A 56,651-nucleotide genomic window follows, 5' to 3' on the forward strand; every position below is an offset into this window, starting at 1 on the left:
GCCCGCACCCGCCGCTCGCGCGGCAGTGGACGCGGCGTCCGGCGCGCTTGCCGCGGCGCCGTCGGCGGCATTGCACACCCACGCGCACAACCCGACCGCCACGCGCGCGAGCGCTATCGATATCGGCCGCAAGGTGATCGAAGCGGAAGCGCAGGCCACGCGGATGGCGGCCGCCGCGCTCGTCGAAGCGCGCCGCAAAGCCGTGGCCGCCGACGGCTACGTGCGGCGCAACCCCTGGACCTCGGTGCTGCTCGCCGCGGCGGCGGGACTGACCGCCGCCGCGATGGCGCGCCGCGGCACGGCGAAACGCTGACGAAACCCAACGGTTGCACCTCCCGACGCTGCCCAGGTTGCGCCTGCGCACAAACACCCTCGTTCTGTCCAGTCCGGCGAGCCGCGCCGCCGCTTGCGCTTTTTATGCGTTCTATACAAAACCAGTCGAACAATTAGACGAGTAGATTACGTCGCCCATTCAAAATCAATGCCAAAAGTGCACTTATTCATTCAGTCACTATCGACAAAACAACAATAATGCTTATGGCACCAATAAATATTGCACAAACAGAAACAATCCTTGGCGGGCTTTAAATACAAGGCTTTGGGCGATTTGTCAGTTTTTGGCGACACTCTTTTTTTTCCTGTTCTTACCAATTGAAACAGTGAGCTATTCTGCTTTCCGCAACAACGAACAATCATCTGCGTGGAGAAATAGATGAAACGAATCGCACTGTCTACCCTCTCGCTGGCGCTGCTCGGCGTCACCGGCATGGCTCACGCGCAAAGCAGCGTGACCCTCTATGGCTTGATCGATGAATCGGTCCAATACGTGAACAACGCTACCCCCCATGGCGGTAGCCTCGTGCAAATGTTCGGCGGCAACATCCAGGGCAACCGTTTCGGCCTGAAGGGCACGGAAGACCTGGGCGGCGGCCTGAAGGCGATTTTCCAGTTGGAAAACGGCTTTGACATCAACACCGGCAAGCTCGGTCAAGGCGGCCTGATGTTCGGCCGTCAGGCTTTCGTCGGTTTGAGCGGCGACTCATGGGGCACGCTGACGGCAGGCCGTCAGTATGACCCGCTGGTCGACATGGTCCAGCCGCTCACGGGCGACAACTACTTCGGCAGCACGTTCGCGACGCCGGGTGACGTCGACAACAACGACAACAGCTTCCGCGTGAACAACGCGATCAAGTACGTGTCGCCGGTGTGGAGCGGCTTCCAGATCGAAGGCATGTACGCACTGGGCGGCGTCGCGGGCTCGACGGGTTCGGGTCAGACGTGGTCGGGCGCGGCAACGTATGCAACGGGTCCGTTCAGCATCGCCGCCGGCTACCTGCGTGCCGACAATGCAAGCTCGCTGGCTACGCGCACCGCGGCAGGCGGCTGGGCCGGCACGGCAGGCGGCACGTTCGACTCCGCATTCCCGGCCGACGCCGGCATCAATGCCGCGTACGCGTTCTCGAAGTCGATCGGCATCGCTTCGGCAGCCGTTCAGTACGTGACGGGTCCGTTCACGGCCAACCTGAGCTATAGCAACGCGCAATACAAGCCGGACGCGAACTCGGGCTTCGGGTCGACGCAGAAGTTCAACGTCGGCCGCGCTTACGTCGGTTACCAGATCACGCCGGCAACGCTGCTGGGCCTCGGCTACGCTTACACGCGCGGCTCGGGCGACGCAACGGCAACGTACAACCAGGTTTCGCTGGGCGCGAGCTACGCGCTGTCGAAGCGCACCGACCTGTACGCAGTCGGCGCATGGCAACATGCGAGCGGCGACCAGCGCGATCCGACCACCGGCGGCCTCGTGCCGGCAACGGCTTCGATCGGTTCGTACGGCAACCAGTCGAGCACCGACAACCAGGTCATGGTCAGCCTCGGTATCCGTCACAAGTTCTAATCGGACTTCGAATCGGACTCCCTACGCGGCTGACGGGCCGCGTAATCGAAAACCAGCCAGAGGCGATGCCGATGGCTGGTTTTTTTTGTCCTGTGATGAGACGCCCCGAGCGGGGCGCCGCGCGCTTCTAGCGCCGCTGCGCCTTGCCCTTGTCGGCCTGCGCGAGCGTCTGCGCGGGCTTCACGTCGCTTTCATGCTCGAGGCCGTCGGCGCCGACCGGCGCGCGATACAGCACGAGTGCCTGCTCGGGCAGCAACGGCTGCATGCCGAGCGAGTCCTGCCAGTCCGGATCCGGAATCTCGGCGAACACCTGGCGCAAACGCTCGCCCCACGTGCGGTGAATCATGTCGAAATACGCGTTGTCGCGATCGATCGACACGAAGCGCGTGACGCGCAGCGCATCCTTCTCGTACACGAGCAGATCGAGCGGCAGCCCCACGGAGAGATTCGAGCGCAGCGTCGAATCCATCGAGATCAGCGCGGACTTCGCGGCTTCGTCGAGCGGCGTGGACGGCGTCAGCACGCGGTCGATGATCGGCTTGCCGTACTTCGCCTCGCCGATCTGGAAATACGGATTAACCGCCGACGCCTCGATGAAATTGCCGGCCGCATAAATCATGAACAGGCGCATCCGGTTGCCCGCGATCTGCCCGCCGAGAATGAAGCTGCAATTGAAATCGACGCCGAACTGCTGCAGCGCCTCCGCGTCGCGCTGATGCACGCGACGCACCGCGTTGCCGACCACGCGGGCGGCGTCCGCCACCGTCGGCACGTTCCAGAGCGTCGGCTGCGTGGCATCGGCGGGCTCGGACAGCTCGTGCAGCACCGCCTGCGTAAGCGACAGATTGCCGGCGCCCAGCAGCACGAGCAGACGTTCACCGGGTTGCTCGAACACCGACATCTTGCGCGCGGTGCTGACGTGATCGACGCCGGCATTGGTACGCGTGTCGGACAGGAACACGAGGCCGTCGTTGACGGCCATCGCTACGCAGTAAGTCATAGGGAATCCGCGAAAGGCAAATGAACGGCGCTATTGTAATGCGGCGCAGATGCGCCTTTTATCCGTGTTTACGGCCTTCTGCGGCCCGATCTTCAACAATTGTCAGGAATGGCGAGGCCCCGGCGGGCACGATCATCGCGGCTCCGGCGCGAAACACGCCGGGCCGTCAGCCGGCCCGGTGCCGGGTGAGCGAGGCGCCGGTTACTGCGGCATCTCCGCGCTGACGATCACCGCGACGTCGAGCTCTTCCGCGAGCCCGCCGATACGCCGACCACGCACCGGCGCCGCCGCTTCATAGTCACGCGCCACCGCGAGCCGGCAGTAGTTCTCGCTCGCAAACGCGGCATGCGTCACGTCGACGGAAATCCAGCCGGTGCCCTCGAGCCACACGTCGACCCATGCATGGCTCGCGCCGTGAGGCACGTCGCCCGGCTCGATATAGCCGCTCACGTAACGCGCGGGCACGCCGCGCGCGCGGCAGCACGCGAGCATCAGATGCGCATGGTCCTGGCACACGCCGTTGCCGAGCGCGAGCGCCTCGGCGGCCGTGCTCGTGACCGCCGTGACGCCGGGCCGGTACTGCACGCGCTGCACGATCTGCTCCGATAGCGCGATCAGGCTCGCCGGGCTCGCGAGGCTCGACACCGTCGCGGCCAGCTCGCGGATCTCCGCATCGGCGTCGGTCAGGCGCGTCGCGCAGGTGAAATGCTCGAGCGGAATCGGGCCGGGCGGATCGCGCAGCGCGCCGTCGACGAGCGGCACCGTGCTCACCTCGCCCGTCACGATCAGATGAATCTCGTTATGCGGCTTGTTGATGACGAGCGTATGCAGCACGTTGCCGTACGCGTCGAGGGTCGCGTCGAGCTTGCCCGGCGCGTCGATGTGCCAGCGCCGCACGGTCTGCGCGGCGCCGCTCGCCGGCGTCAGGCGCAACTGCTGGATCGAATAATGAACCGTCGCTTCGTAGCGATAGGAAGTGTCGTGGCGGATCGTCAGGTACATGAGAAAGCTCCGTCAGGCCACTGGCAGCATCAGATAGGTCTGCGCAACCAGATTGCCCAGATCGAACACGCGGGCGAGGAATTGCGTCAGATACGCATGCAGGCCGATTTCGAAAATCTGCCGGATGTCGGCATACAGCAGCTCGGCGCGCAGCTTGCCGGCGAAGCGCTCGCACTGGTTCGAGCCCGACGTGCGCAGCATCGCCAGATTCGTGCAGACGCCGTCGAGCGACGCGAGCAGCGAGCGCGGCATCTGCTGGTTCAGGATCATCAGCTCGACCACGCGCGCGGGCGTCACGACGTCGCGATACACCTTGCGGTAGATTTCCAGCGCCGACACCGAGCTCAGAATCGACGTCCAGTAATAGAAGTCCTCGAGCTGGCGCGCGGCGTCGCGCGAATTCGGCTCGATGTTCGCGAAACGCACGTCGAGAATCCGCGCGGTGTTGTCGGCGCGCTCCAGATAGGTGCCGAGCTGCGTGAAGAAGAACGCGTCGTCCTGCAGCGCGGTGCCGATCGTCACGCCGCGCGACAGATGCGAGCGGAACTTGACCCATTCGAACAGCGCGCCGGGATTGCCGACGGCCTGCCCGCTCGACAGCCGCTCGTTGAACTGGAGCCATGTGTCGTTGATGGTTTCCCACCACTCGGTCGTCAGCGTGCCGCGCACCGCGCGGGCGTTTTCGCGCGCGGCCTGCAGACACGAATGAATGCTCGACGGATTGCTCGCGTCCGCGACCATGAAATCGAGCACGTGGTCGCGCGTCGGCTCGGCGTAGCGCTGCTCGAACGCGCCTTCGAGCTCGGAGATGCGCAGCACCGAGCGCTGCGCGCGTGCCTCCTGTTCAGGCGTCTGCGGCAGCAGTTGCGCCTTCAGATTGATGTCGAGCATGCGGGCGGTGTTCTCCGCGCGCTCCATATAGCGGGCCATCCAGAAAAGGTGATCGGCGGTTCGGCTAAGCATGACGGCGTTCCATATCTGAGAGCTGATGACGCAAGGCCTTCGTCAGTATCGAAGACCCGCGCTGGTTGTCCGTAAGCGCCGGCGGCACACCCTGTGCCCCTCGAGGCGCGTCGGGTTGCGAGCAGCGCGCGTTGCGGCAGCCCATCGGCGGCTGCGGCGCGGCGCGGCGGCAACCGCGTCAGTCGACCATCCACGTATCCTTGGTCCCGCCTCCCTGCGAAGAATTGACGACGAGCGAGCCTTCCTGCAACGCGACGCGCGTGAGACCGCCCGCCACCATCGTGGTGGTCTTGCCGGACAGCACGAATGGTCGCAGGTCGATATGGCGCGGCGCGATACCGGCTTCGACGAAGGTCGGACACGCGGACAGCGCGAGCGTGGGCTGCGCGATATAGCCAGCCGGGCGCGCGATCAGACGCTCGCGGAACGCCTCGATTTCGGCCTGCGTCGACGCGGGCCCGACGAGCATTCCGTAGCCGCCCGCGCCGTGCACTTCCTTGACGACCAGTTCCGGCAGATGCGCGAGCGTGTACGCGAGATCGTCCGGCTTGCGGCACTGGTAAGTGGGCACGTTGTTCAGAATCGGCTTTTCGCCGAGGTAGAACTCGATCATGTCCGGCACGTACGGGTAGATCGATTTGTCGTCGGCGATGCCGGTGCCCATCGCGTTCGCGAGCGCGACGCGGCCGGCGCGATAGGCGGTCAGCAGACCCGGCACGCCGAGCGCCGAATCCGGGCGAAACGCGAGCGGATCGAGAAAGTCGTCGTCGACGCGCCGGTAGATCACGTCGATGCGCTTCGGCCCCTGCGTCGTGCGCATGAACACGTAGTTGTCGTCGACGAACAGATCCTTGCCTTCGACGAGCTCGACGCCCATCTGCTGCGCGAGAAACGTGTGCTCGAAATAGGCGGAGTTGTACATGCCGGGCGTGAGCACGACGACGACCGGATCGTCGACGCCTTCGGGCGCGACCGAGCGCAGCGTATCGAGCAGCAGATCGGGGTAATGCGCGACCGGCGCGATACGGTTCTGCACGAACAGCTCGGGGAACAGCCGCATCATCATCTTGCGGTTTTCGAGCATGTACGACACGCCCGACGGCACGCGCAGGTTGTCTTCGAGTACGTAGAACTCGCCGGCGTCGCCCGCGCGCACCACGTCGACGCCGGCAATATGCGCGTAAACACCGAGCGGCACGTCGACGCCCTGCATCTCCGGACGATACTGCGCATTGGTGTAGACCTGCTCGGCCGGCACGATGCCCGCGCGCACGATGTTGCGATCGTGATAGACGTCGTGGATGAACTGGTTGAGCGCCTGCACGCGCTGCCGCAGACCCGCTTCGAGTGTTTGCCATTCGCCGCGCGGAATGATGCGCGGAATCAGGTCGAAAGGAATCAGCCGTTCGGTGCCGGACAGGTCTCCGTTCACCGCGAAGGTGATGCCGACTCGCCGGAACAGCAGATCGGCTTCCGCGCGCTTGCGTGCGATCGCCTCCTCGCCCTGCTTGGTCAGCCATCGCTCGAAGCGCGCGTAATGCGGCCGTACGCCATCGTCGTGATGGCGCATCTCGTCATAGCATCGCATGTCAGCCCCACTCTTGTTGTCAATAGAAGGCGAATGCGCTGCGCATTCGGTACTCGGCAATCGATCAAGCAAGCGTTATGCCATTGAGTTTTGCATGCCGGACGGCGTTGGCGTGCACGCTAACGGCGCATCCGGATCGCATCGCGCCGTGTCGATCGTACTGCCGTGGATCAATGATGCGTCAGTCCGGTGCGGGCGCGCCATCAGGGCGCACACTATGAGAAACGCGGTGCTGTTTCACCGGCGGATTTGACCTTTCACTAACGAAGCGAAACGAAGCGCGCGCATAAAAAAAGTCCCCGTGGATTTTCATCCACGGGGACTCGGACTACCTGTATGCAAGCGCTGATACAAGCACTCGAACGTCAGGCATGGTTAAACCATGAAGGCCGATACCACGCTCCCACGCCCGCGCCCAGGCGGCTTGCCGGCGCGCCTGGCTCAAGCCGCCGCTGCGTCCTTCAGCTTCTTCAGCGCGCGCGCCTTGATACGCACGCTTGCCGGCTTGGCCGGGAACCAGCGCTCTTCGCCCGTGAACGGGTCTTTGCCGAAGCGCCTCTTCTTCGCCGGCACAGCCTGCACGACGATCTTCAACAGACCCGACAGCGTGAATTCGCCAGCGCCCTTCTTGTGCACCGAGCCGAGGATCGTGTCTTCGAGCGCGGCCAGCACGGCCTTGGCGGCCTTCGGTTCCACTGCGGCACGTTCAGCGATGTGAGCTGCCAACGAGGCCTTCGTGAAGGTGTCCTTGATCGGCGACGGTGCGCCAGACGCCTTCACGGCGACCTTCTTGGCTGCGACGGCTTTCTTCGCAGGAACTTTCTTTGCAGCAACCTTCTTGGTCGGTACCGGGGCAGCAGCCTTCTTGGCCACCTTTTTTGCGGAAGTCGGCATGTTTCTCCTACCTGTTGTGGTCAGTGAATTGCTGAAGCGCACACCGTATGCGCACGCTTCAACGCCGGATTCTACAAGCGCTCGTGCGATTTGCGCGACTCTTTTATGTATTGCGATGAAGTTTTTTGCGCGGTAACCACAGCGCGACACGTTTTAGTACCTGTTTTAGCGGGTAAAACGCTCATGGCGAGGTCTTCGACGTGCAGACGTAACGCACGTTACAGTTCGTTTCGGGCGTCGCTTTCCGGCACCCGATGCGGGCTGCCCAACGCTTTTCGCCCCTTGATTCAAGGCACTTTCGTCATTTTCGCGGGTAGCCGGGCCTGCGCCGCGAAGCTTCTGACGATGTTTCAGCGAGCCGGAAATCAGCGATCTGACGCTGCTGATCGTCGCGATCAACGGCTGGAACCGGATTGCGGTGTCGTTCAGGAAGATGCCGGAGTAAGGCTATTGCAACGCGGGCGCGCGGCGCTCCGCAAGCTCTAGAAGATCACGGAGACCGCCACCGCGAGCCAGATCGAAGCCACGCCCGCGAGAAACAGATGCCGCGCGATGCGCACGCGGGCATCGCTGGTCTCCGGCTCGACGGGACTGGTCGCCATCCACGGCACGAGGCCGAGGCACGCGAAGCCGGCCAGCGCGAGCACGACCACCACGACGTCGGCCGCGCGCCAGGCGGTCGGCTCATACATGCCCCAGTAGCCGAGAAACACGATACCGATCGAGAACACCGTTGCAGAAGCGGCGCTGAGCGCGGGCACCGATCCGGTTGGAGCCGGCATGCTTCACCTCCGATCGTGGGACTGCGACGGGCGTCCCCCCCCATCCGTTCCGGTGCCGGCTGCGCGGCGAGCCGTCAGGAGGTACGGGCCTGGCGCGCTTCGTACGTCTTCAGATGACTATAGGCGACGCGCAACAGCGACAGGCCGTGCTCGCCCTTTTGCGCGTCGCCGCCGCGCGAAATCAGATCGCCGAGAATGTGATCCGCCTCGGTATGCGAATGGTTTTCCACGTCGCGCAGCATCGACGCGGTCAGCGGCGACGGTGTCAGCAGCATTTGCGTGGCGCGCGCGTCGAAGTCGGCGGCCATCGTAAAGCCGTTGTTCTCCGCCACCGCGCGGCATTCGCCGAGCACGTTCTCGATCACGCGCTTGCCGTCGGGCGCAGCCAGAATATCGCCGACCGAACCGCGCATCAAGCACGTACTGCCTGCCAGCGTGGCCAGGAACACCCACTTCTCCCACATGCGCAGCAGGATGTTGTCGCTGACCGACACGTCGAAGCTCGCGCCGGACATCGCGTCGGCAATCTCCTGGGTGCGCGCGGAGGTGCCGCCCGCGAGTTCGCCGAACGTGATCGCCTGCGTGTCGTTCAGATGCACGATGTGCTGCTCGGCGTTCAGCGTCGCGGCGATCACGCACTGGCCGCCAAGCACGCGCTCCTTGCCGAATCGCGCGGTGAGCACGTCGATATGGCGCATGCCGTTGAGCATCGGCAGGATTACCGTCGATTCGCCGACCAGCGGCGCGAACGAATCGATCGCGTCGTCGAGGCTATAGGCCTTGCAGCTCAGCAGCACGAGATCGAACGGCTCGGTGCTCACGCCGGCGAGAATCGTCTTCACGTCGCGCAGCACGAGGTCGCCGCGCGAACTGTCGATCACGAGGCCGTCGCGCCGCAGCTTGTCCGCGCGACCCGCGCGCACGAGGAAGGTCACGTCCTGACCTGCCGCCGCCAGACGTCCACCGAAATATCCGCCTACCGCGCCCGCCCCTACAACCAGAATTCGCATCTTGAGCCTCTTGAAAGATTTCGATCGCACCGCTCGCGTCAGGCATGTTGCCCATGTCGCTCCCGCACCGCGACTTTCGACGCATTCTCGTAATGCCATGGATGCGGTGCGTGTGCAGGAATGTAGCAAAGATTGCGCATCGTCAGCCACGCTCCCCGCCAACCGCCCTTGGGGAAAACCCACCTCGGACGGCCCCGGCAAAGTTCGCCCAGTGCGACGATTCAACGCTGCCGCAGGGACGCCAAACATCAAATCATTAGATCTGGATCAAACTATTGCCCAATTCATGCATCAACTCTACTTCTTTATATCCGCATCCTTTAATGTCTGGGAACGTTCACCAACCGGCACAGGATAGCCATGAGCCATTTTCTGGACAGGTTGCGTTACTTCACGACGGCCCGCGCGCCATTCTCGGACGGCCACGGCGCCGTTACCGATGAAGACAGAAAATGGGAAGACGCATATCGACAGCGCTGGCAACACGACAAGATCGTACGCTCCACGCATGGCGTGAATTGCACGGGCTCGTGCTCGTGGAAAATCTATGTGAAAGGCGGCATCGTCACGTGGGAAACCCAGCAGACCGACTATCCGCGCACGCGCCCCGACATGCCCAATCACGAGCCCCGCGGATGTTCGCGCGGCGCGTCGTACTCCTGGTATCTCTATAGCGCGAACCGCCTCAAATATCCGCTGGTGCGCAGCGCGCTCGTCAAGCTATGGCGCGAGCGGCGCCGGACCCTGGAGCCGGTCGACGCGTGGCAATCGATCGTCGAGGACGAGACGGCGCGCCGTGGCTATCAGATGCGGCGCGGACTCGGCGGCTTCATCCGTTCGAGCTGGGACGAGGTCAACGAGATCGTCGCCGCCGCCAATGTCTACACGGTCAAGCACCACGGGCCGGATCGCGTGGTGGGCTTTTCGCCGATTCCCGCGATGTCGATGGTGTCGTACGCGGCCGGTTCGCGCTATCTGTCGCTGATCGGCGGCGTGTGCCTGAGCTTCTACGACTGGTACTGCGATCTGCCGCCGGCTTCGCCGCAAACATGGGGCGAGCAGACCGACGTGCCGGAATCGGCCGACTGGTACAACTCCACGTTCATCATGATGTGGGGGTCCAACGTGCCGCAAACACGCACGCCCGACGCGCATTTCATGACCGAGGTCCGCTACAAGGGCACGAAGATCGTGTCGATCTTTCCCGATTACGCGGAAGGCGCGAAGTTCGGCGATATCTGGCTGCATCCGAAGCAAGGCACCGACGCGGCGCTTGCCCTCGCGATGGGTCACGTGATCCTCAAGGAGTTTCACCTCGCCGGCAAAAGCGACTACTTCGCCGACTACTGCCGCCGCTTCACCGATATGCCCTGTCTCGTGCGTCTCGTCGAACGCGCTGGCCGCTATGTGCCGGAACGGCTCGTGCGCGCATCGGATTTCGACGACGCGCTCGGTCAGGCGAACAATCCCGACTGGAAAACCGTGGTCATCGACGCGCCGACCAACACTATCGTCGTGCCGGTCGGTTCCGCGGGGTTTCGCTGGGGGCAGAAAGAAGGCGAAGACAAGGGCAAATGGAATCTGAAACAGCAGTCGGCGGCGGGCGCCGCGATCGAGCCGCGCCTGACGCTCGTCGACGCACACGACGAAGTCGTCGACGTGCTGTTCCCCTACTTCGGCAACATCCGGCATCCGCACTTCAATCACACGTCGCATACCTCGGAACTGTCGCGCAGGATCGGCGCGCGCAGAATCGCGACCCGCAACGGCGACATGCTGGTCGCCACCGTCTATGACCTGTTCGTCGCGAACTACGGCTTGGACCAGGGGCTCGGCGGCGAACACATCGCCGCGAGCTACGACGACGATCTGCCGTACACGCCCGCCTGGCAGGAAGCGATCACCGGCGTCAGGCGCGCGGACGTGATCAATGTCGCCCGCCAGTTCGCGGAGAACGCGCACAAGACGCAGGGCAAGTCGATGGTCATCATCGGCGCGGGGATCAATCACTGGTTCCATATGGACATGTCGTACCGCGCGATCATCAACATGCTGGTCATGTGCGGCTGCATCGGCAAATCGGGCGGCGGCTGGTCGCATTACGTCGGCCAGGAAAAGCTGCGCCCGCAGACCGGCTGGACGGCGCTCGCGTTCGCGCTCGACTGGAACCGCCCGCCGCGCCAGATGAACGCGACGTCGTTCTTCTACGCGCATACGGACCAGTGGCGCTACGACCCGATGGACCCGAGCGCGCTGCTCTCCCCGCTCGAGGACAGGACGCGCTTTCACGGCGCGCCGATCGACTACAACGTGCGCGCCGAACGCATGGGGTGGCTGCCGTCCGCGCCGCAACTGTCCGTCAATCCGCTCGACGTCGGCCGCGCGCTGAACGAACCGGCGCAGGCCGGCGCGAAGATCGCCGGCGAGCTGAAATCGGGCAGCTTGCAGATGGCCTGCGAAGACCCCGACAGTCCCGCGAACTTTCCGCGCAATCTGTTCGTGTGGCGTTCGAACCTGCTCGGCTCGTCGGGCAAAGGTCACGAGTATTTCCTGCGGCATCTGCTCGGCACGACGAATGGCGTGCAGGGCGACGAGGTGTTCAAGTCCGGCCACAAGCATCCCGAGGAAATCGCATGGCATGACGACGCGCCACGCGGCAAGCTCGATCTGCTCGTCACGCTCGACTTCCGCATGTCGACCACCTGCATGTATTCCGACGTCGTGCTGCCCACGGCAACGTGGTACGAGAAGGACGACATGAACACGTCCGACATGCATCCGTTCATTCACCCGCTGTCGGCCGCGGTCGATCCCGCATGGCAATCGAAGAGCGACTGGGAAATCTTCAAGGGCATCGCCAAACGTTTCTCGGAGTTGAGCGCCGGCCATCTCGGCGTCGAACGCGATGTCGTGCTCGCGCCGATTGCTCACGACAGCCCCGGCGAACTCGCGCAGCCGTTCGAGGTGCGCGACTGGAAACACGGCGAATGCGAACCGGTGCCGGGCAAGACGATGCCGGCCGTGATCGTCGTCGAGCGCGATTACCCGGCCACGTATGACCGCTTCACGTCGCTCGGTCCGTTGATGGACAAGCTCGGCAACGGCGGCAAAGGCATCTCGTGGGATACGAAGGACGAAGTCGCGCTGCTCGGCGAACTCAACTATCGCGTCGCGGATGGGGGAAGCAACGGCAACGGCGGCGGCGCGAATGGCACGAGCGGCACGGCCGGTCGCCCCCGCATCGATACCGCGCTCGACGCCGCCGAGGTCATCCTGTCGCTGGCGCCGGAAACCAACGGCGCGGTCGCGGTGAAAGCGTGGGAGGCCATCTCGGCGATGACCGGCATCGAGCACGCGCACCTGGCCGACGCGCGCGCGGATGAAAAAATCCGCTTTCGCGACATCCAGGCGCAGCCGCGCAAGATCATCTCGTCGCCGACATGGAGCGGCATCGAATCGGAGCACGTGTCGTACAACGCGGGCTACACCAATGTTCACGAGCTGATTCCGTGGCGCACGATCAGCGGCCGCCAGCAGCTCTACCAGGACCACACGTGGATGCGCGCGTTCGGCGAATCGCTGTGCGTGTACAAGCCGCCGATCGAAACCGGCAACTACCAGAACATGCTCGGCGCGCGCTCGAACGGCAACCCCGAAATCGCGCTGAACTTCATCACGCCGCACCAGAAATGGGGTATCCACAGCACGTACACCGACAACCTGCTGATGCTCACGCTGTCGCGCGGCGGCCCGATCGTCTGGCTGTCGGAAATCGACGCGCGGCAGATCGGCGTCGTCGATAACGACTGGATCGAGTGCTACAACGCGAACGGCGCGTTGTGCGCGCGTGCCGTCGTGAGCCAGCGCGTCCCGCACGGGATGGTGATGATGTATCACGCGCAGGAAAAGATCGTGAATACGCCGGGCTCGGAAATCACCGGCACGCGCGGCGGCATCCACAACTCCGTCACGCGCGTGGCGCTGAAGCCGACGCATATGATCGGCGGCTATGCGCAGCTGGCGTACGGCTTCAATTACTACGGCACGGTCGGCTCGAACCGCGACGAATTCCTGATCGTGCGCAAGATGAAAAACGTCGACTGGCTCGACGATGCGCCGCCTGATCCCGTCAATCCCGCTATCGGGCATCAACACCGTCAGGGAGAAACCTCATGAAGGTGCGCGCGCAGATCGCCATGGTGCTCAATCTCGACAAATGCATCGGCTGCCACACGTGTTCCGTCACCTGCAAGAACGTGTGGACGAGCCGTGAAGGCATGGAGTACGCGTGGTTCAACAACGTCGAGACGAAGCCCGGCATCGGTTATCCGAAAGACTGGGAAAACCAGGACCGCTGGCGCGGCGGGTGGAAGCGCAAGGCGGACGGCAAGATCGAACCGCGTCTGGGCAGCAAGTGGCGCCTGCTCGCGCAGATTTTCGCGAACCCGCATCTGCCCGAAATCGACGACTACTACGAGCCCTTCACATTCGATTACGCGCATCTGCAGGATTCCGGCGACACGAAGGCGATGCCCGTCGCGCGTCCGCGCTCGCTGATCAGCGGTCAACGGCTCGAAAAGATCGAGTGGGGGCCGAACTGGGAAGAGATTCTCGGTGGCGAGTTCGAGAAACGCTCGAAGGATTACAACTTCGAGAACGTGCAGAAGGATATTTACGGGCAGTTCGAGAATACCTTCATGATGTATCTGCCGCGGCTGTGCGAGCACTGCCTGAACCCGGCGTGCGTCGCATCGTGTCCGTCCGGCTCGATCTACAAGCGCGAGGAAGACGGCATCGTGCTGATCGATCAGGACAAGTGCCGCGGCTGGCGCATGTGCGTGTCCGGCTGCCCGTACAAGAAGATCTATTTCAACTGGCACAGCGGCAAGGCGGAGAAATGCATCTTCTGCTATCCGCGCATCGAAGCGGGACAGCCGACCGTCTGTTCGGAAACGTGCGTGGGCCGCATTCGCTATCTCGGCGTGATGCTGTACGACGCGGATCGCATCAGCGAGGCAGCGAGCGTCGAGAACGAAGCCGATCTGTATGAAGCGCAGTTATCGGTGTTTCTCGACCCGAACGATCCCGAGGTGATCGCGCAGGCCGAACGCGACGGCGTGCCCGCTGCCTGGCTGGAAGGCGCGCGGCGTTCGCCGGTCTACAAGATGGCGATCGACTGGAAGATCGCTTTTCCGCTGCACCCGGAATACCGGACGCTGCCGATGGTCTGGTACGTCCCGCCGCTTTCGCCGATCAACGCGGCCGCCAACAGCGGCGAGCTCGGCATGAACGGCTATCTGCCGGACATCGAATCGCTGCGCATTCCGCTTCGCTATCTGGCGAACCTGCTGACGGCCGGCAACGAAGAACCCGTCAAGCTGGCGCTCGAACGGCTGCTCGCGATGCGCGCGTTCATGCGCGCGCGCCACGTCGATCAGGTCGAAGCGCCCGGCGTGCTCAAGCAGGCAGGACTGACGGTCGCCCAGGTCGAGGACATGTACCGCTATCTGGCGATTGCGAACTTCGAGGATCGCTTCGTGATTCCCACGTCGCACCGCGAGTATGCGGAAGACGCATTCGATCTGCGTTCGTCGTGCGGGTTCTCGTTCGGCAACGGCTGCTCGGATGGCCGCTCCGAAGCGAGTCTCTTCACGACGAAGAAGAGCAACCGCAAGATTCCGATTCGCCAGGAGTTCTGACATGGCCTCTCGTGACACCACTCCACCCGGCGCGACCTATGCGGTACTGGGCGCGCTGCTCGGCTATCCGGACCAGCCGCTGCTCGACGCATTGCCGGAAGCACGGGAATTGCTGCGCGGCGAGCGCGGCCTGACCCGCGACGCGCGCGCGGGCGTCGAACAGTTCATCGACTATTGCGCGCAGCGCGATCTGTTCACGCTGCAGGAAAACTACGTCGCGCTGTTCGATCGCGGACGCGGCACATCGCTGTACCTGTTCGAGCATGTGCACGGCGAATCGCGCGATCGCGGCCAGGCGATGGTCGATCTGAAGCGGATGTACGAGGAACATGGCCTGTATCTGGACGCGGGCGAATTGCCCGACTACCTGCCCGTGTTCCTCGAATACCTGTCGCGCCTGCCCGCCGCGGAAGCCCGCGGGCTGCTCGCGGAGACGGGCGAGATTCTGCAATCGGTCACCACGCACCTCGCGAAACGCGGCAGCCCGTACAGCTTCGTGGTCGGCGCGCTGTTGCCGCTCGCGGGGTTCGGCCGCGGCGAGAAGCCCGACACGCTCAACGAGGACGACGCGCAATCGCCGCCGTCCGCCGCCGACTATCGCGCGCTCGATGCCGCGTGGGCCGACGAGCCGGTTCGCTTCGTCGGCGCGGCGACGCCCACGAACGGCAACGGCGCGCCCATCCACTTCTACGACAGCCGTCCTGGCGCCGCATCGCCGGCGGGACGCGGCACTAACCGGGAGAACAGGTCATGAGCGACTACTTCCATCAGTTCGTGTTCGGCATCTACCCGTATATCTGTCTTGCGGTGCTGCTGCTCGGCAGTCTCGTGCGTTTCGACCGCGAGCAATACACGTGGAAAAGCGATTCGTCGCAGATGCTGCGGCACGGCACGCTGCGCCTCGGCAGCAACCTGTTTCACTGGGGCATCCTGATCGTGGTGGGCGGCCATTTCGTCGGCTTCCTCGCGCCGCACTGGCTCGTGTCGCCGTTCATGTCGGCGTCGATGCACCAGCTCGTTGCGATGGTGGCGGGCGGCACGGCGGGCGTCGTCGCGATCATCGGCCTGACGATCCTGATTCACCGGCGTCTCGGCGACGTGCGCATCCGCCGCAACAGCCGCGTGTCCGACATCGTCATCGTGCTGATGCTGTGGGTGCAGCTCGCGCTCGGACTCGGCACGGTCGTGCTGTCGATGCGTCATATGGACGGCGTGATGTTCGAGCAACTGACCGACTACGTGAAAGGCGTGGTCACGTTCCGGCCGAATATCGCGGGGCTGCTCGTGGGCGTGCCGCTGACCTATCAGATACATATTGCGCTCGGCTTCACGATTTTCCTCGTTTCGCCGTTCACGCGGATGGTGCATATCTGGAGCGGATTCGCGTCGGTCGCCTATCTGATCCGCCCGTATCAGCTCGTGCGCAAGCGCTAAGGGGTTGACGATGAGCACGATCGACCCACCCGCGCCGGCGGACACTGAGCACGCGTTGAGCGTGAACGGCGTCGCGATCGAAGCGGCGGCCATCGACGACGAAATCGCGCATCACCCGGACGCGCCCGATCCGCGCGCCGCCGCGCGTGTCGCGCTCGTGATCCGCGAACTGCTGCGGCAACGCGCGATCGGGTTGAAGCTGATCGCCGACGGCGCCGCGCTCGACGACGCGTCGCTCGATCGCCTGCTCGAACTCGAACTGAATGTGCCGAGCGCGACCCGCGCGGACTGCGAGCGCTATTACACAAGCCATCCCGCGAGCTTCAGACAGAACGACATCGTGTTCGCGAGCCACATCCTTTTCGCGGTCACGGACCGTGCGCCGCTCGCGCTGGTCCGCCACAAGGCGGAGTCCACATTGCAGCAGGTGCTGCGCGCGCCGGGCACGTTCGAAGACGCCGCGCGCGAGTTCTCGAACTGTCCATCGGCGAAGCTCGGCGGCAGCCTCGGGCAGTTGCTGCGCGGCGACAGCGTGCCCGAATTCGAGCGCGCCCTGTTCGACACGCAGGACATCGGCGTGTTGCCGCGACTCGTCAACACGCGTTTCGGTTTTCATCTCGTGCGTATCGATCGCCGTATCGAAGGCGAGCGGCTTCCGTTCGAATCGGTCGAAGCCGATATCGCCCGCTTTCTCGGCGAGCGGGTCCGTCACAAGGCAATCCAGCAGTACGTGAGCGTGCTGGCTTCGCGCGCGCGCATCGAAGGCGCGGTTCTGGGCGAAGTCAACGGCCCGCTGGTTCAATAGAAGAGGGAACAGCATGAGCGTACACAGCGGCATCAACAATTCCGGCGCGGCGCCGGGCATCACCGCGCAGGCTTGGTCGGTATTGCTGGCGAGCACGCTTGCGTTTCTCGTCTGCTTCGTCGTATGGATGATGTTCGGCGTGCTGGGCGTCCAGTTGCGCGAGGACCTGCGACTGAACAGCACCGAGTTCGGCCTGCTGACCTCGACGCCCGTTCTGACGGGCGCGTTGATGCGTCTGCCGCTCGGCGCATGGACCGACCGCTTCGGCGGACGCATCGTGATGACGGTGCTGCTGGTGGTGTGCGCGGTGCCGGTTTATATCGTCAGTTATGCGACCGCGTTGTGGCAGTTTCTGTTGATCGGGCTTTTTCTCGGCTGCGTCGGCGCATCGTTCGCGGTCGGCACGCCGTATGTCGCGCGGTTCTTTCCGCCGGAGCGGCGCGGCTTCGCAATGGGCTTCTTCGGCGCGGGCACCGCCGGCGCGGCGGTAAATCTGTTCGTCACGCCGTCGTTGCAGGCCGCTTATGGCTGGCGCTTCGTGCCGCGCGTGTACGCGATCGCGCTGCTGGTGACGGCCGTGATCTTCTGGTTCGCCTCGGCGCGCGACCCCGGCGCCGGCAAAAGCCAGGGCTCGTGGCTCGACTCGTTCAAGGTGCTGCGCAATCCGCACGTATGGCGTCTATGCCAGTACTACTCGATTACCTTCGGCGGCTTCACCGCGCTGTCGCTGTGGATCCCGCAGTACCTGAAGGCCGAATACGGGATGTCGCTCGTGATGGCGTCGGCATTCGCCGCCGGGTTCTCGCTGCCCGGCTCGATACTGCGCGCGGTGGGCGGCGGACTGGCCGACCGCTTCGGCGCGCACAACGTGACGTGGTGGGGACTGTGGGTCGCGTGGATATGCCTGTTTCTGCTGTCGTATCCGCCGACCGATTTCGTCATTCACACGATAGACGGCACGCTCAGCCTGCGCCTCCACGTCTCGCTGATCGTATTCGTGCTGCTGACGTTCGTGCTGGGCGGCGTGTTTGCGTTCGGGATGGCGTCGACGTTCAAATACGTCGCCGACGACTTCGCCGGCAACATGGGCGTGGTGACCGGCATTGTCGGCCTGGCAGGCGGGCTGGGCGGCTTTCTGCTGCCGATCCTGTTCGGCATGCTGCTCGACTTCTTCAGGATCCGCTCGACGTGTTTCATGTTTCTTTACGGCATCGTCTGGGTATCGCTGATCCTGATCTATCTGTCGGAAGTCAAGCGCACGCCGGTTATCGGAGAAGCTGCCGGTTAGCGACGCGGATCAAAGCTCCAGCACCGTCACCCCCACCTCCATCCGATGCGCGCCGCCGCCGAGAATCGTGCCGCGCAATAGCGACACGTCGCTGTAGTCGCGCCCGATCGCCAGCGTCACGTGATCGAGATCGGCGAGCACGTCATTGGTCGGATCGAGATCGATCCAGCCGCTGCCGGGACAATGCACCGACACCCACGCATGCGACGCATCCGCGCCGATCAGGCGCGGATGCCCCGGCGGCGGATCGTTGCGCAGATAGCCGCTCACATAGCGCGCGGGCAAGCCGAGCGAACGCAAACAGCCGATCATCACCTGCGCGAAATCCTGGCACACGCCGCTCTTCAGTTCGAACGCGCGCTCGGCCGGCGTATCGAACAGTGTCGCCGACGGCTTGTACGCGAAGTCTTCGTGAATCCGGTGCATCAGATCGATCGCGCCCGCCACGAGCGGCCGGTCCGGCGTAAAGCTCGGCAACGCGTAGTCGCGCAGCGCCGGCCTCAAGGCGATGTTCGGCGACGCAAAGCAGAACTCCGCCGCGGGCCGGAAGCGGCCGCCCGCGCGAAACCGCAGCGCCTCGGCGACCGCTTCCCACGCGGGCGTGGCGTCGGCGTCGAGCGCATTCCAGCGCGGCGTCAGCGCCACCGTGGTTTCGCTGACGAGTTGCAGGCGTTCGTGCGGCGTGTCGAGCGCGAAATACAGCACGTCGTTGCCGAACGCATCGATGCGGCTATGCAGGTACGACGGCGTCGGCTCGATCTGTTCGCTGCGCGAGATCACGCGCTGCCACGGACACGCGAGCGGCCGGATCGTCGCCAGATGCTGCGCGGTCTCCACATAGGTCGAGTAGTGATACGTGGTGCGATGCGCAACGCAGAGCACGGTCGGTGCATTCTTCATGCCCACACCTGCGACGCGACCGTGGTCGCGTGACTGAAATAGCGCGCGCTGACTTCATGCGCGGCGGCATTCGCGAAGCCGCCGATCTGATCGCACAGCGCAATCAGCTTCGTGTACGCGCCGGCTTCATCGACCTCGCACAACGATTCGAGCGTCGGCAGCAACGACACCGCCGGCAACCGCTCCGCGAACGGCGGATGGCGCACGCCGCCCGCCGCGACGCCGATTTCGTCGAGCTTTTTGCGTAGCCGCTCGTACACGCCATAAATGCCGCGCGGATTGTGCGGCTCGATCACCAGCAGATCGAGCAGCGCCGGCACTTCGAAGCGCCCCGGATACAGCGAGCGATACGTCAGCGTACTGTCGAACAGTTGCAGCAGCAGATCGAAACCGGCGGGCGTCGCAAGCTGGCCGTTCGCGGCGACGCCGCGCACGAACGCGGCCATCGTCGCGACGCGTTCGATATGACGCCCGGCGAACAGCAGGCGCCACGCTTCGTCGCGCGTCATCCGGTCGCCTTGCGCGCCGCTGATCGCCGACAACTGCACCGACAGATGTTCGAGCGCATTCGCGAGCGTCACGCGATCGTAGCGTTCGGCGCCGCCGTTCAACCCGCCGGTCATGCCGCCGCCCGCGCCACCGTTGCCCTGCGACGCCGGGCCGTTCCCCGCCCCCACCGCCGGCAGCAATGTCTGCAACGCATCCTGGAAGTCGTTGCGCGCCGCGAGAATCACGCGCCAGTGATCGTTCGACAGCCGTCCGCGGATTTCGCCGTTCGCGCGCGTCTGGCAACTCAGGTTCTGGCTGATGCTCACGCTGTCCGCGTTCTCGCCGAGGTTCGCGACCAGCGCGCGCTCGAACGTCTGCGGCGAAGGCGGCGCCTGCGGCGACGACATGTCGCCCGGCTGCACGAGGCCGCAATACGTGGCCAGCTCGACGAGCGTCGGAAACATCGCGTCGGCGTCGTTGCCTTCGAGCGAGCCGAGGATCAGCCGCAGCAGCCGCACGTTGTTCTCGGCGCGCTCACCATAGCGCCCCGCCCAGAACAGGTTCTCCGCGGCACGGCTCGAGACGGTGCGATGCTTGCGCGCGAGATCGGCGGGCCGCAGCGGCGAAGGCAGCAGCGTGAAGGTCGAGGTCGGCTGGCTCGACAGCACCCATGTGTCGACGCTGCTGCCGCCGTGCTGCATCGACACGGTCGTCTGGCGCCCGGCGGCCATGCGCGTGAAGCCGCCCGGCATCACGTGCCAGCCGCCGTTGACGTCGGCAATCGCATAGACGCGCAGCACCGACGGACGGCCGCCGATCGTGCCCGCCTCATAGCGCGGTGTGCAGGAAAAGCGCTGCTCCTGCTGGATCGTGAACGCGTCGGGCATCGCTTCGATGCGCTCGCGCCACGCCGCGAGCGGCTCGCTGCCCGGCTCGATGCCGGGCGGCGCATCGCGCCCGGCGAGCGGCCACGTCGGCACGATGAACGCTTCGTCGAGATGCGCGAACGCATGCTCGCGCGCCGCCTGTTCGCCGCACCACCAGGTCGGCACGCCCCGCAGCACGAGTTCCTCGCCGAGCAGCGCTTCGGCGATGCCCGGCATGAAGCCGTGCAAGGCCGGCGATTCGGCAAAGCCCGCGCCCGGCACGTTCGAGACGATCACATTGCCCGCGCGCATCACCTGCAACAGGCCCGGCACGCCGATCGTCGAATCGGCGCGCAGCTCGACCGGATCGCAGAAGGCGTCGTCGAGACGCCGCAGCACGACGTGCACGCGTTCGAGTCCGGCCAGTGTCTTCAGATAAAGCCGGTCGCCGCGCACGGTCAGGTCCTTGCCCTCGACCAGCGTGACGCCGAGATAGCGCGCGAGAAACACGTGCTCGAAATAGGTTTCGTTGTAGGGCCCCGGCGTCAACAGCGCGATATGTGGCGAGACATCGGGCGACGCCGCATCGCCGCTGTCCCCCTGCCGCATCGTCGCTTGCGCGGACTGCACGAGCGTCGCGATCAGTTGCGAATAGATCGGCGCGAGGCGGCTCACGCGCAGCGAGCGGAACGGCTCGGCGAACAGCGTCGAGACGATCAGGCGGTTTTCGAGCGCGTAGCCGAGACCGGACGGCGCCTCGGTGCGATGCGCGATCACGCTCCACTCGCCGCCCGGCGTGCGCGCGAGATCGAGCGCGACGACCTGCAGATACTGGCCGCCCGGCGGCGTGAAGCCCTTCACCGAACGCAGATAGCCCGGATGCCCGAACACCAGCGCGGGCGGCAGTTGCCCATGTTCGAGCAGCGTCTGCGGCCCGTAGATATCGGCGACGATCGCGTTGAGCAGATGCGCGCGCTGCGTGACGCCGCGCTCGATATGCGCCCACTCGGTCTCGCTGATCAGAAACGGCAGCAGGTCGAGCGCCCACGGCCGCGACTTGCCGTTGTCCGCGTAGACGTTGTAGCTGATGTCGTTGTCGCGGATCTGCTGCGCGATCGACTCGCGATGATCGGCGAGCCGCGCGATGCCGTCTTCGCCGAGCAGCGCGAAGAACTGCCGCCACGGTTCGCGCAGCGCGCCCGACGCGTCGCGCAGTTCGTCCCAATGTCCGTCATGACCCGGCAACAACCGCAACAGGGACGAAGCGTCCGCCTGCGGCGCGGACGCTTCGAAGGGCAAAGTCGATTGAAAGGCCAAGGTCGTGTGGTGTCAGGAGTGCGTGGTTTTCAACTGCGGCGCAGATCGAGCGTGAACGGAAACTCGAGACTGCGCCGCGGCGTACCCGCCACGAGCGGCCCCGGCGTATGACCCGACGCGAAGAAGCGCGCGCGCCGCCGGCTTTCCGCCTCGTAGGCGTTGACCGGGAAGGTCTGATAGTTGCGCCCGCCCGGATGAGCGACATGATACTGGCATCCGCCCAGCGAGCGGCCGGTCCAGGTGTCGACGAGATCGAACGTGAGCGGCGCGTGCACGCCGATCGTCGGATGCAGCGCCGATGCCTGCGACCACGCGCGAAAGCGCACGCCGGCCACGTATTCGCTGACGCGGCCGGTCGGCTGCAATGGCACCGGCGCGCCGTTGACGGTCAGCACGTGACGATTGCCGTTGAGTCCGAGCGCGCGCACCTCGAGCCGCTCGACCGACGAATCGACATAGCGCACCGTGCCGCCGACGGCGCCCTCTTCGCCCATCACGTGCCACGGTTCGAGCGCGTTGCGGATCGTCAGATCGACGCCGCTCACCATCAGTTCGCCGACCAGCGGGAAGCGGAATTCGAAGTGCGGCGCGAACCAGGCGGCGTCGAACACGAAGCCGGCTTCGTCGAGCTCGGCGAGCACGTCGTCGAAATCCATCTTCACGAAGGTGCCGAGCAGGAAGCGGTCATGCAGTTCGGTGCCCCAGCGCGTCAGGCGCCGCGTGTACGGCGTGCGCCAGAAACGCGCGACCAGCGCGCGCAGCAGCAGTTGCTGCACGAGGCTCATGCGCGCGTGCGGCGGCATTTCGAAGCCGCGCAGCTCGAGCAGGCCGAGGCGGCCCGCCGGTCCGTCCGGTGAATAGAGCTTGTCGATGCAGAACTCGGCGCGGTGCGTGTTGCCGGTCACGTCGATCAGGATGTTGCGCAGCGCACGGTCGATCAGCCACGGCGGCAGCTTCGCGCTGTCGCGGCCGCCGAGCAGATCGATCTGCCGCTGCAATTCGTCGAACGCGATTTCGAGTTCGTAGAGCTGGTCGTTGCGTGCTTCGTCGACGCGCGGCGCCTGGCTGGTCGGTCCGATGAACAGGCCCGAGAACAGATACGACAGCGACGGATGGTTGTGCCAGTACGCGACCAGGCTCGCGAGCAGATCGGGGCGGCGCAGGAACGGACTGTCGGCCGGCGTCGCGCCGCCGAGCACGAAGTGATTGCCGCCGCCGGTGCCGGTATGGCGGCCGTCGAGCATGAACTTCTCGCTGCTCAGATAGCTGTTCGCGGCCGACTGATACAGGTACTCGGTGTGATCGACCAGTTCGTCCCAGTTCGCGGCCGGATGGATGTTGACCTCGATCACGCCGGGGTCCGGCGTCACCTGAAGCACCTTCAGGCGCGCGTCGCGCGGCGGCTGATAGCCTTCGAGCACGACCTGCATCTTCAGCTCGTCGGCGGTTGCCTCGATGGCGGCGAGCAGATCGAGATAGTCGTCGAGATCGGTGAGCGGCGGCATGAACACGTGCAGCAGCGTGTGGCCGCTGCCGAACGAAGCGGTTTCGGCCTTCGGACCGGCCGCGCGTTTCGGGTCGCGCGCCTCGACGCATAGCGCGGTGCGCAACGTGCCCGTCGACGATTGCCCGCGCGCCGGCGGCTGCTCGTCGCCGGGCTGATGCGCATACGCGAGCACGCCGCCGTGCGGCATGCCGCTCAGCAGATCCGCGGCGGACAGCGACAGCGCGGCCGCGTGACGCGGATCGGTCCTTGCATCGGCCGCCGACGCCGCGCGCTCACGCCCCGCTTCGTATTGCACGCGCAACTGCGCGGCGGTGCGCAACGGCTCCGCGGGCGCGAACGGATCGTGCGCATGCTGGTACGGGTAGTCGGTCTTCGACACCCACGGCAGCGAATCGAGCGGCAGCCGGTAGCCCATCGACGAATCGCCGGGGATCAGATACATGCGTTCGTCGCGGAAGAACCAGCGGCCGCTGGTCCATTTCGGCGCCACGCCCGGCTCGCCGCGTTCGCGGCCGATCGGCAGCACGTAGCCGGTCGGTTTGGCAAGCCCCGCATCGAACACCCGGCGCAGACGCACGCGTTCGAGCTCGTCGTCCAGACGCGCGTCGAACGGATCGACGTTGACCGGCAGGCGGCGCTCGCGCCACAGGTAGTACCAGGTGTCCTCGTAGCCGGGCTGAATGCAATCCGGGTCGACCGACAGCTTCGCCGCCAGATGCGTGATGAAGCGCTGCGCGTCGCCGGCCGTGTAGCGGCCCGGTTCGCGTTCGTCGGCGAACAGCGCCGGGTTGTGCCAGCACGGCTCGCCGTCGGCGCGCCAGTACAGCGACATCGCCCAGCGCGGCAACTGCTCGCCCGGATACCACTTGCCCTGGCCGATATGCAGAAAACCATTCGCGCCGTAGCGCGCGCGCAGCTTGTCCATCAGCGCGACCGCGTAGCCGCGCTTGGTCGGGCCCAGCGCGTCGGTGTTCCATTCGGCGGCGTCGCGGTCGCGCACCGACACGAAGGTCGGCTCGCCGCCCATCGTGAGCCGCACGTCCATGCCGGCGAGTTCGCGGTCGACCTGCGCGCCCATTTTCAGCACGTCGTCCCAGGCCGCCTCGCTGTACGGCTTCGTCACGCGCGGCGTCTCTAGCACGCGTTCGATCGACATCGTGTGCTCGAATTCGACCTCGCATTCGTCGACCGCGCCCGCGATCGGCGCCGCGCTGCCCGGCTCCGGCGTGCAGGCGACCGGGATATGCCCTTCGCCGGCGAGCAGCCCCGAGGTCGGGTCGAGCCCGATCCAGCCCGCGCCGGGCAGATAGACTTCGCACCACGCGTGCAGATCGGTGAAGTCGACTTCGGTGCCGCTCGGGCCGTCGATCGATTTGACGTCGGGCGCGAGTTGCAGCAGATAGCCGGACACGAAGCGCGCCGCAAAACCGAGCTGCCGCAACGTCTCGACGAGCAGCCAGCCCGAATCGCGGCACGAACCCGAGGCGTTCGTCAGCGTTTCCTCGGGCGTCTGCACGCCCGGCTCCATCCGGATCAGATAGCGGATCTCGTGTTGCAGCCGCTGGTTCAGCGCGACCAGAAAATTCGCGGTGCCGGCCGGCGTGCGGTCGATGCTCGCGACGAATTCGGCGAAGCGCGGCGTCATCGGCCGCTTGATGAGGTATGGCGCGAGTTCGACCGCGAGGCCCGGCTCGTAGTCGAACGGGAACTGCTCGGCCGACGGTTCGAGAAAGAAGTCGAACGGGTTGTAGACGGCCATTTCGGCGACCAGGTCGACGGTCACCCTGAATTCGCGCGTCTGCTCGGGAAACACCAGGCGCGCCTGATAGTTCGCGAACGCGTCCTGCTGCCAGTTGATGAAGTGCGTGGCCGGCTCGACCCGCATCGAATACGACAGGATCGGCGTACGGCAATGCGGCGCGGGCCTGAGCCGCACGACCTGGGGCGACAGCGAGACGAGCCTGTCGTAGCGGTAATGAGTGACGTGATGCAACGCGACGCGAATGGACACTCCGGACTCCTGGACGAAGATGGGGCAAGCCGCCAAAAAGCAAGCTTTATGCCGTTGACCGACAACCGTACGTGAACTGCGTTGTACTTCATGGACTGCGTTGCCTTGGCGCCTGCCGCGAAGTGCATCGCGACCTGCCAGGCCGGGTCCGAATCACAATCCGGTCAAACCCCGATCGCCCGCCGGGCGCTGCCGGGGCAGACCGAACCTCGTTGCGCGGCCTGTATCGGAACGTGCACCAAAGCAGCGCAGCGCCGATGCACAATCATGTACGTACTGTGCGTTAAAGCAGTGAGGTCTGGCAATCGCGGCATGAAGATTGCGACCACTTTTCCTCACGATCACGTTGGCGGCTACGCTCGGCGCCGCCCTCACCCAAGGCCCGCTCGATGAAAACCTTCCACTGCAACCACTGTTCGCAACTCGTGTTCTTCGAGAACGTCCGTTGCGAGCGCTGCGAATCGTTGCTCGGCTACGTGCCCGAACTGCATGAGATCAGCGCATTCGAAGACGCCGGCGACGGCCGCTGGCGCAGCCTGCACCCGCGCGCGGACGGCGCGCTGTTCCGCCAGTGCCACAACTATGCGGTCGAGAACGTCTGCAACTGGATGATTCCCGCCGATTCGCCCGACACGCTGTGCCGCGCGTGCCAGTTGACCCGCACGATCCCGAACCTGAGCACGCCGGAAAACCGGCTCTACTGGTATCGGCTCGAAGTCGCGAAGCGGCGTCTGCTGTACACGCTGAGCGAGCTCGGCCTCGACGTTCCATCGCGCGACGCGAATCCCGAGCAGGGCCTCGCATTCGAATTCCTCGCCGACGACGGCAACGGCGAGCCCGTGATGACCGGCCACGACAACGGGCTGATCACGCTGAACATCGCCGAGGCCGACGACGCCCACCGCGAGAAAGTACGCACCGCGATGGGCGAGCCGTACCGCACGCTGCTCGGCCATTTTCGCCACGAGACGGGCCATTACTACTTCAGTCGATTGGTCGAAAACAACACGCGCTGGCTCGAGCCTTTCCGCGAGCTGTTCGGCGACGAGCGCGCCGACTATGGCGACGCGCTGAACGCCTACTACCGCGACGGCGCGCCGGCCGACTGGCAGGCCTCGTACATCAGCGCATACGCAACGATGCATCCGTGGGAAGACTGGGCCGAGACATGGGCGCACTATCTGCTGATCGTCGACGTGCTCGATACCGCGAACTCGTATGGTCTCGCGCTGCTGCCCGACGATCCGAGCGAGCCGACGCTGACCGATCGCACGCCGGTCGAAGAAGCGAGCTTCGGCAATCTGATGAAGCGCTGGCTTCCGCTGACATACGCGCTGAATAGCCTGAACCGCAGTCTCGGGATGCCCGACGGCTATCCCTTCACCCTCGCCGCGCCGGTGATCGACAAGCTGCGCTTCGTGCATCGCGTGATCGCGTCGGCGGCCGACAGCGGCGCCGGGACGCAGGCGGGCGAAGCGGCGGCGCCGATGCCGATACCCGCGGGCGAATCCGGCGCCGCGCCGAACCAGGACCCCATGTGACGCAGCGCCAATTCAACGACGACGGACCCAGCTTCTCAAGCCACGCTCAATACGCGACATACGGCCCCGTGCCGCCGGGCGTCGACTGCTGCTCGATCGCCGCGTACACGTTGCGGCCATAGAAGAACGGCAGCCCCCAGTCGAACACCGCCGACGTTACGAACGCCGGCCCCGCGAGCAGCGGCAGCGCCGCATCGCCGCCATACGTCTGCGCAATCGAGGCCGCATTGCCGACGTCGAACGTCACCGCGCTCGTCGCGCCGTTCACACCTTCGATCAGCGCGCTCAACTGCTGCGTCGACAGCGGGCAATAGTACGCGCCGTTCGGGTTTGCACAGGCCGGCATCAGCGCGGTCTGGAAGAAGAGCCCGGTCGAGCCGCTGTCGAAAATACTGCGCGTGTACGTCGTGCCGTTCTGCACCGTCGTGAACGTACCGTCCGACGGATTCACGCCGATCACCTGCGCATTGCCGAGCGCATTGTTGCTCTGCGTGCCGATGCCGAACACCAGTTGCCCCGACACCGAAGCCGCGCCGCCGGAGACAGCCGGCAGGCTCAGGATCGAGCCGTTGTTGTCCGTCGTGAAGTACGGCACCGGATTGGCGACCTGATACTGCTCGGCAAGCGGGATCGACGTGCAGCTCGTGCCGCCGCAACCGTAGTACGTCGCGGGGATCGCCTGGTGCACACAGTTCGCACCGCAGTCGTGCCTGAACACGCCGATGCCGAGAATGCCGTTCGCCTGCAACGCGCCCGGCGTGTTGCGCGCCGCGCCAACGGCCGCGCAATCGGCGGGCAGCGCCGCGTAGGCCGGGTCGATCACCTGGATCGGCAGCGACTCCGCCTTCTCGCCGGCGATCTGCAGATCGGCGAGTTTCACCGCACCCCACGTGTAGCCGTCGAAGAACTGCATGCATTCGGCGACGGGATTGCCCGCACCGTCCTTCTGCTGCGGCAGGTTCATCGACGCGGGCAGTTGCGACGCAAACACGCGCACGCCCCACGAGCCGGTGTCGACCAGCACGTGATCGATCGTCTGGCATTGGGTCGTGCCGGGCGCGCAGAGCGTGATGCTGACGAACGGCATGTTCGGCACGTTGCTCACGCCCGAGTCGACCGTCACGCGCACCGCGTTCGCGGCCAGTACTTGCGGCGACGGCGACGTGTTGGTGACGGTCGGGGCCGCCGGTGAGCTGGTCGAGCTGCTGCTCGAACCGGCCGTGGTGCCCGCGTTGCCGGAGCCGCCGGAGCCGCTGTCTCCTCCTCCGCCGCCTCCGCATGCGCTCACGAACAGTGCTAACACTACGATGGGCGCCGCGCTCAGCCGGGTCATCCACGAAGACCTGTATCGCATGATTCGCTCCGTTACTGGATGACGCCGACATCGACACCCGCGGGCACCGCCCGCGGCAGATACGCATAGCCGGTGAAGGCGCGCAGATGACCGCTCGAGAACACCACGAGATCGTCGTTCGACACCGCGAGCGGCGCGCCGCGCCGGCTCGCGCCGGCGGCGACATAAGCGTCGAAGGACGCGCCGAGCATGGCCTCGAGGTCCGGCAGCGTCGGACCGTCCCACGCGACGCCGAATACGATGCCGTTGGATGCCACGTACTCGCGCACCTGCGTGCCGGACGGCAGCGTCAGCGGATGCACCGAATACGCAGGTTGCGTAGTCGCCGCGCGAGCGACCGCATGCAGTCGCGACCGGTCACTGTCGATGGTGCTGACGTTCTGGCCGAGCGTCGCGTGCGCGGCATACGGCAACGCGCAGCTCGCCCCGAGCATTGCGCACGCAATGCGGGTAACAGGCATTAGTTTCAAGAGATGTCCTTCGAGGTGAAACGCCGGTGTCCGGAATCGAGCCGGTCACAGGCGCGAGACCAGGGGCGCATTCAGCCGGCCGGATCTTCATGCCGGTCGGGTTGCGTGAATGCGTCTACGGAAGGACGGGGCGAAACTTTAATGAGGGACACCGCACGCGACAATCGTTTGCGCTGCGATTCAACCCTTCAGGCGCCGCGCCACGGTTCGGCTTCGCGTGATTCGAAAACGTCAAGCCTTTTGCGATCAATACGTCGGCATCTATTTGCAGTTCGTATGACGTTTAAAGCAAGCAGGCACCCCCGATCGTCAACGAGTTTTATCGATGTAAGCGATCGTTGAATAAAGGTATCCCGGCACCGCTATTCCTCTGACTACACGCAGGTTTTGCGCGCCATTGCGCCGGGCAAAAAAATGCCGCGGAGAGCCCGGCGGCCCCCCCGCGGCATCGATCGTCGGAACGCAAGTCAGAGCGCCAAAGCGTCCTTACTTTTTCTGCTGATTCAGAAGCGACTTCAGCTCCTGCACGTTTTCTTCCACGCGTTTTGCGATCACCGCATACGACTCCGCCTGCGTCTGATACGCGGCTTGCGCGAGCTGCTGCATATCGGCGAGCGATTTGTGCAGACTCTGCTGGACCAGTTCGGCGGTTTTCGTCGATGGCGTCGCGCCGGCCGTCGAGAGTTGCGCCGTAATCGATTGCAGTTCGTTCAGCGTGGCGCGCAGCATGTCGGCCTGTTTCTGCGCGAGCGACTGCATCCCCTGGAAAGCCGTCTGATTCGCGAGAACCAGCGCTTCCATGTCCTTGCGACGCGCTTCCATGATGGCCGGCACGTCGAAGCCGGGGAGCTTGAACTGCTCCAGCATTTTGGTGAGATCGCCAAACGGATTGGCGGCTTCAGGTCGGTCCATGCGAAGTCCTCCTTGCGGTTGAATACTCGCCGCCGGCGCGGCGCCGCCCTGAACGGGCGCGACGCTCATGCCGGCGACGCCGTGTACCGCGCGAGCCGCCCCGGCTAGCTGGTTTTGGGGTCGCACGGCACATCGGACCAATCATGCGCTATCCCGCCGCGTTGCGCCAGCGGACTCACCCTGACGCGCGGCGCCGGGCGGCGCGCGCGATAGTGCCGCGAACGCTCGTGCCGGCGCCGTGTGCAAGGTCCCGTAAGTTACACGCGGGTTTCAGTAACCCGACGAAACGCCGTGTCGACTATCGTTGCCGATGTGCCGGGCCATCGTGGCGCCGGCATTGTTTCGATGGGAGCGACATCATGAAAAAAGTACTCTTCAGCGCGGCCGTGGCCGCCGTTCTTGGCGTGAGCGCGACCGCTGCGTTCGCCGACGAAGGCATGCCGCCGCCCCCCGCCGCCGCGATGCACGGCGGCGGCGGCGAGGCGCGCGGCGACGGGCCGCCGCATGGTCCGATGATGGGTCCGCGCGGCCCCGGCTTCGCGGTAATCCAGGATCTCGAACAGTTGCGGCACCTCTATGCGATGACCGGTCATGAGGGCGAGATCCTCGCGGTCTATCGCGACGTACTGAGCAAGACGCAGGATCCGATGCTGCGTCACTACGTGTACGACTCGCTGGCGCGCGAGCAGTTGAAGCCCGCGAATCCGGAACAGGCGATCGCGACGCTGCGCACGAGTCTCGCCGAAGATCTCGCGACGGCGAACAAGGCGCCGCATGGCATGCCGGGCGGAATGCCGCCGGGACCTCAGCCGGGTCAGGCGCCGGGGCAGCCGGCGGCTCAGCCGCAGTAGGTTTCATCGCGGATTGGAAGGGAGCGCCGCGCCCGATGCCGCGCTCTTTTCTGCTTCATCGCGCCCGAAATTCGTCGGCCCGCGCCAGGCGCTTTCGCCTGGAAGCGCTCCCGCAGCCCCCTCCGGCGCGGCTCCGGCGGCCTACGTTAGCTGTCCCACATTGCCACGTCACTGCCGCTTTTCATCTTCCGTCAGGTGATTAGGATAGGAGCACCGCAACATCAGTGCAGGGTGAAGGAATGCGCTATCCGCTGGACGTGGCCATTGCCGCCGCTCTGCTCGTGTTCGTCCTGTGCTGCATCGTCAAGCTTGCGTTGAACTGATCGTCGCGCGTGTTTGCCGACACGTGTTTTACGGTGGCGGCTCGTCGCGCGCGCCGTCTCCCTTCCCCTCACGTCCGTTCTTTTTTTCGCGCCGCCTTCCGCTGCGAACAACGCTACAGGCGCGTCATTTCACCGTGACATTGCGCGAAATAATTGTTGAATGGCGTTCCGCGGACGACGCGACGATACTTCGTTCGCTGCCGGTGCGTGACGAATCAAACGACGCATGAGATCGAAAGTGCTTCACGTGCGAACCCGTTCGCCGATGATCGAAGATCCCACGGTTGCCCGATCATCGGCGGATGGCTTCGAGACAACCGGCACCGCGTGCCGACGACAGGATCATCATGCTGACTTCAGTGAACTTCATCAAAAAGAATGCCACCCGTTCCATCTGCGCGGCGCTCGTGTGCGGCAGCGCGCTGTTGAGCGGTTGCGCCGGCGCCGCCGTCACGAACATGAGCGCGGCGAACACGCCCGACGCGATGCAGGCGGGCGCGCAGCCGACGATGCATCCGGACACGATCTATGTGTACACGTTCGCCGCCGATCCGCAGCAGGTCAAGCTCGATAGCGGCATGTTGCAGAAGCTGAAGACGCAGATGTCGGGTTCAACGGCCGCGCAGCAGCAGGTTGCCGATGCCGGCGAGGTCCGCGAACAGGTTGCCGACGAAATCGTGCAAAAGTTGCAGGCGATAGGCCTGCACGCGGTGCGCGCAGATGGCCCGGTGCCGGCCGACCAGAACGTGCTGCTCGTGCAAGGCAGCTTCGCGACGATTGACTCCGGCAATCGCCGCCGCCGCACGCTGATCGGTTTCGGCGCGGGCAAGAGCGAAGTGACGAGCTCGGTGCAGATCCTGTACCAGCCCGCGGGCGGCGCGCCGCGTGTCGTGCAAAGCTTCAGCGCCGATGCGGACAGCGGCAGGATGCCGGGCGTCGTCGAAACCGCGGGGGTGGGCGCGGCGGCCGGCAGCATCGCGACTTCGGCGGCGGCGGGCGCGGGCCTGCATGGCGCCGGCGAAGCAAGGCGCGCCGGCGTGTCGGCCGATGCGAAGCGCCTCGCCGATGCGGTCGCGAAACAGATCGCGCAGACCGGCGTCGCAAATGGCTGGATCCCGGCCGCGCAAAAGAGCTGAACGCGGCCGGCCCGCAGCGCCGGGCCTTCCCTACCCTCGCCAGATCTCCCGTATCAGCGCGAGCAGCGCGGCCGGCGCCGTGCCCTTCTGGCAATAGCCGTCGAAATTGTGCGGGCTCCGGCCGGTTTCCTTCACGTGATCCCCGTCGAGCGACGTGAACGCGACAATGCCGAGGCTTTGCGTCGGCAGATATCTGCGCAGCGCGCTCGCGGTTTCGTAGCCGTCGCGCTCCGGCATCATGATGTCGAGCACGACGACGTCGGGCACCCAGTCCCTCACGCAGCGCAGCGCATGGGCGCAGCCGGTCGCGGCGCGCGCTTCGACGCCTTCATAGGAAAGCCAGGTGGCGAGCGCTTCGGCCGCGTTTTCGTTGTCGTCGACGACAAGGACGCGCGGCACTTCATGCAATAGCTTGACTTCTCGGGCGCTCCATCTTTGACAGGTAGACGGGATTCGGGACATGCGTGACAGCCTGCGATGAAAATTAATCAGCCGAGTAGCAAACCCTGTACCGCACCGCGCCAGTTCGGAACACCAGTCGACTCACCACACCCGCTTCCCCGATCATCCCCCAATTTTCCCGCGGTTGAATTGAGAATCGTTGCATTTATGCAATAGGAATCATTCCTATTTGCTTTATAATCCCGCCGAACCTTTCGTTCCGCGCGTGGCCGGCTTACATCTATCCCGTATCGTCCGCGCGTAGTCAGAAAAACGCCGCCCGGATTCCACCAAGCGCCCCGGGACGGAAGATAGACGACCACGCCAACTTTCCATTTCATGTCCGTTTCACGCTTGTATCGACCGCAGGCCGCGCCTGCCCAAGCCGCGCTCCATCGCGCCGCCATCCTCGCCGCCATCGCCGTTGCGTTCAGCGTCCCGGCCGGCGCCTTTGCCCAATCCACCGACACGGCTCCCGCCGCCGACAGCACGCTGCCTGCCGTCAAGGTCCAGGCCAGCAGAGACACGCTGCCCGGCGACCCGATGCCGACGTTCCGCGGCGGCCAGGTCGCACGCGGCGGAGACTTCGGTGTGCTCGGCCAGCAGAAGAGCATCAACGTACCGTTCAGCATGAGTTCGTACACGTCGAAGCTGATCGAGGATCAGCAGGCGCGCACGATCGCGGACGTGCTGGCGAACGATCCGGCCGTGCGTACGGCCTATGGCTACGGCAATTTCTCCCAGGTGTTCGTGATCCGCGGCTTCCAGTTGTACGGCGACGACATCTCGCTGAACGGTCTTTACGGCGTCACGCCGCGCCAGTTGGTGAACACCGAAGCGGTCGAACGGGTCGACGTGTTCAAGGGCGCGAATGCGTTCCTCGGCGGCGCATCGCCGGCAGGCTCAGCGATCGGTGGCGGCGTCAACGTGCAGTTGAAACGCGCCGACGACAAACCGCTCACCCGCGTCACGCTCGAAGGCAGCGCGTCGGGCGAAATCGGCGCGCACATCGACGTGGGCCGCCGCTTCGGCAGCGAAGGCCAGTTCGGCATTCGCGTGAACCAGGCCAATCGCGACGGCGAAACTTCGATCGACGGCGAACACCGGCGCGACAACACGACGGCGGTCTCGCTCGACTGGCGCGGCGACAAACTGCGTCTGTACGGCGACTTCCTGTATCAGCGCAACCGCGTCGACGACGGCCGGCCGGTGGTGTTCGTCACCGGCAGCACCGTGCCCGAACCGCCATCGGCCACCTACAACTACGCGCAGACGTGGACCAACAGCTCGTTCGAAGACACAGTCGGCATCCTGCGCGCCGAATACGACTTCGCGCCGAACTGGACCGCGTACGTCGCGGGCGGCGCGCGCCACACCGACGAGCACGGCGAATTTTCGACACTGTCCGTCGGCGACACGGGCACCACGGGCTACCGCCTCGGCGTGCCGCACCAGGAAGACGCGACGTCCGCCGAAGCCGGCGTGCGCGGGCGCTTCAATACCGGCCCGGTGTCACACTTCGTGACGGCGGGCGCGTCGATCGTGCGGGTCGATGCGCAGTCGGCCTATACGATGAGCGACGTGGTCAATCCGTTCCAGACCAGTCTGTACAACACGCCGCAGGTGCCTTTCCCGCCGACCGTCTATTCGGGCGGCAATCTGTCCGATCCGCAGACCACCGCGCTTACGCTGATGCGCAGTGTCGCCGTGTCCGACACGCTGGGTTTCCTGAACGACCGCGTGCTGTTCACCGTCGGCGCGCGCCACCAGTCGATTCTCGCGAATACGTTCGACTACACCGGCAACCAGACGCAGAACTACAACGACTCGATCACGACGCCGCTGTTCGGCCTCGTCGTCAAGCCGTGGGAAAACGTGGCGTTCTTCGCGAACCGCAGCGAGGCGCTGGCGGCCGGCCAGGTTGCACCGTCGACCGCACTGAACTTCGGCCAGCAACTGCCGCCCGAGCGTTCGAAGCAATACGAAGTCGGCGCGAAGTACGACAACGGCAAGTACGGCGCGTCCATCGCGGCATTCCAGATCGAAAAGCCGCAGACCCTCACGAACAGCGCGCTGATCTTCGTCGCGGACGGCACCGAGCGGCATCGCGGTATCGAGGCGTCGGTGTTCGGCGAGCCGTACAAGGGCGTGCGTCTGATCGCCGGCGCGACGTACATCAACGCAACGCAGCTCGACACCGGCACCACCGACGGCAAGCGTCCGATCGGCGTGCCGAGCTTCATCTTCAACGTGGGCGCCGAATACGACGTGCCGATGGTCAACGGCCTCACGTTGACCGCGCGCTGGACGCACACCGGCCCGCAGTACCTGAACACGGCCAACACGCTGTCGATCCCGACGTGGGATACGGTGGACCTCGGCGCGCGCTACGCAACGGTGCTGTTCGGCAAGCCGACCACCTTCCGCGCGAGCGTGCTGAACGTCGCGAACAAGTCGTACTGGGCATCGACGACTGGCGGCTATCTGACGCAGGGCGCGCCGCGCACGTTCCTGATGTCGATGACGACGGATTTCTAGGTCGCGCGAGTCATACCAGGCGCTTTGACAGGCGCGCTGGACGGAGCCACTTTCATGGTGGTTTCCGCGTAACGAAAAAACGCCGCCGGGTTTGTTGGACCCGGCGGCGTTTTTTTGTCGTCGCGCAAACGTGTCGCTATGACGGCACGTCGCGTTACGCTGTTTATGCCCAGTGCCCAGTTGCCGTCAACGGGAATCTAGCGTTCCTGCTGCGTACCGGCCACCTCTTGCACAACCTCTTCGGTGACCTCATCGGTGGCCGCCGGCGCATCGCCCCGCGCGTCCACCGCGCCCTCTCTCGCCCGCACCGACCACACACTATCCTCCCGTCCCGCGGCAATACGTTCGCGCGTCTTGCGCCACATCCACGCAAAACACAGCGCACCCAGCGCCGCACCGATATCGACACCCAGCGGCCCGGCATCGGCGGAAAACCACAAGCCGCTCGACGGCGCGAGCGCGCCGACCAGGCTCGCGAGCGGAATCGCCGCGGTCGACCACGTCGCCAGCGCAAGCAGTTCCACCGACCCACGCGCCGCGCCGCGCACCATCGCCCATGCGATCGAGCCGACGAACACCGCGTAGTAGATGCCGATATGCCACGTGTGCAGATCGTCGACGCGGCCGGCCAGCAACTTGCCCGCGAGCAGCGTCAGCGAAATTCCGCAGATGCAGCCGAGCGCGACGCCGACGCTCAGCGATGCCATCATGAACGTCGAGCGCCGCTGTGTCACGGGGATGCCGTCGCGCCGCAGCGCCTTGCGCCGGCTTTCGATCCACAACAGGTTGCCCGAATAGAACAGGAACGCACCCGCGAGCCCGAGCACGAAATAGCCCCAGCGCACCGGCGCGCCGCCATAGCTGCCGAAGTGCAGCGCGTAGAACGCGCTCGTCGATGCCGACCAGTTGTTGCCGTCGGCCGCGCCCGGCAGGAACTGCGCGTTCAGGAACCTGCCGGTGAACGGATCCATCAACGCGAAGCCGCCGTCGCGCGCCAGATAGCGCGCATCGTCGCCGGCCACGAACACGGTCGCGCCCGGCTGTCCCGCGCGACGATAGCGCAACGCGGTCGGCTCGAAGCGTGGCGCGCGCTCATGCACTTTGGCGAGCAGTCGCGCGGGCGGCAGCATCGCCGGCGCGGGCTCCGACGCCGCGCGCGGCACGATGGGCGCGGTCGCGAAGAACGGATTCTGCGCGAGCATCATCGGCTGGAGCGCGCCGTCGTAGATCACCCTGTCCTGCACGTTGAAAATGTAGTCGCTCAAGCCGAACGCGACGACCGACAGTGCCATCACGAGATGAAACGGCAGGCTCAGAATGCCGACCGCGTTGTGCGCATCGAGCCACATCCGCTTCAGGTTCTTGCCGATGCGCAGCGCGAACAGATCCTTGACGAGCGTCGGCAGCAGCACGATCACGCCCGATACGAGCGCGAGCCCGTACAGCAGCGACACCACGCCCATGACGCCCATGCCGACGTCGTAACCGCCGGGCACGCCGGCCGTCATGTGCAGTACGTCGATGAAACGCGCCGCGTCCGAAGGCCGGCTTTGCGCGGCGTGCAACCGACCCGCGTCATCGAGCCATGCGTCCCAGCGCTGCCCCGGCGCCGATTGCCACGAAAGCCGCACACGGTCCTCGCCGACGAGCGACAGCGTGAACAGCTTGCGCGCGGCCGGATGCGCATCGAGCGTGCGTTCGATCAACACGTCGGCGCGTTCGAGCGGCACCGATGGCGATGTCGCGACGGCGGGCGGCGTCGTCCAGTCGCTGAGCGAGTCCTTGAACATCGTGATCGCGCCCGCGTAGAACGCGATGAAAAGCAGCAGACCGGCCACGATGCCGGTCCATGTATGAACGGTTTTGTAGACGCGAAGAATGTCGCTGCGCATGCTGAACGGAAGATAAAGCGGGCGGCGGACCGCTCGCGGAATAAACAGCTAAAGCCGAATCGCTCGAACGACTGGCATGCTCAGAACGGCACCCGCTGACACAGCAGCACCAGCGCGAACGCAACGAGGTTGCTCAACGCGAGCCAGCCGAATGCGCGCGCGCCGCTGCGAAACATGAACGACGCGGACGCGATCGCGATCCACAGCGGCGGCACGAGCCACATCGTGACGTGAAATTTGCTCGCCGCGCTCAGGCCGCCGGACGAGAAGCGCGCGAACAGCGCGCTTGCCGCGATCGCAAGGCCGAAACCGCCGGCCATGCCGGCCACGAATTTGGCGAACAGATCGCGCTCGATCGAACCGGCCGCGCGCCGGCTGGCGGATGCGCGCGTCATCGCGCGGTGCGCCGTGCGCGGCGGCGCTCGACCAGCGCGCCGATGAACGGCCACGCGGTCAGACTCGCCATCAGCGTCGTCACGACCACCGACAACGACGTCGCCGGCTGAAACGCACGCGCCGCGCACACGAGCGACAACGCAACGCACACGATGGCCGCGATCCGCGCCGGCCGCGCGGGCCACGGCGCGCGCAGCCAGCGCTGGCCCGGTGAGCTGATATAGAACAGGAGCGCGCCGGCAACTGCCGACGCGACGATCAGAACATTCCCCATGATTCCGCGAAAACAGCGTGAGACTGGTGTAATTCACGCCCTTAATGAGAATCGTTATCATACACGCAAGCGGCCAATTCGGCGCCGAAACGGGGTATTTTCGGCACTTCGAGCCTTTGCGGCTGCCGTCGTCAGGCCAATATGCATCCCCTGCACCACGCGGATTGATGCCCCGCAGCAGATGCTGTTCCGCGCGCGTTGTCCGAGAACCGGGCGCGGATGGATCGATCGTTCTACCGCTCGACGTCGCGGGTCATTCGACCGGTGGCTCGCCCTCCGGTTTCTTCTTCGGTTTGTGCTGATCGTCTTCGCGCTGCGGCAGCTTGCTCTTTTCGTTATCGCTGTGCTTCACAGGCTGTGGGTGCTTGAATTGCTCGTCGACCTCGATCATGGTGTGCCTCCTTGTCGTGGCAGCTCAATGAAGCGCCGCGCTTGAAAATATCACCTTATGACATATTATGAGGAAGAGCCTTCACGTGGCCGCGAGGCCTTGCCCGGGCTACGGTGGCCGCATGGCGCGGACAATATCAAGGAGCAGTCATGCCGGTCACGTTTCAGTCGGCCGCCACGGCCGACGTGCAGATCTTCAACGAACTCGCGCAGTATCTGCTGGGCTTGCTCGGCAAACGGCCGGACAAGCCGGGCGTCATCCAGCACGACAAGTTGCCTCTCGCGATCATTCGGATCGAGCAGGCCATTTCCAATGAAGAAAAAGCGGAAACCGCGGAAGACGCGTTGAACTGCGTCGCGCAGCCCGTGCCGCGCGAACGCGGCAATGGACTCGCGCAACGCGCCCGGCCGCTTCTCGACATGATGCGCGAAGCCGACCTGCGGCATGCGGACATTAGCTGGGCGATTTAGCTCGGGAAGATTGCCGTTGCGGCGCAAACGCTTCCTGACGCCTTCCAGACGCGATAGCGCCAACGCGACGCTTACGAGTGCTCGGCGGACCGCGCGGTCTCGCCGGTATCCGCCGCGCCGGTTGCCGCCGCCGGTGCTTCGGCTTGCGCGCCCATCGTCACGAGCACGCTGCACGTCACCCGGTCCAGCAGCAGCCCATCGTTGCGACCGCCCCACCAGCGCGCGAGCCCATGACTGCGACGATGCCCCACCACGACGAGATCTGCCTCCAGCTCTTTGGCAAAGAACGGGATCTGATCCAGCGGCTCGCCGATCGCAAGATGCCCCACCGCGCGAATTCCGCGTGCGGCAAGTTTTTGCAATCCTTCGTCGAGCAGATTTTTGGCGGATTCGTTGATGAAATCGAGCGGAACCGCGGAGGTGATATCCGCGCCCTGCATCCAGGCCGAATTGTTGAGCACGGAAAGCAGGTGCACTTCCGCCTGGAGATCCTGCGCGAGAGCGGCGCCGTCCTTCAACGCGTGTTGTCCTTCGCGCGTTCCGTCGTAACAGAGAAGAATGCGATTAAAGCACGCCATGTCATTTCCCCCTGCACCGTTTTCGCGGGCACATCCTCGATTCAGTATATGTCAATTCGTGATACATAAAGCACACGGCGAATTTCACGCAAATACATAAAATCGCGTGAAGATCACATAAAGCGCGCACTATTTGCGATGCTCCGCGGCAACCGAATCCTTGCCGTGAATCAGCGAAATGCGCCGGAACCGTTCCCGCTCGCGTTCCTCGTTGAAAATGGACAGCGACGGTTTGACGAGATCGTGGCGGGACACGATACCGACCAGTCGATAGCCGGACTCGTCGGCCACCACCGGCACGCGCTCCAGCGAACGCGCGGCAAGACGCGCGGCGACATGCCGGCAGGTCTCGTCCGGCAGCGCGACCTCGAGCCGTTCGTCGGCGCACAGATCGCCGACCGTCGCCGTCGCGCGGCCCATTTCGAGCGCGTCGGCCAGCCTCTGCCGATCCGCCATGCCGACGAGCCGTCCCGCCCGCACCACCGGATAGGCGCGATGGATCTGCGTCGGCCCAAAGTGCCGCGCGAGCGCGTCGGCGACGCCAAGATCCGCTTCGATCGTCTTCACGGTGCGCGTCATGACTTCATCCACGTGATGGCGTTCGAGCGGATCGATGCCGTACTCGCGATAGATGTGATAGCCGCGTCGCGCGATCTTCTCGGTCAGAATCGAGCGGCGCATGAAAAGCACGGTAAAGCCATATGAAACCGCCGCGGCGGTCAGAAGCGGCAGCAACGCATTCGCGTCGTGCGTCAGCTCGAACGCAAATACGACGGCCATGATCGGCGCGCGCATCATGCCGCCGAGCGCCGCCGCCATGAATACGAGCGGCCAGATGGCGGGGTCGCCGCCGGGCATCGCCGGACCCAGCAACGCGCCCACGCCCGCGCCCATCATCAGCAACGGCGCAAGCACACCGCCCGATGTGCCTGAGCCCAACGCAATTACCCAGATCACCGCCTTCACCAGCACGATCGCCAGCACCACGCCGACGGCCAGGTGATTCATCAGAAGATCGCCGATCACGTCGTAGCCGACGCCCAGCGTGCGCGGCTGAAAATAGCCACCGATGCCGACGGCGAGACCGCCGAGCGCCGGCCACCACATCCAGTGAAACGGCAGCCGCGCGAAGGCGTCCTCGACCTTATAGAGCCACGTCGACAATCCCCACGACAACGCGCCGGCGATCAGACCCGCAAGCGCGCATGAAGCGAGTCCGAGCGCGCCGAGCGGCAGTGTCTGCAGCGGAAAAAGCGGGCCGCCGGCCATCAACAGCGGCCGCGAAAAGCCCGCCACCGCGCACGACACCGCGACCGGCAGCAGGCTGCGTGGCCTCAATTCGAACAACAGCAGCTCCACCGCGAGCAGCACCGCGGCCACCGGCGTGCCGAACACCGCAGTCATGCCGGCGACGGCGCCCGCCACCAGCAGCGTCTTGCGCTCGCCGCTCGACAGATGGAAGAATTGCGCGATCAACGAACCGAGCGCGCCGCCCGTCATGATGATCGGGCCTTCGGCGCCGAACGGGCCGCCGCTGCCGATCGCAATCGCCGAGGCCAATGGTTTCAACACGGCAACCTTGGGCGACATCCTGCTCTTGCCGAACAGGATCGCCTCGATCGCCTCCGGAATACCATGCCCGCGAATCTGTTCCGAACCGAAGCGCGCGATCAGACCGACGATCAGACCGCCCACGACGGGCATCGCGATTACCCACGGCCCGAGTGTATTGCCGGCGGGCGAGTGATCCGCGCTCGATAGCGTCTGAAAGAAGAATGCATTAGTGAAAAAACGGATCAGATGCAGCAGGAAATCGGCGGCAAACGTGCTGAGCATGCCGACCACCGCGGCAATCATCGTAATTCGCAGAAGCCGGGTATCGGTGGCGAAGTCGCCTTTTGACGCATTCATCTGCACTGCCGCTCCTCGTCACTGGATAAAGGAATCTGTGGATCGACTCGCAGCCGTTGCTGCATGAAAACGACGCCGCTCGTGTTTCGGCAGTCGCCCTATATAGATCACAGTGTGATACATACTAACCGGTAAGCAATCGCCGTAACAAGCCAGTGAGCGCGATTGCGTTTCACGTTGCACGGGTTTGCGTTGATTGAAGCGGTGCCGCTATTTACCTGAGCGGGTAGCCCGCGGTACTCGTTGCGACGCGCGGACTCGCTCATCGATTGATGCATAGCCGTGCGCGAGAACGGTCATGATCGATTTACTGGTGCAATTAGTGGTTGCCGGCGCTGTGCTTGCGCTGGTGGTATTGCTGGTCGTCACACAGGAGCGCCGTGCGCTGAGCTACGAGTCGGGCCAGAGAAAGAAAACATGAACACCGCCTGGCTCGGAACCGGTGGGCATGTTCTCTCGATGCCATCGCGCGTTCCATTTCTCGTGCGGCGAATCTTCTGGCCATTTCACGAGTACCACCGCTCCATCGGATAACCGATCGAACACGGTGCCGCCGTAGATGCCGATTACGGTGGTGGGAACCCTGGACCCCGTTGCCGCAAAACGCGTCCATCGATCATGCCCGTGCGCGTACCGTTCGTATCGGTCGGCTATCCGCGCCGGCGCGAATGCGTAGGCGGCCGGAATAACACAAGCCGCAACGAGCACGATGGCGAAACGTCGCCGCGATGAACGTCGTTTCATCGTCAATCCTTCACACTGACTCAATAGAACGTCTTCAAAGTCCCCAGATGATGTCCGCGTCGCTTTCGCGCGCCGCGCGCATCATGTCCAGAAACGGCCATGCGCGCTGCGAGAGTCTGTTGTGCGACTCGCGATGATTGCCGGCCGAGCAATGCAACGTTTCCACGGTTGCTTCCACCGTCGCATCGTCGGAGATTGCCGCTTCGAGCCGGCCGATTGCGCGCGGCAGTTCATCGTGTGTAATGACGCCGCGTTCGCCGAGCCGCTTACCGATCAGGCCCAGCAGATATTGAGCAAGGTCTCTGAGCATCACGACATCCGGTGACGCCGTCGATTGAAAAGTGATCATCATGATGGCTCCTTTATAGATGTGCGAGATAACCGGACAACAGATCATCTCCACCTTTTCCATCATTTTATATCACGGCATGATAAAAATTCTCAGCCGTCGCCGTGATGAAACCATGCGTTACCCGCCCTGACCCGGCTTCCACCTGTCAGTGAATACACCCCGCTTTTTCCGCGCCAAAGAACGCCAAAACGGCTTTTTATATCATATTGAAATATAATCATGACCACACTGTATTCGCGTTGCCAGGGTTTCCCCGGTAATGTCGGGCCCGGCATAATCGACTACTTTCCGCTTCTATCTTGTCCCGCACCCTCGTTTCCAGCTGGCTTTCCAGTTTTCTCCCCGCACCGGTCGCCGTGAAATGGCACGAGCGTGCGCGTTCATGTCTCGGCGCACTGCTCGGTATCGCTTTCACCGGCGGGCTCATGTATCTGCTGCTCGGGCCCAGCGCGAACATTCCGCTGCTCGTCGCGCCGATGGGCGCGTCCGCGGTGCTGCTGTTCGCGGTGCCCGCGAGTCCGCTCGCGCAACCGTGGTCGATCATCGGCGGCAATCTCGTATCCGCGACGATCGGCGTGACCTGCGCGAAGCTGATCGGCGATCCGACTCTCGCCGCCGCGCTGGCGGTCGCGCTGTCGATCTGCGGCATGTTCGCGTTGCGCTGCGTGCATCCGCCGTCGGGCGCGGTCGCGTTGACCGCGGTGCTCGGCGGCCCCGTCATTCATGCGCTCGGCTATCGGTTCGTGATGGAGCCCATTGCGATCCAGTCGGCCGCGCTGCTGTTCGCCGCGCTCGTCTATCACGCCGCCACCGGCCACCGCTATCCGCATGCGGGACGGCAGGATCGCGCCACGGCCAGCCAGGCCGCCGACGAGGCATCGCGCGTCGGCTTCACACGCGCCGACGTCAAAGCCGTTCTCGGACGTCGCGACGAAATGCTCGACATCGATCCGGACGATCTTTATTCGCTGTTGCGCGAAACGCAGCTTCAGGCGTTTTCGCGCAGTTTCGACGAACTGCGCTGCGAAGACATCATGTCCCGCCACGTCGTGGCGGTATCCGCGGCAACGCGCGGCGCCGCCGCGTGGGATCTGTTCAGGCGCAACAAGGTGAAAGCGCTGCCGGTCGTCGACGCCGGGCAGAAACTGATCGGCATCGTCACGCGCGCCGACTTCGTCGACAGGAAAAGCTTCGGCGCGTTTGCGCCGATCCTCAGTTACTTCGACGGCTGGCTGCGCGGCGACACCCTTCGCACCGCGGACGTCGGCAGCGTAATGACCACCGAGGTCTGCAGCGTCAATGCGAATGAGCCGATTACCGAACTCGTGCCGATGTTCGCGAACTTCGGCCACCACCACGTGCCGGTACTCGATCACGCGGGGCGCGTAGTCGGCATGATTACGCAGGTGGATCTGATCTCCGGTCTTTATCGACAAACCGTTGCCAAAGCCCGCCAGACCGCCTGATTGCACGCCGGAGAAAGAGCCTGCGAAAGCCGGCTGAAAGAATTGCGCGACCAGTACTGCATTGCACGAACCGGATTCCGCCCAAATACATCATTACGTGATATATTTTTTCGTTTCTTCACATCGGCGGATATCCAATGAAAGTACGGACTCGCAGGCTGGCCAAGAGCGACTTCGAACAACTCTCGGAGTTTCGCTATCAGATGCGGCGCTTCGAGCGGTTCTCCGAACAGGCCGCGCAGAACGAAGGCATTACGCCGCTGCAATACCTGTTGTTGCTGCATATCAAGGGTTATCCGGAGCGCGACTGGGCCACCGTCGGCGAACTCGCCGAGCGGCTTCAGGCCCAGCACCACGGCGTCGTCGCGCTGGTGTCGCGCTGCGAGGCGCTGAATCTGGTACGCCGCCGGATCAGCGAAACCGACCGCCGTCAGGTTGAAGTTCACCTCGAAAAAGCGGGCGAGCGAGTACTCGAGCGGCTCGCGGAATTGCACCGCGCGGAACTGAAATCGCTCGAAGGTTCCTTCCAGATTCCACAGATCGACTTCGAATAACCATGAGCATGAATTCCCACAAGCGCGACTTTTCGGCCAACGCGCGGCTGCCCGGCATTTTTGCATTGGCGGCGTGCATCGGCTTCGTCAGCACGCTTGCCGCTTTCGTATTGCTGAACCTGATCCATCTGTTCACCAATCTGTTCTTCTTCGGCACGCTGTCGTTCGTCGAACGTTCGCCTGCCACCAACACGCTCGGGCTCTGGGTCATCGGCGTGCCGGTGCTCGGCGGGCTGATCGTCGGGCTGATGGCGCGCTTCGGTTCCGAGAAGATCCGCGGGCACGGCATTCCCGAAGCAATCGAGGCAATCCTGTTCGGCAAGAGCAGGATGTCGCCGAAAGTGGCTGTGCTCAAGCCTCTGTCGTCAGGCATCGTGATCGGCAGCGGCGGACCGTTCGGCGCGGAAGGTCCGATCATCATGACCGGTGGCGCGCTCGGCTCGCTGATCGCGCAGTGCGTGAAAGTCACGTCGGCGGAACGCAAGACGCTGCTCGTAGCCGGCGCCGCCGCCGGCATGACCGCGGTATTCGGCACACCGGTGGCCGCCGTGCTGCTCGCGGTCGAACTGCTGCTGTTCGAATGGCGCCCGCGCAGTTTCCTGCCGGTCGCGGTGGCCTGCGCGGTCGCCGGTTTCGCGCGTGCGATTTTCTTCGGCACGGCGCCGCTGTTTCCGCTTCAGACTGCGGCGCCGGACGGCTGGTCGCTGATTTCATGCGCCATCGCTGGTGTGCTGTCGGGTGCGCTGGCATCCGGGCTGTCCGCCGCGCTCTATAAAGTGGAAGACCTGTTCGGCAAACTGCCGATCCACTGGATGTGGTGGCCGGCGCTCGGCGGGATCGTCGTCGGCATCGGCGGATGGCTCGAACCGCGTGCGCTCGGCGTCGGTTATGACGTGATCGGCGATCTGCTGCATCAGCACATCGCGTTGCAGATCGCCCTTCTGCTGCTCGCCGTGAAGGCGGTGATGTGGGTCGTCGCGCTCGGCTCCGGCACGTCCGGCGGCGTGCTTGCGCCGCTGCTGATGCTCGGCGCCGGACTCGGCACCGTGCTCGCGCACTGGCTGCCGGGCAGCGAGCCGGCGCTGTGGCCGCTCGTCTGCATGGCCGCGACGCTCGGCGCCACGCTCGGCGCGCCGCTGACGGCGATCGTATTTGCATTCGGCCTCACGCACGACAGCAACGCGCTATTGCCGCTGTTGACCGCAACGCTGATCGCGCACGGCTTCTCGACGGTGGTGATGCGGCGCTCGATCATGACCGAGAAGATCGCGCGCCGCGGCTATCACATCTACCGCGAATACGGCGTCGATCCGCTCGAGCGCCACTATGTCGACGAAGTGATGACGGCATCGGTGGAATCGGTCGATTCCAGCAGGACGATCGGCGACACGCTGCAGACGCTGTTCGGTGCGAACCAGTTGCGCCGCGCCTATCCGGTGGTGCGCGACGGCGCGGTGATCGGCGTGGCCGACCGCACGCTGCTCGAACGGTTCTGCGCCGACGACGAGCAACGCAGGCGTGCGATGACGCTCGCCGATGTATTCGCTGAACAGAACCCCGCGTTTGCATTGCCATCCGAAACCTGCCGGCTCGTCGCGACGCGCCTCGCGGTACTCGGTCTCGAACGTCTGCCGGTGGTGGCCGACCGCAAGAGCATGCGTCTGGTCGGCATCGTGTCGCGCAGCGATCTGGTCAAACCGTCGCTCACGCACTTCGAAGAGGAGCACAAGCGCGAGCGCTTCCGTCGCATTGGGCCGTCGCTCGGGAAACGGCGCTTTGCACCGGTTCGCAAGGTCGGCTAGAAAAGCCGCCATTGACGATAAAAGGCCGAGGCCACTGATGGCCTCGGCCTTTCTGTTGGTACTTCGAGTAATCGAGTAAGTTAACGAAGCACCTCCGCTTACGCTCAGTTATTTGCCCGCGCCACGCGACTCGACGCAGCCAAGCATAAGCGTATCGCCCGATTTGGCGCCGGGGCTCAGCGCGGCGCTGTGGAACTCCGCGTTATCGCAATGCCATTCGGCAAGAAAATCACGCTGGCACCCCATCGTCATGCCGCCTTTATGCAGCCCCGGCACCGAATAGCCGCAGGTCGACCGGCCGTTGCAATGACGCGCGACGTCTCGGGTCAGGTTGCCGCGCGGCGCGCCACAATTGTCGCCGTAAGTGCCCGATACGATCGTGATCGTGCGCTCTTCGGTGCCGGCGTTCGCGGCCAGCAGGAACACGCCCAATATGACCGGTATGCAGCGGACGATTCCGCTGGAAAAAGCCGGTCTGTTTTCCGTATGGCGATTCACCGTCATCACTTTGCGCCTCCTTTGAGCCTGGCCGAAAGCCGTTGATGAAGGCAACCTAACAGCAGGCGCCGCCCCGCTCCGCCTTCAATCGCGCCAGCACCTTCGCGACCATCCGGTCGCATTGAGCGCCGCCGAATTCGAACAGATCACGTTCGACGAGACCCATTTCCCGCGCCAACGCCTCGCTCAGCAAATTCTTCGCGCGGAAATGGCGGCTGCGCACGGTGGCCTCCGGTATCGCGAGACACTGCGCGGTTTCCTCGACGCTCATTTCCTCGACAGAACGCAGTACGAACACGACACGAAACACATCCGGCAGCTCGTCCAGCTTGCGTTCGAGCAAGGCGCGCCATTCCGCGCGCGCCGCCGCGCGCTCGGGTGCATTGGAATCGTCCGCATTGATCGCATCCATATCGACATGAGTGCCTGGGTCCACCATCGGAATCACGTTCTGGCGCCGCGCTTCGCGCCGCAAACGCGCGAAGCATTCATTGAGCACGAGACGCGACAGCCACGTGAGCAGCGCGGCGTCGCCGCGAAACTGGTTCATCGCGCGATACGCGGACAGATACACTTCCTGCAGTGCGTCCTCCGCTTCCGCGTCGTTATGGAGCGTCGCGCGCGCCAGACGATACAGGCGCCGGTTATGCCGGCGCATCAGCAGCTCGAAGGCAGCCTGATCGCCGTCGACGACGCGGCGCGCGATCGACAGATCATCATCGGTTGCCGGAGACCGCGGACGTGATTCCGAACATGTGAGTGCGCTGGCCATCATAGGACGCTCGTCAGGTTGTATCAGCGGACATTCAGCGTGCCACGCATCGTCGGGTGGAAGTTGCACAGATACGGGTAGCTTCCCGCCTGTCCCGCGACAAAGCCCCACGACGCGTTCGGCGCGATGCTGCCCGAATCGAACGCCTTCGACGCCGCGCTCGCCGTGTGCGCGAACAGATCCCGGTTCGCCCACTCGACGCGATCGCCGCGGCGCACCGTCAGCGTCGGCGGATTGAAGCGCATCTGCTCGATCACGACGTAGTAGGTTGCGGGCGCGGCAATGGCATCGGCCGGCAGCATCGTGGCGGTCACAAACGCGGCCATCAGCACGCAAAGCTTATCCACCGCTCTTGCCCAATTCCGCCTGCAGGTGCTTCGCGTGCTCCAGATGCGCGACGAAAGCCGGGCGCACCTTCACGAGAAGCGCCTTCAGTTGGTCGCTCTGCGCACCGGGAATCAGGGTCTTGTCGAGCGCATCGAGAACACTTTCATGATAGGCCACTTCGTGATCGATATAAGTCCGATCGAAGGCCGTGCCCGCGAGCGTTTTCAGGTGGGCGAGGTTGTCGTCGCCACTCTGCCGGAGGCCGCGGCTCGTCGCGTTGTCCTCCGGCGTCACGCCCAGTTTGCGCACGAGATCGCCGGCCGCCTTGTTGACGCCGCCGTGGTCGGCAATCATGCGTTGCGCGAACGCCTTGACGTCCTTCGAATGGGTCTTCGACTGCGCAAGCTCGCCCGCGTCGATATCGACCTGATTGGCGGTCACGACGATCGCCGCGATTTGAGGATCGGTGGGCGCGGTACTTTGTGCATAGGCCGCGAAACCGGCGAGAAGCAGTACCGGAAATAGCGCAATACAGGTTCTTTTCATGACATGTCTCCTGAGCCGGATCGCAAACGCGCCGGTTGATATGGAGTTGGATGTCACGAGAAAAAACGCTGTTCCCGTTTTGCGCGTGTGCGTGAAACGGGAACAGCGGGCGTGGAGTGGAACGCGCTCGCGGCAAGAAGCGCGGCACCGTCAACGCTGAAACACGGTTATTCGAGCGCCTTGTCGTTCGGCGCCGCATAGAGCTGCTTCAGCGAATCGGCCATCGGAAAATCGAAGCTGACGTTCTTCGGCGGCACGGGCTTCATGAACCATTTGTCGTACAGGGTGTGGATTTCCGGCCCTTTCATCACCTGTTCGAGCGTGCCGTTGACGAGCTTTCTGAACTCGGTATCGTCGTGGCGCAGCATGAAGCCATATGCTTCCGACGATTGCGGCGTGCCGGTAATGATCCAGTCGGACGGCTTCGCGGTCAGTGTGCGTGTGCCGGCCAGCAACACGTCGTCCATCATGTACGCAACGGCGCGGCCGCTTTCGAGCGTGAGGCGCCCTTCGCCGTAATCCTTCGCGCTGATGATCTGCATGTTCATCTTCTTGTCTTCGTTCATCTTGCGCAGGATGCGCTCGGACGTCGTGCCCTGATTCGTCACGACGGTCTTGCCCGCGAGATCCGGAAAGTCCTTGATGCCGGAATCCTTGCGCGTGAGAAGACGCGTCGTCGCGACGAAGAACGTGTCGGCGAACGTCACCTGGCTCTGACGCGCCACAAGATTGGTCGTCACGCCGCATTCGAGATCGACCGTGCCGTTCTGCACGAGTGGAATGCGGTTTTGCGACGTCACCGGAATGAAGCGCACCTTCAGGTCGGAGCGTTTTGTCTTCACCTTGACCGCGTCGATGACCTTGTTGCACAGATCCTGCGAAAAACCGATGACCTGATTGTTTGCATCGACATACGAAAACGGCACCGACGTTTCGCGATGGCCGATCGCGATCACGCCGCTTTGCTGGATTTTTGCGAGCGTGGACGTCGCGTCCTGCGCGAACGCGCCCGGACTCGCCGAAGTCAGGGCAGCGAGTACAGCGAGAGCGGGCCAATTCATCACTTTCATGGGTTTTCTCCGATCGTGCGGCATGTTTCTCAGGAATTGCGGGCTTCTGCGCGAGCCGTCTACATATGTTGCCATTAAAAAAATATTCGCAACATATGTTAACTACTGAGGTTAACTACCGAGTATCGGAATCCGGATCGCCGCACCGCCCGGCGGCAACTCTCCCGGCCAACCCTGTCCGTATCGGACAGTATCCGCCAAACCGTACAGGTACTGTACCGGACCATGTCGGTAGAATGACCCTCTCCATTTCCCGCCGACACCGGAGCCCTCTATGTCCTCTGTCAGTCTCAGCGCGCTACCTGCCGGCATTCTGTTCGCGCTCGTCACGTCCATCACGCCCGGTCCGAACAACACGATGCTGCTGGCCTCGGGCGTCAATTTCGGTTTTCGCCGTACGCTCCCGCATCTGTCCGGCATCAGCGCCGGCGTGGTGCTGTTGATGCTGTCGGTCGGCATCGGGCTCGGCGAGGCGTTCCTGCATTTCCCCGTGCTGTATACGTTGCTCGAAGTCGTCAGCGTCGCTTATCTGCTGTATCTGGCGTGGAAGATCGGCACCTCGGGCGGGCTGGAGCTCGGAAAAGGCGAGCGCCGCCCGATGCGCTTTCACGAGGCAATCGCGTTCCAGTGGGTCAATCCGAAGGCGTGGATGATGGTGCTGACCGCCGCCACGACGATTCACCTGAGCGAGAGCTACGGCATGAACGTCGTTGCGATGGCGGTGGTGTTCTACGTGATCGGCTTTCCGTGCATCTGCATATGGGCCGGTTTCGGCACGGCGATGCGTCAGGTGCTGTCGGACCCGAAGCGGCTGCGTGTCTTCAATGTCGCAATGGCGCTGCTGCTCGTGTTTTCGCTGTACCCGATCGCGCTGAGGCTGCTTGGCCACGGCGGGTGAGCGCGGCGGCCAGGTCCAACGCGCCTACAACATCCCCTGCCCGACCCGTTCGATGAAGCGCCACAGCGCATCGTCGGTCGAATATGGCGCGTTGAAGCGGAACCACGCACTCGGCGCATCGTCGGGACGGAAATAGGAGCCGGGCGCCAGCCAGATGCCGTGCGCGAGGGCGGCCGTCGTGACCTCGCCGGCGCGCTCCGCCTCGATCGGCAGACGCGCCAACGCGAACAGCCCTCCGCGCGGCCGGTGGAACATCTCGATCCCGAGCGCGTCGAGCCGTGCCTCGAGCGCCGCGTGCGCGAGCTTGAGCCGTTCGTTGACCGTTTCGACATGGCGGGCGTAGCGCCCTTCGACCAGCACCTTGTCCACGATCCGCTCGATCGTTTCCGACGACGTCAGCCCCACCGCCATCTTCGTGCGCGCCAGCTCGCGCAGCACCGCCGTCTCGGCGACCACGTAGCCGCAACGCAATGCCGGGGTCACCGTCTTCGAAAAGCCGCCGAGGTACAGCACCCGCTGCAGGCCCTCCATCGCGGCAAACAGCGGCGCGCCGGGCGGCGCGAGTTCGCGGCTGACGTCGTCCTCGATCACCCAGATGCGCTCGCGCTCGGCGATCTGCAGCAAACGGAACGCCGTCGACATGCCGAACGTCGCGCCGGTCGGATTCTGCAACGTCGTGTTGACGAAGATCGCCTTCGGCTTGTGCCGCGCGACCAGCGCGTCGAGCACGTCCGTATCGACGCCGGCCGGCGTGCGCGGCACGCCATGCACGACGAGGCCGGCGAGCTTCAGGATCTGCAGCAGGTTGCCGTAGCCGGGATCTTCGACGATCACCGCGTCGCCCGCGCGCAGCAGCGTGCGCACGATCAGGTCGAGCCCCTGCGTCGCGCCCTGCGTGAGCAGCACGTTGGTCACGTCGACGGGCAGGCCGCGCCGGTCGAGCTGTTCCGCGATGCGCTCGCGCAGCGGCGCGAAGCCGTACGGATGACCGTAGTCGCCGAAGCGCGCGGCCGGCACCCGGCTCAGCGCGCGCAACGCGTGCTGCAGGCCGCTCTCGTTGATCCACTCGCCCGGCAGCCAGCCGCAGCCCGCCTTGATCGGCACCGAATGATCGGCGAACACGTCGGACAGCAGCCAGGTCGCGGTGAGGCTCGGCGGCTGCCAGTCGGCGACGGCCGGGCGCGTGGCGAAGGCGCGCGCGGCCACGCGGTAGCCAGAGCCGCGCCGCGCGACCACGAGCCCCATCGAGACGAGCCGGTTGTACGCCTCGGTCACCGTGAAGGTGCTCAGCGCATGGCTTTGCGCGAGTTGCCGCACCGACGGCAGCAGCGCGCCCGCGCGCAGCGATTGCGCTTCGATCGCGCGCGCGAAGCCTTGTACGACCTGCTCGACGAGCGTCGGCGAAGCACGCCGGCCGCGCTGAAGTTCCAGTTCGATCATGATGCGGGCGAAAAATCCGGTCGAAAAAGCAGCCGCGGCGGCGGCCGGGTCATGTGCGCGCAGCAATACAGTTTGCGCGAATCCGCCAGCACGGTTAGCACCACACTTCGGCAACTGTTTATGCCGCCATTAAACCTCGGGCGCTACAGTTTGGCTATCCAGGAAGCCCCCTTTCCTTCATCCGGGGCCGTCCGCCCAAACCACTTCGAGGAGATGCCATGACTTCGCGCCCCGTCATCGACGATCTGTCGTCCTTCTGGATGCCCTTTACCGCCAACCGCCAGTTCAAGGCCGCGCCGCGCCTGCTGGAATCGGCGAAGGGCATGTATTACCGCGGCACCGACGGGCGCGAGATTCTCGACGGCTGCGCGGGTCTGTGGTGCGTCAACGCCGGGCACGGCCGCGACGAGATCGTCGCGGCGATCACGCAACAGTTGTCGACGCTCGACTTCGCGCCGACCTTCCAGATGGGCCACCCGCTCGCGTTCGAAGCCGCGACGAAGGTCGCCGAACTGATGCCGGCCGGCCTCGACCGCATCTTCTTCACGAACTCGGGCTCCGAATCGGTCGACACCGCGCTGAAAATCGCGCTCGCCTACCACCGCGCGCGCGGCGAAGGGCAGCGCACGCGCCTGATCGGCCGCGAGCGCGGCTACCACGGCGTCGGCTTCGGCGGCATTTCGGTCGGCGGCATCGCGCCGAATCGCAAGACCTTCTCGGGCGCGCTGCTGCCGGCGGTCGATCATCTGCCGCACACGCACAATCTCGAGCACAACGCGTTCTCGAAAGGCCAGCCGGCGTGGGGCGCGCATCTGGCCGAAGAGCTCGAACGCATCGTCGCGCTGCACGATGCATCGACGATCGCCGCGGTGATCGTCGAGCCGGTGGCCGGCTCGACGGGCGTGCTAGTGCCGCCGCAGGGCTATCTGCAAAAACTGCGCGAAATCTGCACGAAGCACGGCATCCTGCTGATCTTCGACGAGGTCATCACGGGCTTCGGGCGCATCGGCAAGGCGACGGCGAGCGAATACTTCGGCGTCACGCCGGACCTGATCACGCTCGCGAAGGCGATCAACAACGCGTCGATCCCGATGGGCGCGGTCGCGGCGAGCCGCACGATTCACAACACGATCGTGGATAGCGGCGCGCCGGGCGCGATCGAGCTGTTCCACGGCTATACGTATTCGGCGCATCCGGCAGCGGCGGCCGCCGCGGTGGCGACGCTCGATCTGTATCGCCGCGAAAACCTGTTCGAGCGCGCGGCGCGCCTCGCGCCCTCGTTCGAAGCCGCCGCGCACGCGCTGCGCGGCGCGAAGCATGTGAAGGACGTGCGTAATCTCGGCATGATCGCGGGCATCGAACTCGAATCGCGCGACGGCGCGCCGGGCGCGCGTGCTTACGAGGCGTTCGTCAAATGCTTCGAGGCGGGGGTGCTGATCCGCTTCACCGGCGACATCCTCGCGTTTTCGCCGCCGCTCATCATCGACGAGGAGCAGATCGCGCATATCTTCAAGACGGTCGGCGACGCGCTCGCGACCGTGCAGTAAGCACGTCGACTGGCGGCGGCGCGTGAATTCCCGCCGAGCGTCTCGACAAGACGCCTTCGGCCGCGCCCCCGCGTCAGTGATGCGTGCGTGAAGCCCGCGTATGCGCGGCCTTCTTCGCGGCGGCGGAGCGTCCGGCCGCCCCCTTCGTCGCCGCGGCCTTCTTCGCCGCAGCCGAACGGCTGGCCGCGGGCCGTCTGGCGGCTGCCGACTTCGCCTGTTTCGACATCGCGGCAGGCGACGCCCCGGCCTTGCTCTCGCGCTTGAGCACATTCTCCGCGACGCGCGAGCGCTTCGCCGTCGACTCCTTGCTCGCGCTCTTTCCCGCCGCGCCGTCGTGCTTGCCCGCGGCACTGTCCTTCCGCGCTTTCTTGCGGGTCGCCTCGCTCGCCGCGCCCTGCTTCGGCGGCTTCACGTCGACGCCCGCGCGGCGCGCCTCGGACAGGCCGATCGCGATCGCCTGCTTCGACGACCTGACGCCGTGCTTGCCGGCGCGCACCTTGTCCACCTGTTCCTTGACGAACTCTCCCGCTTGAGTGCTCGCCGATTTGCCGGCGCGTTTATCGGCCGCGGCACGCTTCAAGGTTTTCTGCTCTGGCATGACAGTTCTCCGGTTGTGGCTGTGGCCTTATCGTTCAGCAACGGCCGTGCCGGGGGCGCAGACATGCCGGGCACGGTAAATTCGCTCATCCGCGTAAATCGCCGCGAAACTTCGGGAATTCGCAAGGCGGGACTCGCGCGCGTCGGCGGGACGGCGTATGGTTGTGAACAAGGGTCGGCGCAAGGTCCGCCCCGGCAGCCTTGGAGACATCCATGAAAATACCTACCGTTCGCGCGGGTGCGCATATCGAGGGCGTACACTGGGTTGCCGAGTACGCCGAGGACGTCCATGAAATTCGCGTGTTTCGCGAGGGGCAAGAGGTGGACGTGCATAACGCGCCGTCCACGCTGTTCGGCGACGAGGAGAACGCGGGCTCGAAGAGCACCGCCGATCACCGCGCGATCGAGGCGGCCGTGCTCGCTTATCTGAAGCGTTTCGTCACCGAGCACGACGCGGAGGAGTAGTTTTCCCGGCCGGGTCACCCGGCGGTGACGAAGCAGTCACGCACACTGACGCGAACCGCGCCTTTAGTCCGCCGGCCGCAGCTTTTTCACCTCGGCATCCGACGGCTGCACGCTCGCGCCGTCGATGTACCGGTACGAGGTCATCACGCCCTTGCCATCCTTCACGCCCGTCACGCCGACATATGCGCCCATCGTCGACTGGTTGTCCTGCGGGCGGTAAGTAATCGGCCCGAACGGCGTCTGCACGTTGAGCCCCTTGAACGCGGCGGCGAGCTTGTCGGGATCGGTCGAGCCGGCCTTCCGGATGCCGTCCGCGATCGACATCAGCGCCGAATATCCGACCACCGAACCGACGCGCGGATAGTCGTGATACCTGGCGCGGTACTCTTCGACGAATTTCCGGTTGGCCGGCGTATCGATCGAATACCACGGGTAGCCGGTCACGATCCAGCCGGTCGGCGCTTCGGCGCCGAGCGGATCGAGATAGTCCGGCTCGCCGGTCAGCAGCGACACCACCGCGCGATCCTTGAAGAGCCCCCGCGTATTGCCCTCGCGCACGAACTTGCCGAGGTCCGCGCTGAACAGCACATTGAAGATCGCGTCGGGCTTCGCATCGGCGATCGCCTGGGTCACGGCGCCCGCGTCGACGTTGCCGAGCGGCGTCGCCTGTTCGACGACGAACTGCACGTCGGGCTGCGCCGCCGTCAGCAGCTTCTTGAAGGTCGCCACCGCCGATTGCCCGTACTCGTAATTCGGATACACGATCGCCCAGCGCTTCTTCTTCAGCTTCGCCGCCTCCGGCACCAGCATCGCGACCTGCATATACGTGGAAGGACGCAGACGGTACGTGTATTTATTGCCATCGGCCCAGACGATCTTGTCGGTCAGCGGCTCGGCGGCGAGGAAGAAAATTTTCTTCTGCTTCGCGAAATCGGCGAGCGCGAGGCCGGTGTTCGACAGGAAGCCGCCGAACAGCAGTTGCACCTGCTCGCGCGCGATCAGCTCCTGCGCGACGCGAATCGTGTCGCCAGGGTTGCCGTTGTCGTCCCGCGAGACCACTTCGAGCTGCTTGCCGAGCACGCCGCCCGCCGCGTTCACCTGCTCGAGCGCGAGATTCCAGCCGTTTTTGTAAGGCCCGAGAAAGGCGGGTTGCGCCTTGTAGCTATTGATCTCGCCGATCCTGATGGTCTGCTGTGCGCTCGCGCCCAAGGTGGCCAACGAGCACGCGGCCGACACCATGAAGCGAGAGATCCATCCTGCGCGCGTGGTCATGCGTTTCTCCGTTATCAGAAGGATTGCTGGTTTTTTGGTGGCGGCCGGCCGGCGCAATATGCGCAATCCGGCGCGGATTCTGGCCTCGCTCGCCGCGGCGTCCCGCCATGCCGGCTTGCCGCTCGCGCACTGCTCGCGCGGACACGGCACAAACCCGGCGCTGGCTCGGGGCGTCGTCGAAACTGTCGCGGTAAGGCGGCATCGTACCGAGTTCGGGCCGCGCAGGCGAGCCGCGGCCATTGGGAATTGCGCGAATCGGCTTGTCCGGCGCCGCGCGGCTGCCGCGCGTCTTCCCGTCGCCGCGGCTGGCGCGTCGGCTTATACGCCCAGATAAGCGTGCCTTATCGTCTCATTCCGCGCCAGTTCGCCGATCGTGCCGCTAAAGCGGATCTGCCCTTTTTCAAGCACATACGCGCGGTCGCTGACGAGCTCGGCAAAATGCAGATTCTGCTCGGACAACAGAACCGACAGCCCTTCGCGCTTGAGCTCAAGGATCATGTTCGCCATCTGCTCGACGATCACCGGCGCAACGCCTTCGGACGGCTCGTCGAGCAGCAGCAGATACGGATTGCCCATCAGCGTGCGCGACACGGTCAGCATCTGCTGCTCGCCGCCGCTCATCTGGCCGCCCGGACGCCTCGGCATTTCGCCGAGATTCGGAAACAGGCGGAACAGTTTTTCCGGGGTCCATTGCGGCGCGCCTTCGCGCGGCGGCTGACGGCCGGTGTCGAGGTTCTCCATCACCGTCAGGTCCGCGAACACGCGGCGATCTTCGGGCACGAAACCGATGCCCATCCGCGCGATTTTGTACGGCGGCAGCGCGCCGATGTTCCGGCCGCGGAACGTCACTTCACCGTGACGGCGCGGCAGCAGTCCCATCAGCGCTTTCATCGTCGTCGATTTGCCCGCGCCGTTGCGGCCCATCAGCGCGACGACTTCGCCGCGGCCGACTTCGAGACCGACGTCGAACAGGATATGCGCGCGGCCATAGAACGCGTTGAGGCCGGAAACTTTCAGCACCGGTTCGCTCATTGCGGTGCTCCGCCCGCTTGCGCGCCGTCCGCCACGGCGCGCAACGGCGCATGCGGCCGGAACGTCCTGCCGGTGCCCAAATAGACTTCCTGCACGCGCGGGTCGTTGCGGATCGTACCGGCGTCGCCCTCGGCGATCAGCTTGCCGCGCGCGAGCACGATCAGGCGATCGGCGTAGGCGAACACGACGTCCATGCTGTGCTCGGTGAACAGCACGCCAATCTTGTGTTCGGTCACGAGCCGTTTGGTCAGCGCCATCAATTCGTTGCGCTCCTGTGGCGCCATGCCGGCGGTCGGTTCGTCCATCAGCAGCAGTTTCGGGCGGTTCGCGAGCGCGATC

50 protein-coding genes and 2 pseudogenes (1 of these 52 running past the window's edge) are annotated in these 56,651 nt (G+C 64.8%); 21 read left to right on the plus strand and 31 right to left on the minus strand.

All coding sequences use genetic code 11. The features are described 5' to 3' along the window. Positions 1–313 (plus strand): annotated as a pseudogene (locus QM685_RS31055) (hypothetical protein); the annotation flags it as partial. Positions 314–712: 399 nt separating this feature from the next. Further along, a complete protein-coding gene (locus tag QM685_RS31060) occupies positions 713–1,897 on the plus strand; it encodes a porin (RefSeq protein ID WP_415122692.1) in 1,185 nt (394 codons plus the stop codon). A gap of 127 nt (positions 1,898–2,024) precedes the next feature. Here QM685_RS31060 and QM685_RS31065 read toward each other — a convergent pair whose 3' ends face one another. The 5 genes from QM685_RS31065 to QM685_RS31085 form a co-directional block, all read right to left on the minus strand. Further along, the gene (locus tag QM685_RS31065) at positions 2,025–2,897 is read right to left on the minus strand and encodes a peptidase (RefSeq protein ID WP_415122694.1); all 873 of its coding nucleotides are present in this window, start codon (positions 2,895–2,897) and stop codon (positions 2,025–2,027) included. Positions 2,898–3,098: 201 nt separating this feature from the next. Next, complete coding sequence (locus QM685_RS31070; RefSeq protein WP_415122696.1) at positions 3,099–3,899, minus strand: transglutaminase family protein; 801 nt, start codon at positions 3,897–3,899, stop codon at positions 3,099–3,101. 12 nt (positions 3,900–3,911) lie between these two features. Continuing rightward, on the minus strand, positions 3,912–4,862 hold the full coding sequence (locus QM685_RS31075; RefSeq protein ID WP_415122698.1) for an alpha-E domain-containing protein: 951 nt from the start codon (positions 4,860–4,862) through the stop codon (positions 3,912–3,914). Positions 4,863–5,040: 178 nt separating this feature from the next. Then, complete coding sequence (locus QM685_RS31080; protein ID WP_415122700.1) at positions 5,041–6,450, minus strand: circularly permuted type 2 ATP-grasp protein; 1,410 nt, start codon at positions 6,448–6,450, stop codon at positions 5,041–5,043. Between the two features lie 441 nt (positions 6,451–6,891). Next, positions 6,892–7,344 (minus strand): HU family DNA-binding protein, encoded by a 453-nt coding sequence (locus QM685_RS31085; protein WP_415122702.1) that lies wholly within the window; start codon positions 7,342–7,344, stop codon positions 6,892–6,894. A gap of 361 nt (positions 7,345–7,705) precedes the next feature. Here QM685_RS31085 and QM685_RS31090 point away from each other — a divergent pair. Then, positions 7,706–7,789: pseudogene (locus tag QM685_RS31090) on the plus strand (carboxymuconolactone decarboxylase family protein); the annotation flags it as partial. Between the two features lie 37 nt (positions 7,790–7,826). Here the strand turns inward: QM685_RS31090 and QM685_RS31095 are convergent. Beyond that, the gene (locus tag QM685_RS31095; RefSeq protein WP_415122704.1) at positions 7,827–8,126 is read right to left on the minus strand and encodes a hypothetical protein; all 300 of its coding nucleotides are present in this window, start codon (positions 8,124–8,126) and stop codon (positions 7,827–7,829) included. Between the two features lie 74 nt (positions 8,127–8,200). Further along, entirely contained in the window at positions 8,201–9,136 is a 936-nt protein-coding gene (gene panE, locus QM685_RS31100; RefSeq protein WP_415122706.1) for a 2-dehydropantoate 2-reductase, read from the minus strand. A gap of 360 nt (positions 9,137–9,496) precedes the next feature. On the opposite strand from panE, the gene QM685_RS31105 reads away from it, so the two are divergent. Genes QM685_RS31105 through QM685_RS31130 form a run of 6 tightly spaced genes read left to right on the plus strand, consistent with a single transcriptional unit; the run spans position 9,497 to position 18,362 of the window. After that, positions 9,497–13,312 carry a nitrate reductase subunit alpha gene (locus tag QM685_RS31105; protein ID WP_415122708.1) on the plus strand — a complete coding sequence of 1,272 codons (3,816 nt, stop codon included), beginning with the start codon at positions 9,497–9,499 and terminating at the stop codon, positions 13,310–13,312. Further along, positions 13,309–14,835, plus strand: a complete 1,527-nt coding sequence (gene narH / locus QM685_RS31110; protein WP_415122710.1) for a nitrate reductase subunit beta — start codon at positions 13,309–13,311, stop codon at positions 14,833–14,835. The genes QM685_RS31105 and narH overlap by 4 nt, the downstream gene beginning before the upstream one ends. Position 14,836: 1 nt before the next feature. Beyond that, positions 14,837–15,589, plus strand: coding sequence for a nitrate reductase molybdenum cofactor assembly chaperone (gene narJ, locus QM685_RS31115; RefSeq protein WP_415122712.1), 753 nt, complete (start codon positions 14,837–14,839; stop codon positions 15,587–15,589). Then, positions 15,586–16,269 carry a respiratory nitrate reductase subunit gamma gene (gene narI / locus QM685_RS31120; protein WP_415122714.1) on the plus strand — a complete coding sequence of 228 codons (684 nt, stop codon included), beginning with the start codon at positions 15,586–15,588 and terminating at the stop codon, positions 16,267–16,269. The genes narJ and narI overlap by 4 nt, the downstream gene beginning before the upstream one ends. A 10-nt stretch (positions 16,270–16,279) precedes the next feature. Next, positions 16,280–17,074 carry a peptidylprolyl isomerase gene (locus tag QM685_RS31125; RefSeq protein ID WP_415122716.1) on the plus strand — a complete coding sequence of 265 codons (795 nt, stop codon included), beginning with the start codon at positions 16,280–16,282 and terminating at the stop codon, positions 17,072–17,074. A 13-nt stretch (positions 17,075–17,087) separates the two neighbouring features. Continuing rightward, positions 17,088–18,362 (plus strand): MFS transporter, encoded by a 1,275-nt coding sequence (locus tag QM685_RS31130; RefSeq protein WP_415122718.1) that lies wholly within the window; start codon positions 17,088–17,090, stop codon positions 18,360–18,362. A 9-nt stretch (positions 18,363–18,371) separates the two neighbouring features. On the opposite strand, the gene QM685_RS31135 is transcribed toward QM685_RS31130, so the two are convergent. From QM685_RS31135 to QM685_RS31145, 3 genes are read right to left on the minus strand one after another with little or no spacing between them, the layout of a single operon-like run. Then, the gene (locus tag QM685_RS31135) at positions 18,372–19,262 is read right to left on the minus strand and encodes a transglutaminase family protein (RefSeq protein ID WP_415122720.1); all 891 of its coding nucleotides are present in this window, start codon (positions 19,260–19,262) and stop codon (positions 18,372–18,374) included. Further along, positions 19,259–21,934, minus strand: a complete 2,676-nt coding sequence (locus QM685_RS31140) for a circularly permuted type 2 ATP-grasp protein (protein ID WP_415122722.1) — start codon at positions 21,932–21,934, stop codon at positions 19,259–19,261. The genes QM685_RS31135 and QM685_RS31140 overlap by 4 nt, the downstream gene beginning before the upstream one ends. 29 nt (positions 21,935–21,963) lie before the next feature. After that, positions 21,964–25,452, minus strand: a complete 3,489-nt coding sequence (locus QM685_RS31145; protein ID WP_415122724.1) for a DUF2126 domain-containing protein — start codon at positions 25,450–25,452, stop codon at positions 21,964–21,966. A gap of 389 nt (positions 25,453–25,841) precedes the next feature. On the opposite strand from QM685_RS31145, the gene QM685_RS31150 reads away from it, so the two are divergent. Further along, positions 25,842–26,993, plus strand: coding sequence for a putative zinc-binding metallopeptidase (locus QM685_RS31150; RefSeq protein ID WP_415122726.1), 1,152 nt, complete (start codon positions 25,842–25,844; stop codon positions 26,991–26,993). 46 nt (positions 26,994–27,039) lie between these two features. On the opposite strand, the gene QM685_RS31155 is transcribed toward QM685_RS31150, so the two are convergent. From QM685_RS31155 to phaP, 3 genes are all read right to left on the minus strand, one after another. After that, positions 27,040–28,347, minus strand: a complete 1,308-nt coding sequence (locus tag QM685_RS31155) for a DUF3443 domain-containing protein (RefSeq protein WP_415122728.1) — start codon at positions 28,345–28,347, stop codon at positions 27,040–27,042. 11 nt (positions 28,348–28,358) lie between these two features. After that, positions 28,359–28,808, minus strand: a complete 450-nt coding sequence (locus QM685_RS31160; RefSeq protein WP_415122862.1) for a DUF2844 domain-containing protein — start codon at positions 28,806–28,808, stop codon at positions 28,359–28,361. 495 nt (positions 28,809–29,303) lie between these two features. Further along, positions 29,304–29,729: a TIGR01841 family phasin gene (phaP, locus tag QM685_RS31165; protein WP_415122730.1), complete on the minus strand. Its 426-nt coding sequence runs from the start codon at positions 29,727–29,729 to the stop codon at positions 29,304–29,306. Between the two features lie 359 nt (positions 29,730–30,088). Here phaP and QM685_RS31170 point away from each other — a divergent pair, with 359 nt between their 5' ends. Both QM685_RS31170 and QM685_RS31175 read left to right on the plus strand, forming a co-directional pair. Next, positions 30,089–30,580 (plus strand): hypothetical protein, encoded by a 492-nt coding sequence (locus QM685_RS31170; protein ID WP_415122732.1) that lies wholly within the window; start codon positions 30,089–30,091, stop codon positions 30,578–30,580. A gap of 670 nt (positions 30,581–31,250) precedes the next feature. Next, positions 31,251–32,039, plus strand: coding sequence for a DUF4410 domain-containing protein (locus QM685_RS31175; protein ID WP_415122734.1), 789 nt, complete (start codon positions 31,251–31,253; stop codon positions 32,037–32,039). 30 nt (positions 32,040–32,069) lie between these two features. On the opposite strand, the gene QM685_RS31180 is transcribed toward QM685_RS31175, so the two are convergent. After that, positions 32,070–32,501: a response regulator gene (locus QM685_RS31180; protein ID WP_415122736.1), complete on the minus strand. Its 432-nt coding sequence runs from the start codon at positions 32,499–32,501 to the stop codon at positions 32,070–32,072. Between the two features lie 318 nt (positions 32,502–32,819). Here QM685_RS31180 and QM685_RS31185 point away from each other — a divergent pair, with 318 nt between their 5' ends. Next, complete coding sequence (locus QM685_RS31185; RefSeq protein WP_415122738.1) at positions 32,820–35,018, plus strand: TonB-dependent receptor; 2,199 nt, start codon at positions 32,820–32,822, stop codon at positions 35,016–35,018. A gap of 197 nt (positions 35,019–35,215) precedes the next feature. Here QM685_RS31185 and QM685_RS31190 read toward each other — a convergent pair whose 3' ends face one another. The 4 genes from QM685_RS31190 to QM685_RS31205 form a co-directional block, all read right to left on the minus strand. Then, entirely contained in the window at positions 35,216–36,910 is a 1,695-nt protein-coding gene (locus QM685_RS31190; protein ID WP_415122740.1) for a PepSY-associated TM helix domain-containing protein, read from the minus strand. 80 nt (positions 36,911–36,990) lie between these two features. After that, the gene (locus QM685_RS31195) at positions 36,991–37,305 is read right to left on the minus strand and encodes a hypothetical protein (protein ID WP_415122742.1); all 315 of its coding nucleotides are present in this window, start codon (positions 37,303–37,305) and stop codon (positions 36,991–36,993) included. Then, positions 37,302–37,580, minus strand: a complete 279-nt coding sequence (locus QM685_RS31200) for a hypothetical protein (protein WP_415122744.1) — start codon at positions 37,578–37,580, stop codon at positions 37,302–37,304. The genes QM685_RS31195 and QM685_RS31200 overlap by 4 nt, the downstream gene beginning before the upstream one ends. 253 nt (positions 37,581–37,833) lie before the next feature. Continuing rightward, positions 37,834–37,971 carry a hypothetical protein gene (locus QM685_RS31205; protein WP_415122746.1) on the minus strand — a complete coding sequence of 46 codons (138 nt, stop codon included), beginning with the start codon at positions 37,969–37,971 and terminating at the stop codon, positions 37,834–37,836. A 149-nt stretch (positions 37,972–38,120) separates the two neighbouring features. Between QM685_RS31205 and QM685_RS31210 the strand changes: the two genes are divergently transcribed. Beyond that, positions 38,121–38,441: a DUF1840 domain-containing protein gene (locus QM685_RS31210; RefSeq protein WP_415122748.1), complete on the plus strand. Its 321-nt coding sequence runs from the start codon at positions 38,121–38,123 to the stop codon at positions 38,439–38,441. 71 nt (positions 38,442–38,512) lie between these two features. On the opposite strand, the gene QM685_RS31215 is transcribed toward QM685_RS31210, so the two are convergent. Continuing rightward, complete coding sequence (locus QM685_RS31215; protein WP_415122750.1) at positions 38,513–39,019, minus strand: universal stress protein; 507 nt, start codon at positions 39,017–39,019, stop codon at positions 38,513–38,515. A 129-nt stretch (positions 39,020–39,148) separates the two neighbouring features. After that, positions 39,149–40,930 (minus strand): chloride channel protein, encoded by a 1,782-nt coding sequence (locus QM685_RS31220; protein WP_415122752.1) that lies wholly within the window; start codon positions 40,928–40,930, stop codon positions 39,149–39,151. A gap of 298 nt (positions 40,931–41,228) precedes the next feature. On the opposite strand from QM685_RS31220, the gene QM685_RS31225 reads away from it, so the two are divergent. After that, positions 41,229–41,351, plus strand: a complete 123-nt coding sequence (locus QM685_RS31225; RefSeq protein ID WP_415122754.1) for a hypothetical protein — start codon at positions 41,229–41,231, stop codon at positions 41,349–41,351. 357 nt (positions 41,352–41,708) lie between these two features. Here the strand turns inward: QM685_RS31225 and QM685_RS31230 are convergent, their stop codons facing one another. Then, positions 41,709–42,026: a DUF1840 domain-containing protein gene (locus tag QM685_RS31230; RefSeq protein ID WP_415122756.1), complete on the minus strand. Its 318-nt coding sequence runs from the start codon at positions 42,024–42,026 to the stop codon at positions 41,709–41,711. Between the two features lie 299 nt (positions 42,027–42,325). Here QM685_RS31230 and QM685_RS31235 point away from each other — a divergent pair, with 299 nt between their 5' ends. The 3 genes from QM685_RS31235 (at position 42,326) to QM685_RS31245 (ending at position 45,848) form a co-directional block, all read left to right on the plus strand. Beyond that, on the plus strand, positions 42,326–43,492 hold the full coding sequence (locus QM685_RS31235; protein ID WP_415122758.1) for an HPP family protein: 1,167 nt from the start codon (positions 42,326–42,328) through the stop codon (positions 43,490–43,492). A 137-nt stretch (positions 43,493–43,629) separates the two neighbouring features. Then, complete coding sequence (locus tag QM685_RS31240; RefSeq protein WP_415122760.1) at positions 43,630–44,046, plus strand: MarR family winged helix-turn-helix transcriptional regulator; 417 nt, start codon at positions 43,630–43,632, stop codon at positions 44,044–44,046. Between the two features lie 2 nt (positions 44,047–44,048). Then, a complete protein-coding gene (locus QM685_RS31245; RefSeq protein ID WP_415122762.1) occupies positions 44,049–45,848 on the plus strand; it encodes a chloride channel protein in 1,800 nt (599 codons plus the stop codon). A 108-nt stretch (positions 45,849–45,956) separates the two neighbouring features. Here the strand turns inward: QM685_RS31245 and QM685_RS31250 are convergent, their stop codons facing one another. The 5 genes from QM685_RS31250 to QM685_RS31270 form a co-directional block, all read right to left on the minus strand. Beyond that, positions 45,957–46,352, minus strand: a complete 396-nt coding sequence (locus QM685_RS31250) for a hypothetical protein (RefSeq protein ID WP_415122764.1) — start codon at positions 46,350–46,352, stop codon at positions 45,957–45,959. 49 nt (positions 46,353–46,401) lie between these two features. Further along, positions 46,402–47,121 carry an RNA polymerase sigma factor gene (locus QM685_RS31255; protein ID WP_415122766.1) on the minus strand — a complete coding sequence of 240 codons (720 nt, stop codon included), beginning with the start codon at positions 47,119–47,121 and terminating at the stop codon, positions 46,402–46,404. Positions 47,122–47,141: 20 nt separating this feature from the next. After that, complete coding sequence (locus QM685_RS31260; RefSeq protein ID WP_415122864.1) at positions 47,142–47,444, minus strand: cupredoxin family copper-binding protein; 303 nt, start codon at positions 47,442–47,444, stop codon at positions 47,142–47,144. 13 nt (positions 47,445–47,457) lie between these two features. Beyond that, positions 47,458–47,991, minus strand: a complete 534-nt coding sequence (locus QM685_RS31265) for a DUF4142 domain-containing protein (protein ID WP_415122768.1) — start codon at positions 47,989–47,991, stop codon at positions 47,458–47,460. 167 nt (positions 47,992–48,158) lie between these two features. Beyond that, a complete protein-coding gene (locus QM685_RS31270; protein WP_415122770.1) occupies positions 48,159–49,061 on the minus strand; it encodes a glutamate/aspartate ABC transporter substrate-binding protein in 903 nt (300 codons plus the stop codon). A gap of 274 nt (positions 49,062–49,335) precedes the next feature. Between QM685_RS31270 and QM685_RS31275 the strand changes: the two genes are divergently transcribed. Next, positions 49,336–49,959, plus strand: coding sequence for a LysE family translocator (locus tag QM685_RS31275; RefSeq protein WP_415122772.1), 624 nt, complete (start codon positions 49,336–49,338; stop codon positions 49,957–49,959). Between the two features lie 24 nt (positions 49,960–49,983). On the opposite strand, the gene QM685_RS31280 is transcribed toward QM685_RS31275, so the two are convergent. Next, positions 49,984–51,399: a PLP-dependent aminotransferase family protein gene (locus tag QM685_RS31280; RefSeq protein ID WP_415122866.1), complete on the minus strand. Its 1,416-nt coding sequence runs from the start codon at positions 51,397–51,399 to the stop codon at positions 49,984–49,986. Positions 51,400–51,617: 218 nt separating this feature from the next. On the opposite strand from QM685_RS31280, the gene QM685_RS31285 reads away from it, so the two are divergent. Then, positions 51,618–52,946: an aspartate aminotransferase family protein gene (locus QM685_RS31285; protein WP_415122774.1), complete on the plus strand. Its 1,329-nt coding sequence runs from the start codon at positions 51,618–51,620 to the stop codon at positions 52,944–52,946. 73 nt (positions 52,947–53,019) lie between these two features. On the opposite strand, the gene QM685_RS31290 is transcribed toward QM685_RS31285, so the two are convergent. Further along, entirely contained in the window at positions 53,020–53,544 is a 525-nt protein-coding gene (locus QM685_RS31290) for a DUF6496 domain-containing protein (RefSeq protein WP_415122776.1), read from the minus strand. A gap of 212 nt (positions 53,545–53,756) precedes the next feature. On the opposite strand from QM685_RS31290, the gene QM685_RS31295 reads away from it, so the two are divergent. Then, positions 53,757–54,008 (plus strand): hypothetical protein, encoded by a 252-nt coding sequence (locus QM685_RS31295; RefSeq protein WP_415122778.1) that lies wholly within the window; start codon positions 53,757–53,759, stop codon positions 54,006–54,008. A gap of 63 nt (positions 54,009–54,071) precedes the next feature. Here QM685_RS31295 and QM685_RS31300 read toward each other — a convergent pair whose 3' ends face one another. The 3 genes from QM685_RS31300 to QM685_RS31310 form a co-directional block, all read right to left on the minus strand. Next, a complete protein-coding gene (locus QM685_RS31300; protein WP_415122780.1) occupies positions 54,072–55,280 on the minus strand; it encodes an ABC transporter substrate-binding protein in 1,209 nt (402 codons plus the stop codon). 318 nt (positions 55,281–55,598) lie between these two features. Beyond that, entirely contained in the window at positions 55,599–56,312 is a 714-nt protein-coding gene (locus tag QM685_RS31305; RefSeq protein ID WP_415122782.1) for an ABC transporter ATP-binding protein, read from the minus strand. After that, positions 56,309–56,651, minus strand: partial view of an ABC transporter ATP-binding protein gene (locus tag QM685_RS31310; RefSeq protein ID WP_415122784.1) — the 3' portion only. It continues 467 nt past the right edge of the window; 343 of the gene's 810 nt are visible here — the last part of the coding sequence; its start codon lies beyond the right edge, outside the window; it ends in the stop codon at positions 56,309–56,311. The genes QM685_RS31305 and QM685_RS31310 overlap by 4 nt, the downstream gene beginning before the upstream one ends.

Source organism: Paraburkholderia sp. (assembly GCF_047605525.1).
Lineage (GTDB): Bacteria > Pseudomonadota > Gammaproteobacteria > Burkholderiales > Burkholderiaceae > Paraburkholderia.

What these genes read in the sequence shown, in the direction of transcription:
- QM685_RS31305 (WP_415122782.1), bottom strand. Translation starts at nt 56,312, where the DNA reads ATGAGCGAACCGGTGCTGAAAGTTTCCGGCCTCAACGCGTTCTATGGC.
- QM685_RS31245 (WP_415122762.1), top strand. Translation starts at nt 44,049, where the DNA reads ATGAGCATGAATTCCCACAAGCGCGACTTTTCGGCCAACGCGCGGCTG.
- QM685_RS31070 (WP_415122696.1), bottom strand. Translation starts at nt 3,899, where the DNA reads ATGTACCTGACGATCCGCCACGACACTTCCTATCGCTACGAAGCGACG.
- QM685_RS31300 (WP_415122780.1), bottom strand. Translation starts at nt 55,280, where the DNA reads ATGACCACGCGCGCAGGATGGATCTCTCGCTTCATGGTGTCGGCCGCG.
- QM685_RS31080 (WP_415122700.1), bottom strand. Translation starts at nt 6,450, where the DNA reads ATGCGATGCTATGACGAGATGCGCCATCACGACGATGGCGTACGGCCG.
- QM685_RS31280 (WP_415122866.1), bottom strand. Translation starts at nt 51,399, where the DNA reads ATGATCGAACTGGAACTTCAGCGCGGCCGGCGTGCTTCGCCGACGCTC.
- QM685_RS31180 (WP_415122736.1), bottom strand. Translation starts at nt 32,501, where the DNA reads ATGTCCCGAATCCCGTCTACCTGTCAAAGATGGAGCGCCCGAGAAGTC.
- QM685_RS31290 (WP_415122776.1), bottom strand. Translation starts at nt 53,544, where the DNA reads ATGCCAGAGCAGAAAACCTTGAAGCGTGCCGCGGCCGATAAACGCGCC.
- QM685_RS31190 (WP_415122740.1), bottom strand. Translation starts at nt 36,910, where the DNA reads ATGCGCAGCGACATTCTTCGCGTCTACAAAACCGTTCATACATGGACC.
- QM685_RS31200 (WP_415122744.1), bottom strand. Translation starts at nt 37,580, where the DNA reads ATGGGGAATGTTCTGATCGTCGCGTCGGCAGTTGCCGGCGCGCTCCTG.
- QM685_RS31185 (WP_415122738.1), top strand. Translation starts at nt 32,820, where the DNA reads ATGTCCGTTTCACGCTTGTATCGACCGCAGGCCGCGCCTGCCCAAGCC.
- QM685_RS31060 (WP_415122692.1), top strand. Translation starts at nt 713, where the DNA reads ATGAAACGAATCGCACTGTCTACCCTCTCGCTGGCGCTGCTCGGCGTC.
- QM685_RS31210 (WP_415122748.1), top strand. Translation starts at nt 38,121, where the DNA reads ATGCCGGTCACGTTTCAGTCGGCCGCCACGGCCGACGTGCAGATCTTC.
- QM685_RS31275 (WP_415122772.1), top strand. Translation starts at nt 49,336, where the DNA reads ATGTCCTCTGTCAGTCTCAGCGCGCTACCTGCCGGCATTCTGTTCGCG.
- QM685_RS31170 (WP_415122732.1), top strand. Translation starts at nt 30,089, where the DNA reads ATGAAAAAAGTACTCTTCAGCGCGGCCGTGGCCGCCGTTCTTGGCGTG.
- QM685_RS31295 (WP_415122778.1), top strand. Translation starts at nt 53,757, where the DNA reads ATGAAAATACCTACCGTTCGCGCGGGTGCGCATATCGAGGGCGTACAC.
- QM685_RS31155 (WP_415122728.1), bottom strand. Translation starts at nt 28,347, where the DNA reads ATGCGATACAGGTCTTCGTGGATGACCCGGCTGAGCGCGGCGCCCATC.
- QM685_RS31240 (WP_415122760.1), top strand. Translation starts at nt 43,630, where the DNA reads ATGAAAGTACGGACTCGCAGGCTGGCCAAGAGCGACTTCGAACAACTC.
- QM685_RS31205 (WP_415122746.1), bottom strand. Translation starts at nt 37,971, where the DNA reads ATGATCGAGGTCGACGAGCAATTCAAGCACCCACAGCCTGTGAAGCAC.
- QM685_RS31085 (WP_415122702.1), bottom strand. Translation starts at nt 7,344, where the DNA reads ATGCCGACTTCCGCAAAAAAGGTGGCCAAGAAGGCTGCTGCCCCGGTA.
- QM685_RS31285 (WP_415122774.1), top strand. Translation starts at nt 51,618, where the DNA reads ATGACTTCGCGCCCCGTCATCGACGATCTGTCGTCCTTCTGGATGCCC.
- QM685_RS31125 (WP_415122716.1), top strand. Translation starts at nt 16,280, where the DNA reads ATGAGCACGATCGACCCACCCGCGCCGGCGGACACTGAGCACGCGTTG.
- QM685_RS31260 (WP_415122864.1), bottom strand. Translation starts at nt 47,444, where the DNA reads ATGGCCGCGTTTGTGACCGCCACGATGCTGCCGGCCGATGCCATTGCC.
- QM685_RS31095 (WP_415122704.1), bottom strand. Translation starts at nt 8,126, where the DNA reads ATGCCGGCTCCAACCGGATCGGTGCCCGCGCTCAGCGCCGCTTCTGCA.
- narJ (WP_415122712.1), top strand. Translation starts at nt 14,837, where the DNA reads ATGGCCTCTCGTGACACCACTCCACCCGGCGCGACCTATGCGGTACTG.
- QM685_RS31150 (WP_415122726.1), top strand. Translation starts at nt 25,842, where the DNA reads ATGAAAACCTTCCACTGCAACCACTGTTCGCAACTCGTGTTCTTCGAG.
- QM685_RS31255 (WP_415122766.1), bottom strand. Translation starts at nt 47,121, where the DNA reads ATGATGGCCAGCGCACTCACATGTTCGGAATCACGTCCGCGGTCTCCG.
- QM685_RS31195 (WP_415122742.1), bottom strand. Translation starts at nt 37,305, where the DNA reads ATGACGCGCGCATCCGCCAGCCGGCGCGCGGCCGGTTCGATCGAGCGC.
- QM685_RS31175 (WP_415122734.1), top strand. Translation starts at nt 31,251, where the DNA reads ATGCTGACTTCAGTGAACTTCATCAAAAAGAATGCCACCCGTTCCATC.
- panE (WP_415122706.1), bottom strand. Translation starts at nt 9,136, where the DNA reads ATGCGAATTCTGGTTGTAGGGGCGGGCGCGGTAGGCGGATATTTCGGT.
- narH (WP_415122710.1), top strand. Translation starts at nt 13,309, where the DNA reads ATGAAGGTGCGCGCGCAGATCGCCATGGTGCTCAATCTCGACAAATGC.
- QM685_RS31220 (WP_415122752.1), bottom strand. Translation starts at nt 40,930, where the DNA reads ATGAATGCGTCAAAAGGCGACTTCGCCACCGATACCCGGCTTCTGCGA.
- QM685_RS31105 (WP_415122708.1), top strand. Translation starts at nt 9,497, where the DNA reads ATGAGCCATTTTCTGGACAGGTTGCGTTACTTCACGACGGCCCGCGCG.
- phaP (WP_415122730.1), bottom strand. Translation starts at nt 29,729, where the DNA reads ATGGACCGACCTGAAGCCGCCAATCCGTTTGGCGATCTCACCAAAATG.
- QM685_RS31230 (WP_415122756.1), bottom strand. Translation starts at nt 42,026, where the DNA reads ATGATGATCACTTTTCAATCGACGGCGTCACCGGATGTCGTGATGCTC.
- QM685_RS31265 (WP_415122768.1), bottom strand. Translation starts at nt 47,991, where the DNA reads ATGAAAAGAACCTGTATTGCGCTATTTCCGGTACTGCTTCTCGCCGGT.
- narI (WP_415122714.1), top strand. Translation starts at nt 15,586, where the DNA reads ATGAGCGACTACTTCCATCAGTTCGTGTTCGGCATCTACCCGTATATC.
- QM685_RS31065 (WP_415122694.1), bottom strand. Translation starts at nt 2,897, where the DNA reads ATGACTTACTGCGTAGCGATGGCCGTCAACGACGGCCTCGTGTTCCTG.
- QM685_RS31130 (WP_415122718.1), top strand. Translation starts at nt 17,088, where the DNA reads ATGAGCGTACACAGCGGCATCAACAATTCCGGCGCGGCGCCGGGCATC.
- QM685_RS31215 (WP_415122750.1), bottom strand. Translation starts at nt 39,019, where the DNA reads ATGGCGTGCTTTAATCGCATTCTTCTCTGTTACGACGGAACGCGCGAA.
- QM685_RS31225 (WP_415122754.1), top strand. Translation starts at nt 41,229, where the DNA reads ATGATCGATTTACTGGTGCAATTAGTGGTTGCCGGCGCTGTGCTTGCG.
- QM685_RS31135 (WP_415122720.1), bottom strand. Translation starts at nt 19,262, where the DNA reads ATGAAGAATGCACCGACCGTGCTCTGCGTTGCGCATCGCACCACGTAT.
- QM685_RS31250 (WP_415122764.1), bottom strand. Translation starts at nt 46,352, where the DNA reads ATGACGGTGAATCGCCATACGGAAAACAGACCGGCTTTTTCCAGCGGA.
- QM685_RS31075 (WP_415122698.1), bottom strand. Translation starts at nt 4,862, where the DNA reads ATGCTTAGCCGAACCGCCGATCACCTTTTCTGGATGGCCCGCTATATG.
- QM685_RS31160 (WP_415122862.1), bottom strand. Translation starts at nt 28,808, where the DNA reads ATGCCTGTTACCCGCATTGCGTGCGCAATGCTCGGGGCGAGCTGCGCG.
- QM685_RS31270 (WP_415122770.1), bottom strand. Translation starts at nt 49,061, where the DNA reads ATGAAAGTGATGAATTGGCCCGCTCTCGCTGTACTCGCTGCCCTGACT.